Origin of the sequence: Streptomyces sp. NPDC053560 (assembly GCF_044544605.1) — a bacterium.
Lineage (GTDB): Bacteria > Actinomycetota > Actinomycetes > Streptomycetales > Streptomycetaceae > Streptomyces.
In genome coordinates this window covers 168,616-224,764 of the sequence record NZ_JBITXI010000003.1, presented here as the reverse complement: position 1 = coordinate 224,764, position 56,149 = coordinate 168,616, and the positions used below count along the sequence as shown (strand labels likewise).

General features: G+C 68.8%; 52 protein-coding genes, 1 tRNA gene and 5 pseudogenes (2 of these 58 running past the window's edge). 32 read left to right on the top strand and 26 right to left on the bottom strand.

Features of this window, described 5'->3' with window-relative positions; translation table 11 throughout:
* The 4 genes in view from ACIGQF_RS07880 to ACIGQF_RS07865 are tightly spaced (at most 41 nt apart) and all read right to left on the bottom strand, a layout consistent with a single transcriptional unit that may run on beyond the window.
* A protein-coding gene (locus tag ACIGQF_RS07880; RefSeq protein ID WP_399706908.1) for a carbohydrate ABC transporter permease crosses the window boundary here: on the bottom strand, positions 1-888 show its 5' portion. It extends 63 nt beyond the left edge of the window; only the first 888 of its 951 coding nucleotides appear in the window; its start codon is at positions 886-888; the stop codon falls past the left edge of the window.
* A 1-nt stretch (position 889) separates the two neighbouring features.
* Entirely contained in the window at positions 890-1,846 is a 957-nt protein-coding gene (locus ACIGQF_RS07875) for a carbohydrate ABC transporter permease (protein WP_399706905.1), read from the bottom strand.
* A 21-nt stretch (positions 1,847-1,867) separates the two neighbouring features.
* Positions 1,868-3,187 (bottom strand): extracellular solute-binding protein, encoded by a 1,320-nt coding sequence (locus tag ACIGQF_RS07870; protein ID WP_399706902.1) that lies wholly within the window; start codon positions 3,185-3,187, stop codon positions 1,868-1,870.
* A gap of 41 nt (positions 3,188-3,228) precedes the next feature.
* Positions 3,229-5,055 (bottom strand): glycoside hydrolase family 2 protein, encoded by a 1,827-nt coding sequence (locus ACIGQF_RS07865; protein ID WP_399706899.1) that lies wholly within the window; start codon positions 5,053-5,055, stop codon positions 3,229-3,231.
* A gap of 175 nt (positions 5,056-5,230) precedes the next feature.
* Here ACIGQF_RS07865 and ACIGQF_RS07860 point away from each other — a divergent pair, with 175 nt between their 5' ends.
* The 4 genes from ACIGQF_RS07860 (at position 5,231) to ACIGQF_RS07845 (ending at position 9,170) form a co-directional block, all read left to right on the top strand.
* Entirely contained in the window at positions 5,231-6,274 is a 1,044-nt protein-coding gene (locus ACIGQF_RS07860) for a LacI family DNA-binding transcriptional regulator (protein WP_399706896.1), read from the top strand.
* A gap of 159 nt (positions 6,275-6,433) precedes the next feature.
* Complete coding sequence (locus ACIGQF_RS07855; RefSeq protein WP_399706893.1) at positions 6,434-6,571, top strand: hypothetical protein; 138 nt, start codon at positions 6,434-6,436, stop codon at positions 6,569-6,571.
* 21 nt (positions 6,572-6,592) lie between these two features.
* The gene (locus ACIGQF_RS07850; protein WP_399706890.1) at positions 6,593-8,053 is read left to right on the top strand and encodes a family 43 glycosylhydrolase; all 1,461 of its coding nucleotides are present in this window, start codon (positions 6,593-6,595) and stop codon (positions 8,051-8,053) included.
* A gap of 340 nt (positions 8,054-8,393) precedes the next feature.
* A complete protein-coding gene (locus tag ACIGQF_RS07845; RefSeq protein ID WP_399706887.1) occupies positions 8,394-9,170 on the top strand; it encodes a chaplin family protein in 777 nt (258 codons plus the stop codon).
* Positions 9,171-9,332: 162 nt separating this feature from the next.
* Here the strand turns inward: ACIGQF_RS07845 and ACIGQF_RS07840 are convergent, their stop codons facing one another.
* Positions 9,333-10,457, bottom strand: a complete 1,125-nt coding sequence (locus ACIGQF_RS07840; RefSeq protein ID WP_399706883.1) for a GAF domain-containing protein — start codon at positions 10,455-10,457, stop codon at positions 9,333-9,335.
* 233 nt (positions 10,458-10,690) lie between these two features.
* Here ACIGQF_RS07840 and ACIGQF_RS07835 point away from each other — a divergent pair, with 233 nt between their 5' ends.
* The 4 genes from ACIGQF_RS07835 to ACIGQF_RS07820 all read left to right on the top strand — a co-directional run bounded on the left by ACIGQF_RS07835 (position 10,691) and on the right by ACIGQF_RS07820 (position 16,613).
* Positions 10,691-12,508 (top strand): flavin-containing monooxygenase, encoded by a 1,818-nt coding sequence (locus ACIGQF_RS07835; RefSeq protein ID WP_399706880.1) that lies wholly within the window; start codon positions 10,691-10,693, stop codon positions 12,506-12,508.
* A gap of 303 nt (positions 12,509-12,811) precedes the next feature.
* Positions 12,812-13,993 (top strand): chitinase, encoded by a 1,182-nt coding sequence (locus ACIGQF_RS07830; protein WP_399706878.1) that lies wholly within the window; start codon positions 12,812-12,814, stop codon positions 13,991-13,993.
* Positions 13,994-14,010: 17 nt separating this feature from the next.
* Positions 14,011-15,876, top strand: a complete 1,866-nt coding sequence (locus ACIGQF_RS07825; RefSeq protein WP_399706875.1) for a coagulation factor 5/8 type domain-containing protein — start codon at positions 14,011-14,013, stop codon at positions 15,874-15,876.
* A 254-nt stretch (positions 15,877-16,130) separates the two neighbouring features.
* The gene (locus ACIGQF_RS07820) at positions 16,131-16,613 is read left to right on the top strand and encodes a spore-associated protein A (RefSeq protein ID WP_399706873.1); all 483 of its coding nucleotides are present in this window, start codon (positions 16,131-16,133) and stop codon (positions 16,611-16,613) included.
* A 51-nt stretch (positions 16,614-16,664) separates the two neighbouring features.
* Here the strand turns inward: ACIGQF_RS07820 and ACIGQF_RS07815 are convergent, their stop codons facing one another.
* Positions 16,665-17,561 (bottom strand): aldo/keto reductase, encoded by an 897-nt coding sequence (locus tag ACIGQF_RS07815; protein WP_399706872.1) that lies wholly within the window; start codon positions 17,559-17,561, stop codon positions 16,665-16,667.
* A 336-nt stretch (positions 17,562-17,897) separates the two neighbouring features.
* On the opposite strand from ACIGQF_RS07815, the gene ACIGQF_RS07810 reads away from it, so the two are divergent.
* Positions 17,898-18,368 (top strand): DIP1984 family protein, encoded by a 471-nt coding sequence (locus ACIGQF_RS07810; protein ID WP_399706869.1) that lies wholly within the window; start codon positions 17,898-17,900, stop codon positions 18,366-18,368.
* 298 nt (positions 18,369-18,666) lie between these two features.
* On the opposite strand, the gene ACIGQF_RS07805 is transcribed toward ACIGQF_RS07810, so the two are convergent.
* Entirely contained in the window at positions 18,667-19,392 is a 726-nt protein-coding gene (locus ACIGQF_RS07805; protein WP_399706867.1) for a CBS domain-containing protein, read from the bottom strand.
* A gap of 623 nt (positions 19,393-20,015) precedes the next feature.
* Here ACIGQF_RS07805 and ACIGQF_RS07800 point away from each other — a divergent pair.
* Together ACIGQF_RS07800 and ACIGQF_RS07795 are read left to right on the top strand one after the other, a co-directional pair.
* The gene (locus tag ACIGQF_RS07800; protein ID WP_399706865.1) at positions 20,016-20,888 is read left to right on the top strand and encodes a universal stress protein; all 873 of its coding nucleotides are present in this window, start codon (positions 20,016-20,018) and stop codon (positions 20,886-20,888) included.
* 126 nt (positions 20,889-21,014) lie between these two features.
* Positions 21,015-22,736 (top strand): GAF domain-containing protein, encoded by a 1,722-nt coding sequence (locus ACIGQF_RS07795; RefSeq protein ID WP_399706862.1) that lies wholly within the window; start codon positions 21,015-21,017, stop codon positions 22,734-22,736.
* Here ACIGQF_RS07795 and ACIGQF_RS07790 read toward each other — a convergent pair whose 3' ends face one another.
* Positions 22,737-23,468 carry a response regulator gene (locus ACIGQF_RS07790; RefSeq protein ID WP_399706859.1) on the bottom strand — a complete coding sequence of 244 codons (732 nt, stop codon included), beginning with the start codon at positions 23,466-23,468 and terminating at the stop codon, positions 22,737-22,739. It abuts the gene before it with no gap.
* A 229-nt stretch (positions 23,469-23,697) separates the two neighbouring features.
* Positions 23,698-23,907 carry a hypothetical protein gene (locus tag ACIGQF_RS07785; RefSeq protein WP_399706858.1) on the bottom strand — a complete coding sequence of 70 codons (210 nt, stop codon included), beginning with the start codon at positions 23,905-23,907 and terminating at the stop codon, positions 23,698-23,700.
* Positions 23,908-25,081: 1,174 nt separating this feature from the next.
* On the opposite strand from ACIGQF_RS07785, the gene ACIGQF_RS07780 reads away from it, so the two are divergent.
* Together ACIGQF_RS07780 and ACIGQF_RS07775 are read left to right on the top strand one after the other, a co-directional pair.
* A complete protein-coding gene (locus tag ACIGQF_RS07780) occupies positions 25,082-25,660 on the top strand; it encodes a hypothetical protein (protein ID WP_399706856.1) in 579 nt (192 codons plus the stop codon).
* 73 nt (positions 25,661-25,733) lie between these two features.
* Positions 25,734-26,228, top strand: coding sequence for a DUF6233 domain-containing protein (locus ACIGQF_RS07775; protein WP_399706855.1), 495 nt, complete (start codon positions 25,734-25,736; stop codon positions 26,226-26,228).
* A 187-nt stretch (positions 26,229-26,415) separates the two neighbouring features.
* On the opposite strand, the gene ACIGQF_RS07770 is transcribed toward ACIGQF_RS07775, so the two are convergent.
* Together ACIGQF_RS07770 and ACIGQF_RS07765 are read right to left on the bottom strand one after the other, a co-directional pair.
* On the bottom strand, positions 26,416-26,550 hold the full coding sequence (locus tag ACIGQF_RS07770) for a hypothetical protein (protein WP_399706853.1): 135 nt from the start codon (positions 26,548-26,550) through the stop codon (positions 26,416-26,418).
* 67 nt (positions 26,551-26,617) lie between these two features.
* Positions 26,618-27,489, bottom strand: a pseudogene (locus ACIGQF_RS07765) (RNA-guided endonuclease InsQ/TnpB family protein); the annotation flags it as partial.
* A 94-nt stretch (positions 27,490-27,583) separates the two neighbouring features.
* Between ACIGQF_RS07765 and ACIGQF_RS07760 the strand changes: the two are divergent.
* The 6 genes and pseudogenes from ACIGQF_RS07760 to ACIGQF_RS07735 all read left to right on the top strand — a co-directional run bounded on the left by ACIGQF_RS07760 (position 27,584) and on the right by ACIGQF_RS07735 (position 32,299).
* Positions 27,584-27,826: pseudogene (locus tag ACIGQF_RS07760) on the top strand (transposase).
* Between the two features lie 657 nt (positions 27,827-28,483).
* Positions 28,484-29,401, top strand: coding sequence for an alpha/beta hydrolase (locus ACIGQF_RS07755; protein ID WP_399706851.1), 918 nt, complete (start codon positions 28,484-28,486; stop codon positions 29,399-29,401).
* Positions 29,398-29,889, top strand: a complete 492-nt coding sequence (locus ACIGQF_RS07750) for an NUDIX domain-containing protein (protein ID WP_399706848.1) — start codon at positions 29,398-29,400, stop codon at positions 29,887-29,889. Before ACIGQF_RS07755 ends, ACIGQF_RS07750 begins: the two co-directional genes overlap by 4 nt.
* Before the next feature lie 2 nt (positions 29,890-29,891).
* Positions 29,892-30,365, top strand: a complete 474-nt coding sequence (locus ACIGQF_RS07745) for an NUDIX hydrolase (protein ID WP_399706846.1) — start codon at positions 29,892-29,894, stop codon at positions 30,363-30,365.
* 815 nt (positions 30,366-31,180) lie between these two features.
* Entirely contained in the window at positions 31,181-31,744 is a 564-nt protein-coding gene (locus tag ACIGQF_RS07740) for a cysteine hydrolase family protein (protein WP_399706843.1), read from the top strand.
* A 405-nt stretch (positions 31,745-32,149) separates the two neighbouring features.
* Positions 32,150-32,299 (top strand): hypothetical protein, encoded by a 150-nt coding sequence (locus ACIGQF_RS07735; protein ID WP_399706841.1) that lies wholly within the window; start codon positions 32,150-32,152, stop codon positions 32,297-32,299.
* A 248-nt stretch (positions 32,300-32,547) separates the two neighbouring features.
* On the opposite strand, the gene ACIGQF_RS07730 is transcribed toward ACIGQF_RS07735, so the two are convergent.
* Positions 32,548-33,234 carry a PepSY domain-containing protein gene (locus ACIGQF_RS07730; protein ID WP_399706839.1) on the bottom strand — a complete coding sequence of 229 codons (687 nt, stop codon included), beginning with the start codon at positions 33,232-33,234 and terminating at the stop codon, positions 32,548-32,550.
* A 664-nt stretch (positions 33,235-33,898) separates the two neighbouring features.
* Here ACIGQF_RS07730 and ACIGQF_RS07725 point away from each other — a divergent pair.
* Together ACIGQF_RS07725 and ACIGQF_RS07720 are read left to right on the top strand one after the other, a co-directional pair.
* A complete protein-coding gene (locus ACIGQF_RS07725; RefSeq protein ID WP_399706838.1) occupies positions 33,899-34,240 on the top strand; it encodes a rodlin in 342 nt (113 codons plus the stop codon).
* 280 nt (positions 34,241-34,520) lie between these two features.
* A pseudogene (locus ACIGQF_RS07720) lies at positions 34,521-34,772 on the top strand (TetR-like C-terminal domain-containing protein); the annotation flags it as partial.
* A gap of 113 nt (positions 34,773-34,885) precedes the next feature.
* Here the strand turns inward: ACIGQF_RS07720 and ACIGQF_RS07715 are convergent.
* From ACIGQF_RS07715 to ACIGQF_RS07700, 4 genes are all read right to left on the bottom strand, one after another.
* On the bottom strand, positions 34,886-35,752 hold the full coding sequence (locus ACIGQF_RS07715) for a GNAT family N-acetyltransferase (RefSeq protein ID WP_399706835.1): 867 nt from the start codon (positions 35,750-35,752) through the stop codon (positions 34,886-34,888).
* A 131-nt stretch (positions 35,753-35,883) separates the two neighbouring features.
* The gene (locus tag ACIGQF_RS07710) at positions 35,884-37,077 is read right to left on the bottom strand and encodes a cytochrome P450 (protein ID WP_399706833.1); all 1,194 of its coding nucleotides are present in this window, start codon (positions 37,075-37,077) and stop codon (positions 35,884-35,886) included.
* Positions 37,061-37,777, bottom strand: coding sequence for a tRNA-dependent cyclodipeptide synthase (locus ACIGQF_RS07705; RefSeq protein WP_399706831.1), 717 nt, complete (start codon positions 37,775-37,777; stop codon positions 37,061-37,063). The genes ACIGQF_RS07710 and ACIGQF_RS07705 overlap by 17 nt, the downstream gene beginning before the upstream one ends.
* 328 nt (positions 37,778-38,105) lie before the next feature.
* The gene (locus tag ACIGQF_RS07700; protein ID WP_399706828.1) at positions 38,106-38,831 is read right to left on the bottom strand and encodes a DUF4232 domain-containing protein; all 726 of its coding nucleotides are present in this window, start codon (positions 38,829-38,831) and stop codon (positions 38,106-38,108) included.
* Positions 38,832-39,179: 348 nt separating this feature from the next.
* Between ACIGQF_RS07700 and ACIGQF_RS07695 the strand changes: the two genes are divergently transcribed.
* From ACIGQF_RS07695 to ACIGQF_RS07685, 3 genes are all read left to right on the top strand, one after another.
* A complete protein-coding gene (locus tag ACIGQF_RS07695) occupies positions 39,180-39,794 on the top strand; it encodes a LysE family translocator (RefSeq protein ID WP_399706825.1) in 615 nt (204 codons plus the stop codon).
* Between the two features lie 132 nt (positions 39,795-39,926).
* Positions 39,927-40,367 carry a VOC family protein gene (locus tag ACIGQF_RS07690; protein ID WP_399706822.1) on the top strand — a complete coding sequence of 147 codons (441 nt, stop codon included), beginning with the start codon at positions 39,927-39,929 and terminating at the stop codon, positions 40,365-40,367.
* A 140-nt stretch (positions 40,368-40,507) separates the two neighbouring features.
* Positions 40,508-41,857: a DUF4157 domain-containing protein gene (locus tag ACIGQF_RS07685; protein ID WP_399706819.1), complete on the top strand. Its 1,350-nt coding sequence runs from the start codon at positions 40,508-40,510 to the stop codon at positions 41,855-41,857.
* Positions 41,858-42,102: 245 nt separating this feature from the next.
* Here ACIGQF_RS07685 and ACIGQF_RS07680 read toward each other — a convergent pair.
* Together ACIGQF_RS07680 and ACIGQF_RS07675 are read right to left on the bottom strand one after the other, a co-directional pair.
* Positions 42,103-42,176, bottom strand: a tRNA-Met gene (locus tag ACIGQF_RS07680).
* A 109-nt stretch (positions 42,177-42,285) separates the two neighbouring features.
* On the bottom strand, positions 42,286-42,747 hold the full coding sequence (locus tag ACIGQF_RS07675) for a winged helix-turn-helix transcriptional regulator (protein ID WP_399706816.1): 462 nt from the start codon (positions 42,745-42,747) through the stop codon (positions 42,286-42,288).
* A 280-nt stretch (positions 42,748-43,027) separates the two neighbouring features.
* Between ACIGQF_RS07675 and ACIGQF_RS07670 the strand changes: the two genes are divergently transcribed.
* The gene (locus ACIGQF_RS07670) at positions 43,028-44,335 is read left to right on the top strand and encodes an MFS transporter (protein ID WP_399707616.1); all 1,308 of its coding nucleotides are present in this window, start codon (positions 43,028-43,030) and stop codon (positions 44,333-44,335) included.
* Here the strand turns inward: ACIGQF_RS07670 and ACIGQF_RS07665 are convergent, their stop codons facing one another.
* The 3 genes from ACIGQF_RS07665 to ACIGQF_RS07655 all read right to left on the bottom strand — a co-directional run bounded on the left by ACIGQF_RS07665 (position 44,336) and on the right by ACIGQF_RS07655 (position 46,937).
* A complete protein-coding gene (locus ACIGQF_RS07665) occupies positions 44,336-44,812 on the bottom strand; it encodes an SRPBCC family protein (RefSeq protein ID WP_399706813.1) in 477 nt (158 codons plus the stop codon). It lies immediately after the preceding gene.
* 126 nt (positions 44,813-44,938) lie between these two features.
* Positions 44,939-45,679, bottom strand: a complete 741-nt coding sequence (locus ACIGQF_RS07660; protein WP_399706810.1) for a class I SAM-dependent DNA methyltransferase — start codon at positions 45,677-45,679, stop codon at positions 44,939-44,941.
* Between the two features lie 547 nt (positions 45,680-46,226).
* Positions 46,227-46,937 carry a hypothetical protein gene (locus ACIGQF_RS07655; RefSeq protein ID WP_399706808.1) on the bottom strand — a complete coding sequence of 237 codons (711 nt, stop codon included), beginning with the start codon at positions 46,935-46,937 and terminating at the stop codon, positions 46,227-46,229.
* Between the two features lie 646 nt (positions 46,938-47,583).
* Here ACIGQF_RS07655 and ACIGQF_RS07650 point away from each other — a divergent pair.
* From ACIGQF_RS07650 to ACIGQF_RS07630, 5 genes are all read left to right on the top strand, one after another.
* Positions 47,584-48,114: a hypothetical protein gene (locus ACIGQF_RS07650; RefSeq protein ID WP_399706807.1), complete on the top strand. Its 531-nt coding sequence runs from the start codon at positions 47,584-47,586 to the stop codon at positions 48,112-48,114.
* Between the two features lie 82 nt (positions 48,115-48,196).
* Positions 48,197-48,688 (top strand): hypothetical protein, encoded by a 492-nt coding sequence (locus ACIGQF_RS07645; RefSeq protein WP_399706805.1) that lies wholly within the window; start codon positions 48,197-48,199, stop codon positions 48,686-48,688.
* A 128-nt stretch (positions 48,689-48,816) separates the two neighbouring features.
* Positions 48,817-49,182, top strand: a complete 366-nt coding sequence (locus ACIGQF_RS07640) for a MerR family transcriptional regulator (RefSeq protein ID WP_399706802.1) — start codon at positions 48,817-48,819, stop codon at positions 49,180-49,182.
* Between the two features lie 65 nt (positions 49,183-49,247).
* Positions 49,248-49,955 carry a maleylpyruvate isomerase N-terminal domain-containing protein gene (locus ACIGQF_RS07635; protein ID WP_399707614.1) on the top strand — a complete coding sequence of 236 codons (708 nt, stop codon included), beginning with the start codon at positions 49,248-49,250 and terminating at the stop codon, positions 49,953-49,955.
* Between the two features lie 140 nt (positions 49,956-50,095).
* Positions 50,096-50,899 (top strand): inositol monophosphatase family protein, encoded by an 804-nt coding sequence (locus ACIGQF_RS07630; RefSeq protein WP_399706799.1) that lies wholly within the window; start codon positions 50,096-50,098, stop codon positions 50,897-50,899.
* A 133-nt stretch (positions 50,900-51,032) separates the two neighbouring features.
* Here ACIGQF_RS07630 and ACIGQF_RS07625 read toward each other — a convergent pair whose 3' ends face one another.
* Together ACIGQF_RS07625 and ACIGQF_RS07620 are read right to left on the bottom strand one after the other, a co-directional pair.
* Positions 51,033-51,260 carry a hypothetical protein gene (locus ACIGQF_RS07625; protein ID WP_399707651.1) on the bottom strand — a complete coding sequence of 76 codons (228 nt, stop codon included), beginning with the start codon at positions 51,258-51,260 and terminating at the stop codon, positions 51,033-51,035.
* A 273-nt stretch (positions 51,261-51,533) separates the two neighbouring features.
* Positions 51,534-52,648, bottom strand: a pseudogene (locus tag ACIGQF_RS07620) (MFS transporter); the annotation flags it as partial.
* A gap of 143 nt (positions 52,649-52,791) precedes the next feature.
* On the opposite strand from ACIGQF_RS07620, the gene ACIGQF_RS07615 reads away from it, so the two are divergent.
* Positions 52,792-52,944 (top strand): LysR family transcriptional regulator, encoded by a 153-nt coding sequence (locus tag ACIGQF_RS07615; protein ID WP_399706797.1) that lies wholly within the window; start codon positions 52,792-52,794, stop codon positions 52,942-52,944.
* 123 nt (positions 52,945-53,067) lie between these two features.
* Here the strand turns inward: ACIGQF_RS07615 and ACIGQF_RS07610 are convergent, their stop codons facing one another.
* Positions 53,068-53,448, bottom strand: a complete 381-nt coding sequence (locus ACIGQF_RS07610) for a thiol-disulfide oxidoreductase DCC family protein (RefSeq protein WP_399706795.1) — start codon at positions 53,446-53,448, stop codon at positions 53,068-53,070.
* A 154-nt stretch (positions 53,449-53,602) separates the two neighbouring features.
* A pseudogene (locus ACIGQF_RS07605) lies at positions 53,603-54,850 on the bottom strand (MFS transporter); the annotation flags it as partial.
* A 352-nt stretch (positions 54,851-55,202) separates the two neighbouring features.
* Between ACIGQF_RS07605 and ACIGQF_RS07600 the strand changes: the two are divergent.
* The gene (locus ACIGQF_RS07600) at positions 55,203-55,760 is read left to right on the top strand and encodes a hypothetical protein (protein WP_399706793.1); all 558 of its coding nucleotides are present in this window, start codon (positions 55,203-55,205) and stop codon (positions 55,758-55,760) included.
* 40 nt (positions 55,761-55,800) lie between these two features.
* Here ACIGQF_RS07600 and ACIGQF_RS07595 read toward each other — a convergent pair whose 3' ends face one another.
* Positions 55,801-56,149 carry the 3' portion of a VOC family protein gene (locus ACIGQF_RS07595; RefSeq protein ID WP_399706791.1) on the bottom strand. Its footprint extends 113 nt past the window's final position, so the window shows 349 of its 462 coding nt (coding positions 114-462); its start codon lies beyond the right edge, outside the window — the gene reads right to left on this strand; the stop codon is at positions 55,801-55,803.

The window sequence follows — 56,149 nt, the reverse complement described above, 5'->3', positions numbered from 1 at the left end:
GACCAGCACCAGCGGCAGCGCGGCCAGCACCGCCGACGCCATGGTCTGCGCGTAATTGACGCCGTAGGCGTCCTTCACCGAGGTGATACCGACGGGCAGTGTCATCAGCGCCGGGTCGGACGTGGAGATGAACGGCCACATGAAGTTGTTCCATGCGCCGATGAACACGAAGATGGCGACGGCGGCGAGCATCGGGCGGGACAGGGGCAGCATCACCGACCAGAAGATGCGGGCGTGCCCGGCACCGTCGAGCCGGGCCGCCTCCTCCAGTTCACGGGGGATGGTGTCGAAGTGCTTCTTCAGGATGAAGACCATCACCGGGGCGACCGTCTGCGGCAGGATCACGGCCGCGTAGGTGTCGACCAGATTCAGAGTGAGCATCTGCTGGAACCACGGGACCATCAGCAGCTGCGGCGGCACCAGGATCGCCGCCGTGGACATCGTGAAGAGCCACCGGCGGCCCCGGAACAGGGTCCGGGAGAAGGCGTAGCCGGCCATCGCCGACACCACCACGGTGACGAGGGTGACCGCCGCGGAGATGACGAAGCTGTTCAGCATCCACAGTGGCAGGTCGCCGCGTTCGAGCACGGTACGGAAGCCGTCCAGGGTGAAGCCGGCCTGCGGCCATATCCAGTGCAGCGGGTCGCTGGCGTCCTGCTCGGACTTGACCGAGGTGAACACCGCCCAGGCCATCGGCAGCAGCCAGGTGAGGGCCAGTACCGAGAGGGTGGCCAGTGCGAGCGTCCGCGAGAGCCTGCTCGCTCCCAGGGTGAGGTTGGGACGGCGCTGCGGGGCCGGTCGCCGCGTCCGCCCGGCCCGGGGCACGGCGGGGACGGGGGAGAGGGCGCGGCGCCCCGGGCGTACCACCCGGGCTTCGGTGGCGGTCATGTCACTTCTCCCTGCGGCGGAAGGCGAGGAACTGCGCGGCGGAGGCGAGGACGACGAGGGCGAAGAAGACATAGCTGATGGCGGAGGCGTAGCCGAGCCGGTAGCCGGTGAAGCCCATGTCGTAGAGGTACTCGACGACCGGGCGGGTGGAGCCGTTGGGGCCGCCCTTGGTCAGCAGGTACACCTGGTCGAAGACCTTCAGCGAGGCGAGCACCTGGAGCACGGCGATCACGGAGGTGATACGTCGCAGCTGAGGCAGCGTCACATGCCACAGCCGCCGCCACGCGCCGGCTCCGTCCAGCGCCGCGGCCTCGTACAGATGATCCGGCACCGACTGCAGCGCCGCGAGGAAGAGCAGGAAGTTGAAGCCGACCGTCCACCACAACGTGGCGATCACGATCGCGTACAGGGCGGTCGACTCGTCGCTCAGCCAGCTGAGGCCGTCCAGGCCGACCGCGCTCAGCAGGTGGTTGTAGAGACCGAGGTCCGGCTGGTAGAGCCACGTCCACAGCAGGCTGATGACGCCCACCGGCAGCAGGTAGGGGGCGAAGAACGCCAGCCGCCACACCCACTGGCCGGGCAGTCCGGTGTGCACCAGCAGCGCCATGCCGAGCGCCACCGTCACCAGCGGCACCGTGGAGACCGCGGTGAACCACACGGTGTGCCACACCGAGCGCCACATCTCGGCATCGCCCAGGGCCTCGCCGTAGTTGTCCAGGCCGACGAACGAGGGGGAGTGGGCGGACAGCGAGGCGTCGGTGAGGCTCATCCAGAGGCCGTCCGCCAGCGGCCAGAGCATGAAGACGGCGAACAGGAGAAGGAAGGGCAGGGCGAAGAGGAGGCCGGGAGGGACGTATCGGCGCGCTCTGGTGCCGAGCCTTTCGGCTCTGTTGCCGGATTCTTCGGAGGTGCCGACGGCGTCTCGCGGCCGGCCGGGCGAAGCGTACTGAGTGGACATCGATGGCTCCTTCGCGGCGGCTCAGGCGGGGCTCGGCCGGGACAGGGCCGTGTTGATGCGCTGGATCATGGCGCGGGCCGCCCGGTCGGGCGCCAGGCCGTCGAGCAGCGCCTGCTGCAGCACTTGTGACATGGCGTTCTGGAAGTCGGACCCGGCACCGGTGAACCAGACCGCCGGGTCGAGCACCACGTGGTCGGCGGCGCGCGCGTACCGCGACTGCGGTTCGAGCCGTGCGTACACCCGGGTGCGGGTCACCGGCTCGTAAGCGGGGATGTGACCGGCCTTCGCCCAGGTCTGCCCTGCCTTGAGGATGGCCGCCACCGCCTGGTGCGTCCGTCTGCGCTGTGCCTCGTCGCGACCGGGATGCCGGGGGAGTACGAAGGAGTGGGAGTCGGCGTAGATCGCGGGGGTGCCGAAGACCGTGGGGAAGGGCGCCGCACCGACCTTCGGGTCGGCGGCGCGGAAGGTGCCGAGCTCCCACTCCCCGGTCAGTGTCATGGCCGTCTGCCCGTTGGTGAAGGAGGCCAGCGCCGCCGGGTAGTCCAGGCGGCGGGGGTTGGCGCGCCCGTCGACCAGCTTGGCCATGAACGCGATGACCTCGGCCATGGCGTCCGTGTCCGCCGTCACGGGGCCGCCCTCGGGCAGTGCGAAGTCGTTCCCGGTCTGCCGGTACAGCCCGTAGAACAGCCGCCAGCCCTGAGCCGTGTCATTGACGTATCCGAAGGACACACCCTGCTTGCCGGATGCCTTCGCCAGCTCTCTGCCCGCCTCCAGGAAGCGCGCCGGCGAGGAGAACGCCTCCTGGTCCAGCTCCCCGTCGCCCGTCAGCAGTCCGGCCTTGCGGGCGACGGCGGGGTGGAAGAAGACGATGAAGGGGTGGGTGTCCAGTGGCACGGCGTACGTCCGGCCGCGGTACTGCGTGCGGCGCCACACCGCGTCGGCGAAGTCCTCCTCGCGGACACCGAACTCGGCGAGCAGATCGGTGTCCCATGGGTCCACCAGTTCCGTGGGTGCGTAACCCGCCAGGCGCGACATGTGCGCGATGGCGACGTCCGGCCCGCGCCCGCCGGCCGAGGCCATCGCGAGTTTGGTGTAGTACGGCGTGCCCCACTCCAGCACGGTGCGTTCGACGTGGGTACCGGGCATGTCCGGCCGGGCGGTACGCAACAGATCGTTCAGCAGGACCCCGTCGGCGCCGCTGAACAGGTCCCACAGGTGCACGGTACGCGGGTCACCGGCGGCCGCGGCCGTACCGCAGCCGGTGAGTGCCCCGCCGGCGGCCAGTACGGCGGCCGAGGCCAGCGAAGCCCGCAGCACGTCCCGCCGGGACAGGTCGACCATGGAGCTGCCTCTCTCTGCATCGGTGTACGGCAAGGTGGTGCTCAGCCGGTGGTCTCGCAGGCCGCCGCGCGCTGCTGGACGCGGCGCAGTGCGGCCATGTCGAACTTCTCGCTGCGGTCGAACCCGTAGACGCCATTGCGTTCCTGGAAGACGTCGGTGAGCTGCGTGTAGCAGTAGCCGAACATGTCCGGGTCGTCGAGCAGCACGTTCACCAGGCCGGTGAAGCGCGCGATGACCTCCTCGGCGCTGCGCGGCCGCTCGCCGTACCCCCAGGACGTGCCGGTCTCGTCGCCGGCCGCGGTGTCCGCTGCGGCGGGGTCCCACCAGATGCCGCCGAACTCACTGCAGAAGTACGGCTGCCCACGGTAGGGGACCGACCAAGTACGGCCTCCAGGACCGGTGTTGAGGTAAGGGCGGTCCTCGGCGAGCCCCGACATCGTCTTGGCGAACGCCTCGACGTTCTGCTCGTAGCAATGCGAGTCGTAGATGTCGGTCTCCGGTACGCGGTGTGCGTAACCGGAGGCGTCGATCACCGGCCGGCTGGGGTCGGCCTGCTTGGTGGCCAGGAACATCGCCCGTGTGACGTCGTCGAGTCCGGTGATCCGGTCGTGCAGGTGCTGGTAGGTCTCGTTCAGCGGGCACCAGCCGATGATCGAAGGGTGCGAGTGGTCCCGCTCCAGCGCCTCCAGCCACTGCGTGACGTAACTGGCGTCCGGGCGTTGATTGTCGTCGCGGACGCCGGTCTCGCAGCCCCAGTCGCCGAACTCGCCCCACACCAGATAGCCCAGCCGGTCGGCGTGGTAGAGGTACCGCTCCTCGAACACCTTCTGGTGCAGCCGGGCTCCGTTGAAGCCGGCCCGCAGGCCGAGCTCGATGTCGCGCACCAGGTCGGCGTCGGTGGGCGCGGTCATCAGCCCGTCCGGGTAGTAGCCCTGGTCGAGCACGAGCCGCTGGAACACCGGCTCGCCGTTGAGCAGGACCCGCTTGCCGTGCAGTGCCACGGACCGCAGCCCCGCGTACGACGTGGCCTCGTCGACGACGGCGCCTTCGGCGTCGAGCAGCTGGAGCCGCAGGTCGTACAGGTGCGGGTCCGCCGGCGACCAGGTCCGCACCCGGCCCTGCGGGAGTGCCAGCACCAGCCGCGGGCACAGGTCGAGGTCGGCGCGGGCCTCGGCGCGCACCGCTTCGCCCTGCCCGTCGGTGAGGACCGCGCGCACTCGGTGACCCGGCAGGTTGGCGGTGACCGGCAGTTCCAGGTGGAAGGCGCCCGAGCCCAGGTCGGGGGTGATGCGGGGGCGCTTGAAGCGGGTGCGGGCCGGGACCGGCTCCAGCCACACCGTCTGCCAGATGCCGGTGGTCCGGGTGTAGTGGCAGTGCGTGTTGGCGTACCAGGTGGCCTGCTTGCCGCGGGCCTGCGGACCGTGCCGGCTGTCCCGCGCCCGCACCACGATCACCGCGTCCTCGCCGGGTGCGGCCACGCCGCGCAGCTCCGCGGTGAACGGGGTGAAACCGCCGCGGTGGCGTGCCACCTCGGTGCCGTTGACCCAGACCGTGGCGTCCTGGTCCACCGCTCCGAAGTGCAGCAGCACATCGGATCCGGCCCACTCGGCCGGGACCGTCACGGTGCGCCGGTACCAGACGGCCTCCATGAAGTCGGTGTCGCCGATACCGGACAGCTCGGACTCGGGGCAGAACGGCACGGTGATCTCGCCCGAGAGGTCACGGTCACGCAGCCCGCGCTCCAGGCCGCTGTCCGCCCGGTCCACCTCGAACTGCCAGCGGCCGTTGAGGTTCAGCCATGCGGCCCGGGCGAACTGGGGGCGCGGATACTCGGGACGCGGAATGTCCGTGGGCAGGGGCCTGCTCATGCTGCTCCTCGCTTGTGCCGGTGCACTCGGGTCGAGCTCATGCCACCATGCAGTTACATCGATGTAAATACTGGCGATCGGCAAAGTTTTCGTACGGACACGCCTGTCGCATCCGCCCGACGGCCCGCCCGCGACGGCCGGATACGATCCCCGGTGGCGGAAGGAAGCAAGGCATATGGGCAGGCCAAGGATCAAGGATGTCGCTGAGTACGCCGGCGTCTCCCCGAAGACGGTGTCGAACGTCCTCAACGACTACGAGCACGTCTCCGACCGGACCAGGACCGTGGTCCGGGAGGCCATCGACGCCCTCGGTTACCGGGTCAACATCGCCGGCCGCCAGTTGCGCCGCGGTCGCACGGGCGTGATCGCCCTCGCCGTCCCCGACCTGGACATCGCCTACTTCGCGGAACTCGCGCACCACATCATGCTGGCGGCGGAGCGGCGCGGCGGCACCGTCCTCATCCTGGAGACCCGCGGCCGCCGGGAGCGCGAGATCGCCGCCGTACAGGGATTTGACGCGGAGTTCACCGACGGAGTCATCCTCAGCCCGCTCGCCCTGCAGCCCCGCGACCTCGCCCGGCGCGACACCCGACTGCCGCTGGTGCTGCTCGGCGAGTGCAATCCGCCCGGCAGCGCCGACCACGTCGCCATCGACAACGTGGCGGCGGCCCGCGAGGCGACCGAACACCTGCTGTCGCGCGGCCGCCGCCGGATCGCCGTGATCGGCGGCGCGCTGCGCGGCCCGCGGAACACCGGACGGCTGCGCACGATGGGGTATCAGAAGGCGCTGGATGCCGCGGACGTCCCGCTGCCGGACGACCTCGTGGTGCCGGTGCCCGCCTACCGCTGGGCCGACGGGGCTAGTGCCGCCCGCGCCCTCATGCGGGGGCCGGAGCCGCCGGACGCGCTGCTCTGCCTCAACGACCACCTGGCGCTCGGCGCCGTACGCGCCCTGCACGAGGATGGCTGGTCGGTGCCGAAGGACCTGGACGTCGTGGGCTTCGACGACATCGAGGCCACCCGCTACAGCATCCCCACCCTCACCACCGTGGCCCCCGACAAGCCCGGCATCGCACAGGAAGCGGTGGGCCTGCTGCTGGACCGCATCGACGGCGTGAGTGCCGGTAGCGGAAAGACCGACGGCGGAAAGGCCGACGGCGCCGCCGTTGAGAAGGTGGCGGGACACCGGCTGCTCGTACGGGAGAGCTCGGGAGGCTGAGGGGGCACAAGGGGGCACCCACAGCGCTGGTCTCCCCGTGTCTCTCAACTGTCGCGCGCAAGGGGTTTACAGCGTGCTTTCAACGATGTAAAACCCAGACCGGTAACCCAGCGGCGTTCTGGAGCAACTGGGACCACGACACCAACATCTTCAAGAGTGATGACGTTCGCCCAGGACCACGGCAAGAAGATGATCACCTTCGAGAGCGGGATGACGACCGCTCACCACCTCGATGATGTCTGCACCCCGTTATGCCGCTGCCTGACGGCAGGCGGCTTCAGTGCCGGGTGCGGCTGATGCTCCCCGAAAGGTGTCCGCATGCCCCAGAGACCATTCCGCGCCCTGCTCGCCCGTGCGGGGCTGCTCGCCGTCGCCCTGCTCGCGCTGGTCGCGGGACTGCTTCCGGCCTCGGCCGCACCGGTCGCCGAGCGCGCGGGGGCCGCGGCGGCCGGTACGTTCCGCAATCCGCTCAACACGGGACCCGACCCGTTTATGACCCACTGGAAAGGGTCCTACTACCTGACCACGACGCAGGGCGACAGCATCCGGATGTGGCGCTCGTCCTCCCTCGGCAACCTGCTCTCGTCCGATCCCGTCACCGTCTGGACCGACTCGGACGCTTCCCGCAACCGCAACATCTGGGCTCCGGAGTTCTACCGGTTCGGTGACCGCTGGTACATGTACTACACGGCCGACGACGGTGTGGACGAACACCACCGCCTGTACGTCCTGGAGTCCGAGCGCGACGACCCCACCGGGCCGTACCACTTCAAGGCCGAGCTCGCGCCGCCCAACCACGCGAACGACTTCGCCATCGACGCGGGCATCCTGCAGCACAACGGCCGCCTGTATCTGGCCTACAGCGGCATCAACCAGTACCAGCACAACGGGCTCAACATCGCCCCGATGTCCAACCCCTACACGGTCTCCGGTGACGCCGTCGCCCTCAACGGAGCCGGCGGCTGCCCCGAGGTGCGGGAGGGCCCCGAGTTCCTCTACCGCAACGGCCGTACGTGGATGACGTACTCGACCTGCGACACCGGCAAGCCCGATTACCAGGTCTGGATGATGTCGCTGCCCTCGGACGCCGACCCGCTCGTCCCCGGCAACTGGCGGCAGCACCAGGGCGCGGCCTTCTCCCGGGCCGACGACCGCGGCGTGTTCGGCCCCGGCCACCACGCCTTCTTCCAGTCCCCGGACGGCAAGGAAGACTGGATCGTCTACCACGCCAAGACCACGTCCGCGTACACGTACGGCAACCGTACGCCCCGGGCCCAGAAGATCACCTGGCGCGCGGACGGCAGTCCCGACCTGGGCCGGCCGCTCGCGCTCGGAGCCACTCAGGACCTGCCCTCGGGCGACCCCGGGTCGGGCAACTACTGGATCAATGACGACGGCCGGTCCAGCGGGCCCGGCAAACTGACCTACAGCGGATCCTGGAACTCCGGTACCGGCTGCGGCACGCAGTGCTTCTGGAGCGACGACCACTGGAGCGACCAGGCCGACGCCACGGCCACCTTCTCCTTCACCGGCACCCGCATCGCGCTGCTGTCCGTCAAGGACGTCGGCAACGGCTACGCGGCGATCAGCATCGACGGCGGTCCGGAACAGCAGGTGGACTTCCACGGCGCACTCCGAGTCGGTGAGGCCCTGCAGTACATGAGCCCCCGCCTCGCGAACGGCAACCACACCCTCCGCATCCGCGTGACCGGCCGGCACAACAACGACTCCCAGGCGTCCTTCGTGAGCGTCGACCGCGCCGAGGTCTACGTGAACTGAACCGCACCCCCGGCCACGTCGCGTGGCCGGGGGCCCGAGCCATTGCGGCAAAAGGGTGATTCACGAGAGATTCACGTCTTCTCGCGTTGCCTCTTCCAGGGAGTGTCGTTAGCGATATCAATCATCGCTCGTACGCGTGGCGATAGAGGAATGCAGCTGACATATGTGTGAAGAGCATGCGTGCAACAGCAGCATTTATTGAGGTGGGGGAGGGGGTTCCTGTGTGCCGTCAGCAGCCGGTCATGAGGCCGGCCACCCAATACGCCGCGCGTGGCATCACTTGCAAGAGCGCACACAGGTCCTCGCCTGTGTGACACAACTCAAGACAAGAGAAGAATCAATGCGACAGACATTGCAGAGCATCGCGCTCGTCGCGGCAACCGCCGCGGGACTCTTCGCAGCAGCCGGCGGCACCGCCCACGCGGACGCCGGAGCAACGGGCGCGGCCGCCGGCTCGCCGGGCGTGCTGGCGGGCACCCTGGCCCAGCTGCCGGTACACGTCCCGGTCAACGTGTGCGGAAACACCGTGAACGTCGTCGGACTGCTGAATCCGGCGGCAGGCAACACCTGTGCAAACGGCAAGCGGGACAACGCCGGCCGGCACGGAGGGCACCACCAAGGCGGCCACCAGCACGGTGGGCACCAGCAAGGTGGCGCCGAGGCCCATGGTACGGTCGGCGACTCGCCGGGGGTGGGCTCGGGCAACGGCATCCAGCTGCCGGTCGACCTGCCGGTCAACGCCTGCGGCAACACCATCGACGTCGTCGGCGTACTCAACCCGGTCACGGGCAACACGTGCTCGAACGACGGCCCGGTGCAGCGTCCGCCCCACCACCGGCCGCCGACGGAACACCCGCACCAGCCGCCCACCGACCACAAGCCGCCCACGTCTCCGGAGAAGGAGACGCCTCCGGCCAAGCCGCAGGCACCGCGCCCGCATGCGCCGTCAGCCGACGAGCGCGCGTCAGGCGAAAAGGCTCCTCATACGCCGGCCCCTGCGCCCGCCGCCCTGGCTGAGACCGGAGCCGAGTGGCTCGGCCTGACGACCGCCGGCAGCGCAGCCGCACTTCTCAGTGGCGCGTTCCTGGTTCGACGGGCCCGCCGAGCCCGCAGCTGAACGCTCGCCGCGTACGTGTGCGGACGGGCGGACGATGACCCGCATTGAATGACAGGCCTGCTGCTTCCCGGAAACCATCCGGAAGCCACCCGGAACCACCATCCGGAAATCGCCGGGAAATCAGCCGGGAGGCAGCAGGCACGGATCGCCGGCCGTGGTCGGTCACCGCCCGGGGCGAATGGTGAGCCGTACGCCCTCGGCAAGCCGGTACGGGCGGGTGTCCACGACGGCTCCGAGGAGTCGGCGGAGCCGGCTCACCTCCGCTCGTGCGGTGACGAGATGGTCGGGGTCGCCGAAGAGGGACCGGCTCAGGGCTGCCGCGGTCAGGCCGGTGGGACCGGCCGCGTGCAGCAGAGACAGAATCTGAGCGTGGCGCCTGGTGATGCTCCGGCACCAGATGGTGTCGCCCGTACTCGCCCGCAGAACCGGTGCCCCGGACAGGTCGAGAGCGAGCAGTACGGTGCGGCCGCGGCCCATCGGCCGGACGAGCCAGCCGTTGGGCAGTCGCTCCGGCAGCCAGGCGCCGAGTCCGGGCACGGCGATGGCCTGGCCGGCCCGTGGTGCGGCGATCCGGTCGGCCACAGCAACGCCGGCACGGTGCGCGACCCAGCCGTTGTCATCCACGACCAGAGCGGGGCCCGCGGCCCCGGCCAGCAGCGGTTCGGCCACCTGCCTCAGCGCGTCCAGCCGTTTCTGGTGCGACCGCCACAGCTCCGCCTCGGCCAGCCGCGTCGCCGCCTGGACCAGCATGCCGACCGCGGGGTGCAGGGACAGCGCCGGGCCGCTGACGTCGATGACCCCGAGCATCTCGCCCGTACGTGGGTCGTGGATCGGAGCAGCACTGCAGTACCAGGGGTGCTGGCCCTGCTCGAAGTGCTCGCCGGCGAGAAGTTCGACGGGCGCGGCCTCGGCCAGTGCCGTTCCGATCGCGTTCGTGCCGACCTTGGCCTCGGTCCAGTCCGCGCCCTCGGTGAATTCCAGTGCGTCGGCCCGGCGGCGGACGGCCGAAGCGCCCGCCCGCCACAGGACGGCGCCCTCGGCGTCGGTCACCACCAGCATCATGGTCGCCGCGTCCGAGGCGGCATGGAACATCTCGGCGATGCGATCGACGACATCGCGCAACGGTGAGTCGTACCGCCGCCGCGCGACCTCGTCCGCCGCGAAGATGGCGCGTTCGTTCACGCGGTCCGCCGTCAGACCGAGCTCCATCATCCGCGACCAGGAGTGGGAGACGATGGCGCGCGGTGGCACCGGCGGGCGGGCGCCGGCCATGACCGCCTCATGCATGCGGACCAGGTCCCGGGCGTGGGTCGGGAGGTTACGGCCAGGCGGGACGGCGCCGCGCACGCGTACCACCTCCCGGCTACCGCACCGTCGCGTCAGCCGCTCCAGGATAGGAGCCGGCCGACGCGATGACCACGGTCCTGCGCGCGTGCAACTCGACGCAACCGTTGCCGCCGGTACCCCGGCCGGGGTGAGATCGGCGTGACGTCATGAACGTCCGGTCGAAGGGAGTTCCGATGGCACAGATGCTGGATGCGGTGGAACAGGACCGTTCTCCCCAGGCACGCGTCGACGATTGGCTCGCCCGGTTCGAGGCCGCACTCGCGGCTCGGGACGTGGCGGCCGCGGCCTCACTGTTCGCCACCACCAGCTACTGGCGGGATCTGGTGGCCTTCACCTGGAACATCAAGACCGTGGAGGGCCGGGCCGGCGTCGCGGACCTGCTCACCGCCTGCCTCGACAGCACCGGCCCGGCCGATTTCCGCACCACCGAAGCCCCGACGGAGGCCGACGGCGTCACCGAGGCGTGGATCGAGTTCGAGACCGCGGTGGGACACGCGAAGGGCCATCTGCGGCTGACCGACGAGGGCGCGTGGACGTTGCTGACCAGCCTTCGCGAGCTCAAGGACTTCCCGGAACCGCGGGGTGACCTGCGGCCCAGGGGCGCGCTGCACGGCGTGATCGCCCAGCGTCGCTCCTGGGCCGAGGAGCGGGACCTGGAGCAGGAGCAGCTGGGTTATGACCGGCAGCCGTACGTGGTGGTCATCGGCGGTGGTCAGGGCGGCATCGCGCTCGGTGCCCGGCTGCGTCAGCTCGGCGTGCCGGCCCTGGTCGTGGAGCGCAACGACCGGCCGGGCGACTCCTGGCGCAAGCGGTACAAGAGCCTGTGCCTGCACGACCCCGTCTGGTACGACCACCTTCCTTACCTGCCCTTCCCGGACAATTGGCCGGTGTTCGCGCCGAAGGACAAGATCGCGGACTGGCTGGAGATGTACACCCGCGTGATGGACGTGCCGTACTGGACGCGGTCGGAGGTCACCTCGGCCGCCTTCGACGAGGCGACCGAGACCTGGCGGGTCGTGGTGGACCGGGACGGCGAGGAGACCGTGCTCACTCCGCGCCACCTCGTCTTCGCCACCGGCATGTCGGGCAAGCCCAACCTCCCGTCGTTCCCCGGCATGGACCGGTTCGCGGGCGAGCAGCACCACTCGTCGCAGCACCCGGGCCCGGACCGGTACGCGGGCAAGAAGGCGGTCGTCATCGGATCCAACAACTCCGCGCACGACATCTGCGCGGCGCTGTGGGAACACGGCGCCGACGTGACGATGGTGCAGCGTTCCTCGACGCACGTCGTGCGGTCGGATTCCCTGATGGAACTGGGTCTCGGGGACCTCTATTCCGAACGTGCGGTACGCGCCGGGGTGACCACCGAGAAGGCCGACATGGTGTTCGCGTCGCTGCCCTACCGGATCATGCACGAGTTCCAGATCCCGGTCTACGACCGGATCCGCGAACGCGACGCCGACTTCTACGAACGCCTCGCCAAAGCCGGCTTCGAGCACGACTGGGGCGACGACGGGTCGGGCCTGTTCATGAAGTACCTGCGCCGCGGCTCCGGTTACTACATCGACGTGGGTGCGGCCGAACTCGTGGCCGACGGCAGGATCAAGCTCGCCCGGGGCCAGGTCGACCACCTCACCCGGACCGGCGTCGTACTCGCCGACGGTACGGAACTGGACGCCGATCTGATCGTCTACGCGACCGGCTACGGCTCCATGAACGGCTGGGTCGCCGACCTGTGCGGCCAGGAGATGGCGGACCGGGTCGGCAAGTGCTGGGGGCTGGGCTCGGACACGACCAAGGACCCTGGCCCGTGGGAAGGCGAACAGCGCAACATGTGGAAGCCCACCCAACAGCCGGGGCTGTGGTTCCACGGCGGGAACCTGCACCAGTCCCGCCACTACTCGCTGTACCTCGCGCTCCAGCTGAAGGCCCGCTACGAGGACCTCCCCACCCCGGTCTACGGCCTCCAGGAGGTCCACCACCTCGCCTGAATCCGAGCCGGGGCGGCCGCGATGTGTCCAAGCACCGCGGCTGCCCCGGCACTGGGCTGCGCCGTTCTCCCAGGCCGTCGTTGCTTTCATCTCTTGAAGTGAAGCGGATGGTTCCGAATCCCTTGACGACCCTTCTTGCGACGAGTTAACTCAAGGCGTGAACAAGGTCTGGACCAGGTCTAGTTGGGCCGGCCCCGGCGTCATTGCCGGTTGGCCGGACCACTGTGCACTGCATACGGAGGGGCAGCCAGCCCCCTCCTGAGTGTCCAGGTCTTCAACACTTCGTGGCACGCGCACCACCTCGTGCACACGCACGACTTCGTGGCACACGCACGACCGACGGCAGTGCGGCCGTCACGGGCCGACGCCCGCCTCCCCCCCCCACACCGCACAGGAGCCGCTATGAGTTCATCAGCACGGCACGGAACCAGGCACAAAAGCAGGCACGACGGCAGTCACGGAAGTAGTACTCAGCGCCTGCGTTCCGTCTCGCAGCGTCGCCTCGCCCGCCGGAGCGCGCTCGGTGTGGCCGCTGCTGCGGTCATCGGCGGCGCGACCATGGCGGCGGCCGACGCCGCACCGGCCGACGGCCCCAAGGCCACCGACGCGCCGCAGGCCGTGGCCCCATATCTGTACAACGGCTGGGGCGATACGCCCGATCCCGCGACGGTGATGGACGCGACCGGCGTCAAGTGGTTCACGCTGGCCTTCGTCCTCAGCAGCGGTGCGTGCGATCCGCAGTGGGACGGCAGCCGGCCCCTCACCGGCGGCGTCGACGCGAAGACCGTGGACACCATCCGCGCCAAGGGCGGTGACGTCATCCCCTCCTTCGGCGGAGCCAGCGGCAGCAAGCTGGAGCAGAGCTGCCAGGACGCCTCGGCGCTGGCCGGTGCGTACCAGAAGGTGATCGATGCCTACGACCTGAAGGCGATCGACATCGACATCGAGGGCGATGCCTACAACGACCCCGAGGTGCAGCAGAAGGCGATCGACGCGCTGAAGCAGGTGAAGGCCGACAACGCCGGCCTGGCGACGTACGTCACGTTCCCCAGCGCCCAGGACGGCCCGGACGACAGCATGATCAAGCGGGCCGCCGACTCCGGTCTGGAGGTGGACGGCTGGACGATCATGCCGTTCGACTTCGGCGACGCCGGCGACCAGGACATGGGCGAACTGACCAAGAAGGCCGCCGAGGGCCTGAAGAACACCGTCAAGGACGCCTACGGCTACAGCGACGACGAGGCCTACCGGCACAGCGGCGTCTCGTCGATGAACGGCATCACCGACGTCAACGAGCGGGTCACTCCGGAGAACTTCGAGGCCATCCGCGACTACGCCCAGGAACACCACCTCGCCCGGCTCACCTACTGGTCGGCCAACCGCGACCGTCCGTGCCCCGGCGCCTACCCCAACGACGACACCTGCTCCGGAGTGGACCAGGAACCCTGGCAGTTCGCCAAGATATTCGCCGGATACACGGGCTGACGGGGCGGGGAGACACCGTGAAGCTGAACATCAACCGCAAGGGACCCACCGGAGCGGACCGGCCGCGCCACCGACGGCGCCGCGCCCTGCCCGCCGCAGCCACCGCGCTGCTCCTCGCGACCGGCACCGCAACCCTCGTCACCACGCAGAGCGCGAGCGCCGGTCCCGAACACTCCACGACGCAGAAGCAGGCGCAGACGCAGACGCTGGGGCAAAAGCAGCAGCACCTCACCGCGGCGGACGCTCCCGACCTCGGCCCCAATGTCGACGTCTTCGACCCCTCGATGTCCAAGGACGAGATCCAGTCCCGGCTCGACACCGTCTTCAAGGAGCAGGAGAAGGACCAGTTCGGCCAGGAACGGCACGCGCTGCTCTTCAAGCCGGGCAAGTACGAGGTGGACGCCAACATCGGCTTCTACACGCAGATCGCCGGACTCGGTCTGTCGCCCGACGACACCGACATCAACGGTGATGTGCACGCCGAGGCCGACTGGTTCGACGACAACGCCACGCAGAACTTCTGGCGCGGCGCCGAGAACCTGGCCGTCACCCCGGCAAACGGCACCGACCGATGGGCCGTCTCACAGGCCGCGCCGTTCCGCCGTATGCACGTGAAGGGCAACCTTCAGCTGGACCCGCGCAACCACGGCTGGTCCAGCGGTGGCCTGCTCGCCGACACCAAGGTCGACGGTACGGTCTCCTCGGGGTCGCAGCAGCAGTACCTGTCCCGTAACACCGAGTGGAGCGGGTGGGAAGGCTCCAACTGGAACATGGTGTTCGTCGGTGCGACCAACCCACCGGCCGGCGCTTTCCCCGAGCCGCCGTTCACCACGGTGGCCAAGACCCCGAAGTCCCGCGAGAAGCCGTTCCTCTACGTCGACGACGCGGGCGCGTACCAGGTCTTCGTTCCCGACGTCGCCACCGGCACCCAGGGCACCACGTGGTCCGGCGGCGCCCCGAAGGGCAAGTCGCTCCCGCTCGACGATTTCTTCATCGCCAAGCCCGGCGCGAAGGCGTCCGAGATCAACGCCGCGCTGGACGAGGGCAAGCAACTGCTGTTCACGCCCGGTGTCTACCACCTGGACGACACGATCAAGGTGACGAAGCCGGACACCGTGGTGCTCGGCCTCGGGCTCGCCACGCTCGTCCCGGACGGCGGGGTCACCGCCCTGTCGGTGGCCGACGTCGACGGCGCGAAGATCGCGGGCGTGCTGATCGACGCGGGCAAGGAAAGCTCGGAGACGTTGATGGAGATGGGCCAGAAGGGCGCTTCGGCGGACCACTCCGCCAATCCTTCCTCCCTCCACGACGTCTACTTCCGCGTCGGCGGCGCGGGCGTCGGCAAAGCGGCCAAGAGCCTCGTCGTCAACAGCTCGGACGTCATCGGCGACCACACCTGGATCTGGCGGGCCGACCATGGCGACGGAGTCGGCTGGACGCAGAACACCGCGGACAACGGCCTGACCGTCAACGGTGACGACGTCACGATGTACGGCCTGTTCGTCGAGCACTACCAGAAGGACCAGGTGGTCTGGAACGGCAACGGCGGCCGGACGTACTTCTTCCAGAACGAGATGCCGTACGACCCGCCGGACCAGGCGGCCTGGATGGACGGCGGCACGAAGGGCTACGCCGCGTACAAGGTGGCCGACGGTGTCACCGATCACCAGGCGTACGGGCTGGGCAGCTACTGCTACTTCAACGTCAACAAGTCGGTGGCCGCCGACCGCGCCTTCCAGGTGCCCAAGGCGGACGGGGTGAAGTTCCACCACATGGTGGCGGTCTCGCTCGGTGGTACCGGCACGATCAACCACGTCATCAACGACCAGGGCGGCCCCGCGAACACGGGCAACCAGGAGGCGTACGTGGTGGATTACCCGTAGGCGGGTCCAGCACGCGCACCTCTACGACGCCTCTCTCACTCCACCCCCCGCAGCGAACGGCCGCCGACCCCACACCGGCGGCCGTTCGTGTTGTCGCCGGTCGCCGGTCGCCGGTCGCCGGTCGCCGGGATGCGGTGTCCGACGCCCGGCGGGATGGGGGCCGCTCCCGGCACAGTGACAGAACGGTGACACACGGAGCACAACGATCCCGCGGGCAGCCTTGTCTGATGTGGCAGGCGCAGTGAGCGCCACACATGACGAACTGGGGGAACACCATGAAGCTCTTCCGTCGTGCTGCCACGACCGCCGCGCTGACCACTGTCACGGTCGGCGCGGTGGCCGCCTTCGCGACACCGGCGTCCGCGGCTCCCCGGACGACCACCGCGGCCGTCGCGTCGCCGGCCTCGGCGCAGGCGGTGTACAACGGTGTCTGCGGCAGCGGCTACAAGGTCGTCGACTCGACGCCGGTCGGCGACGTCGGCACGGTCTTTGTGACCTGGAACGAGTCGACGGGCAAGAACTGCGCCGTCACCATCCGGAACACGCCCGGCAACCCGCCGGTGTGGATGGCCGTCTCGCTCGCCATCGACGCCGGCCGCGACGCGCCGTACGTGGTGGACAGCGGCAACTACACGGCCTATGCGGGACCGGTGTACCTGGACGCCCGTGGCCAGTGCATCCTGTGGAACGCCGCGATCGCCGGCGTGGGGGCCAACGGCCGCGGCCACTGCGGCTGACGGACGGGCGCGGGTCGGGCACGTGAAGCGGCTGCTTCGCGCAACGGCCCGCTATGCGTCGGCCGCCCGCAGAGAGGTGAGGCGTTCCATCTCCACATCCGAAAGCCGCAGAGAGCCGGCCGCCATGTTCTCTGCGAGATGATCCGGATCACTGGTCCCCGGGATCGCCAGAACGTGCGCCCCCTGCTGCAAGGTCCACGCCAGTCGGACCTGCGCAGGGGACGCACCGTGCGCGCGGGCGACGGCGCATACCGTTGCGCTGTCGCTGGGTCCCGGGCCCGCCTCGCGCCCGGGGCCGGCGATCGCGAAGAACGGGACGAAAGCGATGCGGAGTTCACCGCAGAGGCGCAGGAGCGCCCGGCTCTCTTTCGCCGCACCGACCCCGTACGGGTTCTGCACGCAGACGACCGGGGCGATGGCACGGGCCTCGGCCAGTTGAGCGGACGTGACGTGGGAGACGCCGAGGTGGCGGATCAGCCCGGCGTCGCGCAGCTCGGCCAACGCGCCGAAGTGCTCGCCGATCGGTGCGGCCCGGCGGCTCGGTGGCACGCGCAGGTTCACCACGTCCAGGTGGTCGCGGCCGAGTTGGCGAAGGTTTTCCTCGACCTGGCCGCGCAACTGCCCCGGGGCGGCCCACCACCACGCGCCCGAGGGGTCGCGGCCCGGCCACACCTTTGTGGTGATGACCAGGTCCTCCGGGTACGGCGCCAGTGCTCGGTTGATCAGCTCGTTGGCGGAGCGCGTCGCGGAGAAGTAGAACGCGGCGGTGTCGATGTGGTTCACGCCGAGTTCGACCGCCCGCCGGAGCACGCCGATCGACTGCTCCCGGCCACGCGGCACGCCGCGGTCGAACGGTGCGGTGCCTGTCAGGCGCATCGCGCCGAACCCCAGACGGTTGACGGTCAGGTCGCCGAGTTTCCAAGTGCCGGGTGTTCCGGTGGTGTTCATCTGTTGGCACATGGCATGCGTCTCCTCTTGTCGGCAAGGAACGGGAAAACCCATGGGGGCCGCGGGCGCGGTCACGTCGCTCGGTGGGGCAGGCTCGCCGAACGGATCCACCACTGCCGGGGTGGGACCTGGGCATGAAAAAAGCCTCCCCGGCGGATCGGAATCCGCGCCGAGAAGGCTCTCCTGCTGGCCAGCATCTTAGCAGGTCGGGCAGGTCGGGCAGGTGGGGCAGGTCGGCGGAGATGCCGGGAGGCTTCCGGGATGAAAACCCGGTGCGTTCGCGCCGCTCGCATCCGTATGCTCAAGCAAGATCACGACGGACGGGAGGTGGAGACAGTGAAGCTTGCTGAGGCGCTGGCAGAACGGGCGGAAGCGACGCGGCGCGTAGAACAGCTGCGAGCGCGCGTTGTCAGCAGCGCGCGTTACCAAGAGGGCGAGACACCCGCAGAGGACGCGGCTCTGCTGCTGGCCGAGGCCAGTGAGGTGATGGACTCCCTCGAGACGTTGATCCGGCGCATCAACCGGACCAACGCCGCGGTGGACATGGGGGAGGACGGTACGCTCACCGACGCGCTCGCGCGCCGGGACGTACTGCGGTTGCGTCACTCGGTGATCACCGCGGCGGCGGACGCGGCAGCGGGTACGGGCGAGCGGGGGTACGGCCGGCAGCTTCGGTCCGAGCTGAAGATGCTCTCCGCGCTCCCGGTCGCCGAGCTGCGCGGACAGGCGGACGAGCTGGCACGAGCGATCCGGGAGATCGACGTGCGGATCCAGCGGAAGAACTGGGAGGCCGATCTGCCGGACTGAGCGGTCCCGGCAGGCCGGGGCGATGTGGAGCAGGTAGGCGTTTCGGAGGCGTGCACACACCGAGGGCCGGCGGTTTTCCGGCCCCTCCTGGCGCGTGAAGAGCAACGCGGGGGTTCGATTCCCCATCAACAGTGCAGCTCAGCACCGCGTACAGGTAACAGTGCACCTCGCACAGCACATCACCACGTGCAGATCCGGGCGCCGAGGGCGGGTTCGGGGTCTTCCACATCACAGCGACTGGCCATGGAGGGCCGAGCGGACCTCCTCGACTCCCTGCTGTGCACTGCCCAGCGCGTCGTCAGATCCGTCGCAGCCACTCCTCCGCTGTGCCGTGCGGTGCCTGTTCGCTCGGGCGCAGAGGGGTGTCGTCCTCCTGGGCGCCGAGGCGTTCGATGACGTCGATGACCCCGTCGACCCGGGAGGCGAACCGGACAGCAAGCGGGATTTCGCTGCTGCGTTGCAGGGTGCCGGTCAGGGTGACCACGCCGTTGTGCACGGTGACCTCCACGGTGTGCGGCTTCAGCCACAGGGTGCGGACCAGCACCTCTTCGATGATTTCCGTGCGGATGTCGTTGTCGGGGCGCGGGAACACACTCACCAGATCGCCGCGCGTGACGATGCCCATCAGACGCCCCTCCACGTCGATGACGGGCAGGCGATTGCAGTGGTGGCGGGCCATGAGGCCGGCTGCTTCGGTGAGGGACTGGCGTGGGCCGACGGTGATGGCCGGTTTGGTCATGAGGTCGCCGGCCGTCACCGCGCGGCTCTCGGTCCGGTCCGTGCGCCTGCCGCCCAGGTGCAGACGTCCGAGTCGCCGCGGGTTGGTTTCGTTGTGCGGAGCTGCTTGCCGTGCCATCAGGTCGGTCTCGGACACTACCCCGAGCACCTTGTCGTCACCATCGATGACCGGTACTCCGCTGATGCCGTGTTGGGCGAGCAGCGCCGCGACCTGCTTGACCGGGGCGTTGCGCTGGACGGCGACGACGTCGCGGCTCATGACGTCGCTGATCGGTCGGTGGTGCATCCTGTCTCTCCCTTCTTTCCATTCGCGCGAGACGGTGGAACTGAGCTGTGCCGCGTGGCGGGCTTGGGCGATGCGCTCGCGGGCGGTGCAGGTAGGGATCGTGTGCGGTACGGAGTATCAGCCGGATGCGTGTGTCCGGGGCGGTCACCGCGTCCGGCCTGGTCCAGCAGCACCGCGACGACCGGTAGACCCTGGGAGCCGGTCGGCCCGTAAAGGGCACGTACGGCATCCTCACCGGTCGCCGCGGCGATTGTGGGGGGGCGCCGGCACCGGCGCCGTTGCTCAGCAGCCCGCACCCGCTCGTCATCTGCATCATCGTCACCTGCATCGCCGGCCCGCTTGCGCCCTCATCGTCCGGTGCTTCCGGCGCCTTCCGCAGGGGGCCGGCGGGCCCCGGCGGCGGCTGAACGGCCCGGAACGCCGTGCCGATCGGCAGTGCGGGTCACACTCCGTGCAGAGCCCACCAGCGAGCCTCCACCCGCCGACACTGCTTGAAGTGCAGGCGAATCGGCCACATCGGTGGGGCCGAAAGTCCCTCCGGCAGACCCGTATCGGCCCCTGCCTCCGAGGCACCGGCCGACCGAAGCTGACGACGAGTGGCCGGTCTGGAGAAGGGCACAGCCGTGGAACAGCCGCTGGTAGTGGGATGCGACGGATCCGAATCAAGTTTGGAGGCAGTGGAGTGGGCAGCGGGTGCGGCCGCCCGGTACGACTGCCCGCTGCGCATTGTGTACGCCTCCCGATGGGAGAGGTACGAGGGACACCTCCCCGACCTGTCGACCGAACCCTCCGCCGAACGGGTCATGGAGGAACAGGTCATCGGTGTCGCCGCCGAGCGAGCCAACCGCTGCGTGCCAGGGCTCAAGGTCACCACGCACCTCCTGCCGGACGACCCCACGGCGGCGTTGCTGGAGGAAGCCCACCATGCGAAGGCCGTGGTCGTCGGGCACCGGGGCCGCGGTCGGCTGGCGTCGCTGCTGCTCGGTTCGGTCGGACTCGTCGTAGCAGCGCGAGCCCGCTGCCCTGTGGTGGTCGTGCGGGGCCGCCCCAACCGTGTGCCCGGCGTGATGCGCAAGGTGGTGCTGGGTATCGGTGAGGGGCGTCGCGAGGCGGCGGCCGTGGCCTTCGCGTTGCGCGAGGCCGCGGCGCGCAGGTGTGAGGTCGAAGCGGTGCACGCATGGCGATGCGGCATCGGGGAGGTGTCCGAGCACAAGGCACCGCACAGTGAGTGCCGGGCAGAGCATGAGCGACAGGCGGGGCTCCTGTTCGAGGAGGTGCTCACGGAGCAGCCGGCCGAATACCGCCAGGTGACGGTGAAGCGCCGCACCGTCGAGGGGCCGGCGGGCGCATCCTTGGTGGCAGCGTCGGAGAGCGCCGATCTGGTCGTGGTGGGTGCCCGCTGGCGCCAAGGCCGCGTCGGGCTGCAGCTCGGCCCCGTGAACCATACGGTGCTGCATCACGCACAGTGCCCGGTAGCGGTCGTACCGGAGAGCTGAGCTGTGTCCGACCGTTCGCGGGACGGCTCGAAGAGCGCTGTGCCCACGGGAGGCAAAACACCGCCAACGGGCTACTCTGCGGAGAGGGGAGCGAATCGGTCGCGAGGGAGCGGGGAGGCGCGCTCCATGCCGAACTCGGGGAGCCACGAGCGCCGCTCTGTGTTGCCGCAGTTACGTCTGGACCAACTGCTTGACGAGTTGCAGTTCCGCCTGGACAGCGCCCGCGCCACGCACGAGCGCATGCAGAGCCTGCTCGAGGCGGTGCTCAGCGTCGGCAGTGACCTGGATGTCGAACAAGTGCTGAAGCACATCATCGAGGCGGGCGTCGTGCTTGCCGATGCCGAGTACGGCGCACTGGGTGTCGTCGAGAACGGCCAACGGCTGTCCCGGTTCCTGCCGGTGGGGATATCGGAGCAACTTGCAGCAAAAATAGGGGCGTTGCCATCGGGGCACGGCATCCTCGGGGAGCTGATCCGTCACCCCGAACCGCTGCGGCTCACCGATCTCGCCGAGCACCCGAGCAGTTACGGATTTCCTCCGAACCACCCGCCGATGCGTACCTTCCTCGGCGTACCGATTCGCGTCCGTGACGAGATCTTCGGCAATCTCTACCTCACCGAGAAACGGGGCGGGGCGCAGTTCGACGCCGACGACGAGGCCGTGCTGACGATGCTCGCGGTGGCCGCCGGAGTGGCCATCGACAACGCACGGCTGTACCACGAGAGCCGGACGCGCGAACGGTGGCTGGAAGTGCTCGGCGAGATCACCAGGGCCCTGCTGTCCGGAGCCGACACCAGGGAAGCGCTCGACCTGATCGCCCGCCGCAGCGGGGAGCTCGCCGACGCGGACTGTGTGGCTGTCTTCCTGCCGGACGCGGATACGGGAGGATTGCGGGCAGTGGTGGTGCACGGCGCGGATGCCGCACATCTTGCCGACGCCGTCGTGCCGCGCAACGGCTCGCTGGTGGGGCTGGCGGCCCGTACCGGAGAGCCGGCGGTCACCGGCGACCTGAGCGCCGACTCCCGCGATTGCGACGCGCCTGCCGGGTCACAGGTCATCGGCCCGGCGGTGGCGGTACCGTTGTTGCGGGACCAGCAGGAGGCCGGCTCGATCCGGTTGAGCCGCGTGCAGGGACGCCCGGCCTTCACGGAACACGACGTCACCCTGCTCTCCGGCTTCGCGGAACAGGCTGCGCTCGCTCTGGAGCTGGACCGCAGGCGGCGGGAGTCGGAACAGCTGGACGCGTTGCGGGAGCGCGACCGTATCGCCCGTGACCTGCACGACCTTGCCGTGCAACGACTGTTCGCCACCGGGATGACGTTGCAGAGCGCCACTCGCCTGATCGAGCGGCCGGAAGCGGCATTGCGCGTCGGGCGGGCCGTTGACGATCTCGACGAGACGATAAAGATCATCCGCTCCACCATCTTCGGCCTGCGCACCTCGGCCCAGCCACGGGAGGAGGCGGGGCTGCGGCGACGCACCCTCGACGTGGTCGCCAAAGCCGGCGAGGCCCTCGGCTTCACGCCCTCGCTGCGGATGGACGGCCCGGTCGACACCGACATCCCCGCTGAGATCGCCGAACACATCCTCGCCGTACTGACCGAGGCGCTGAGCAATACGGCCCGGCACGCGCGCGCCCGCCGTGCGGACGTGACGTTGTCCGTGGCGGACGAGGTGGTACTCACGGTCACGGATGACGGTGTGGGACTGGAATGCGTGTCGAGGAACGGCAGCGGGCTGGCGAACATGCGGGGCCGCGCGGAGCTGCTGGGTGGCGGCATGGTTCTGGAGACACCGGCCGGTGGCGGAACGCGGATCGTATGGCAGGTTCCTCTGCACACCGCGTGATCAGGCTTGCTGGTCAGGGGGGTGGCGCGGTGGATCCTCCCGGTCGCGTACGCGCTCCGCGATCACCGCGGCCTGGATGCGTCGCTCCACCTTGAGCTTCGACAGGATGGTGGATATCCGGTTCTTCACGCTCTTCTCGGCGAGGTAGAGGCGGTCGGCGATCTGACGGTTGGTGAGTCCCTCGCCGACCAGGTCCAGGATCTCCCGTTCCCGCGGGGTCAGGCGAGCGAGCTCAGGAGGTCCGGTGGGCGTCGCCGGGCCTCGGACACGAGTCAGGACGCGGGCCGTCACTTCGGGGGAGAGCATGGATTTGCCGGAGGCCACCGTCCGCACGGCGGCCACCAGGTCCGACCCTTTGATCTGTTTGAGGGCGTAACCCGCGGCACCGGCCATGATGGCGTCGAAGAGTGCCTCGTCGTCGTCGAAGGAGGTCAGCATCAGGCAGGCGAGTCCGGGCAGCCGGGCGCGCAACTCCCGGCAGACCATGATGCCTTCGTCGTCGCCGTGCTCTTCGGAGGAGCCCAGACGGACATCGAGTACGGCAACATCGGGCCGGAGCGCCGGGACACGGGCAAGTGCCTGACGGGCGTCCGCCGCGTCGCCCACCACCGCCATGTCCGGCTCGGTGTCGAGGAGATCGCGCAGCCCACGGCGGACGACTTCGTGATCGTCCAACAGGAAAACCCTGATGGGCTCACGCTCACCGTCATCGGGTCCCGGTGTGACGTTCATGATTCACTCTCCCGCAAAGTGCCACGCATGGTGCTGGGCAAAGTGCCTGTAGCTGCCGCGGTACGCCGTACTCCGTTCGACGCGCTCAGGGACCAGCCCCTCCTGCAACCCCGCCATCAGCGTGTCGCCACCGTGGCCCAAGAGCCATGGGCCATCAGTCCCTTGCGCGGCGCCGGTCGGCCCGCGCGACGGAGCGACGGTGAGGTCGCGGAGTGCGGCGCTGGGCAGGTCATGCCTGGAGGGTGCCCCACCACCAGTCGAAGGAGGGACGAGGCGGAGAGGTGGTGTCGGCTGCCGTGTCCCGGGTGGTGGGAGTGGGGACGGTGGGGGAGACGGGTACGGAGCCTCCGTCGAGGTACGGAGCGGTGTAGCGGTGGGTGAACCGGATGTCCACGACCACCCGGATGAGCTGCCCGACGTCCCGGGCGCCCGGTCGCACACATAGTGGTCCGCCAGCACGGAGACGATGCCGCCTCCTCCGCTCTGGTCGGTCAGTGCCGGGAACACCTTCGGCCTGGCCGCCTGCACCGACATCCTCGACCTGGTTCAGCCCTCGCCCGACGAGTACCTCACGCAGCGGCGCGGTGGTCTCCGTCGAGGAGGAAGGCCTCCCAGCAGTCGCCGAGGTAGGCCCGGAGCCAGACGGCTTCCCATGACGCGTAGCGGCCGGGAGGCACGAGGCCCTGGGCGCGGCGCGCGATGTCCCTGAATGCCTGCCGCCACGGCCCGGTGGGTTCGGAAGCGAGTTCGGGGCGTTCCGCAGCCGCCGGAAGCGCTCGTTCGAAGCGTTGAGGAAGCGCAGCCGGTAACGTCGGGGCCCGACGGCCAGGAAAGGATATGCCCTCCCATTGACGACCGGAGTGTCCTCGCCTTCCTGCTGAGACAGTGCAGCGGCATGCCGCCGGACTGCGGTGCCGTGAAACCGCCGTGCTGGTGCACGACGTTCCAGACATTGACGTTCGAGGGAAAGGGGGGCGTGCTCCTGTAGAACGGCGGAGCGGACGGGGCGAGCTGAGGGTCCCCCTTGCGAATGGCGTCGATCACGAACTGGAACAGATGCGTGGTCGGCAGTACATCGCGGTATTTGATGACCGTGGGATAGTCCTTGGTCACGCTGATCGTCGGCCCGACATAACCCATGCCGATCGCCTTGTGACGACGGTGCGGGTTCGCAGCCCAGTAGCCCCACACGATTGTCGGCCCGAGGTCCCGGTGGAAGCGCCACGAGCCCTGCCGCATCGTGGTCTCGTAGTAGTCGGCGCCCGGGTAGATGGAAGTGTTACCTCAAGCATCGTCTCCAGCCTTCCCGCGCTCTTGTGACGTTGCAGAGATACAGGGCTGGTCAAAGACGTTGCCGCAGCACGCCGGTCCGATTCGGGAATGCCCCTCATTGAGTCGATCCCGGTTATTTTCGCCGAATCGAATTCATGTACAACTATTTTCCCTGCTGCGGTCGAACTCTCACCGGGCCGGCTCGACGCCTTCGCCGGTCCCTGAGACCGCGGGCGGTGTGGGAGCCGCCGGCGTTGGTGCAGCAGCACGTGGCGTGGGCCGCCCGGGGAGGCGCTGGCCCTGATCACCGGCAACGCCGCTGACCGTACTAGGGTGCTCCGGTGGGCAATGCGATATCGCGCAAGGCGAGCAAGGGGCAGCAGGGCGAGTCGAAGAGGGCGCCGAGGCCAGAGCCGAAGCCGGCATGGGGCTGGCGCGCCCTCGGGCTGCTGCTCGGTCTCGCGATCCTCCTTGTCGGCGCCGGAACTCTCGTCGTCAACGGTGTCCAGGGGGTGCAGGCCACGGGACTGGTCGGCACGCGCGGCACGTTCACAGTCGACTACTGCATCGACCACAACCCCAGCCGGAAGAATTCCGATTACGAGTGCGGTGGCGACTTCGTCCCTCGTGGCGGGAGCGTTGACGACGGGTGGAGCGGAAAGCTCGAGAACGCGGACGACTACCGGGCCGGCACGAAGCTCGCTGTGACCGAGGCCTGGAGCAGCGAGTGGCGGTTCAGGGAGGTCGGTGTCGGAGCGGTCCTGGAATCCAGTATGTGGTTCTGCTTCGGACTCGTGTTCCTGGCGATGGGCTTCTTCCAGTCCCGCAAGTGGGCGCGGAGCTTCAAAAGTAGCCAGGAGCGCGTCCCCGTCGCCATGGAAAACGGCCGCGGCGGCGCGGATCTTGATCCGGACGAATGATTCGGCAGAGGTCACTGCGGGGGCTCACCTTCGGTGGGCGAGTGCGCTGGCGCGACCGTCCTATGATCCGGCCATGGCGGAGGAAGAGCTGGCCGGGGAAGCGGACGACAACAGGCCGCGTGAGCCGTACGCGCGCGTGCATCTGCCGGACGGCCAGGACATCTGCGCGACCGTCCGCAGTCGTGAGCAGGATCCGACCGGCGCCTGGTGGTACACGCTGGAGATCGTCGTCCCGGATCGGTTGCCTGCCGTCGGCGGCCCTGTCCAGCAGGGCCGCGTCATCAGCTTCACGGCCGGCTACCCGACGGTGGAGCCGATCGAGGGGCAGGACTACAGCGTCCTGAACCCGGACCGGCAAGCGTCGGGGCCGCCGGGCCGCTGGCGCGTCTCGATCGACCGCGACGGGCTGGAGTGGGTGCACCGCTCCGACTGCGCGCAGGCCGGTGACACCTGGATCTCGGACCAGGATGCTCTGACACGGCTGAGTGATCCCGGACGTACGCGGCCCTGCCCTGTCTGCCGGCCCGAGGCCGTACTGCGGACCTTGCCCTACGCACCGGAGGGGTAGGTCATGGCGGCGCGGTCAGCGCCCGGCGCCGCGCCGGCGGACGCATCGCGGGCACACCCACATGCGGCCCAGTAGCCGCACGTACACCGCCTCCGGGTGCTCGGGACACCGCAGGTCGTTCGAGTCTCCTTGGTGCTGCACCGAAGGCATGCGCAGCAGGTACGGCTCGGCCCAGCGGCGCCCTCGCTCATCCTTCTCCATCGTCGCCCTCCTCGGTATCGTCCTCGGGCGGCGGCTCAGGTTCGGACGCCTGCTCTTTGTCGAACAGCGGGTAGCCGTCGACGTCGTAGATCGCGTCGTCACCCCCATTGCGGCGTGCCATGACGCCCCCTCAGCCGGATGCGGTGCACATATCTTGACTTCCGCTCCCCGGCCAAAAGGCCGGGGATTCCTAACTTCGCGGCCTTGTACTCCAGCATCGCCACGAACGCCGACCATCCCGCATCGTGCACGGACTTGGCGTTGGGGTCTCCCCTGCTCCGTAAGAGCTTGGGGAAGCGTACGGGCGAGGGCTTTCACCGCCAGGTCTTCCACTGCGACCGCTTGGTTGTCGCGGATCAGCTTCGTGGAGAGCTGGTGGTGGAACTCGCACCGTGCGTCGGCGACCTGCGCGTGCACGCGGACGACCTTGATGCGGTCCTTGTCCCGGTTACTGGAACCCTTCGCCTTACGACTGAGGGCCTGCTGCGCGCGCTTGAGCTTCTTCTCCGCCCGGCGCAGGAAACGGGGAGCGTCGATCTTCGTGCTGTCCGAAAGGACAGCGAAATGAACCGGCCCAGGTCGACGCCGACACTTCGTTCGCTCCCAGCCGGCGTCGCGGGCTCGGTCTCCACAACGAAACTGCGAAGTACCTGCCCACCGCGTCCTTGATCACGGTCACCGTGGCGGGGGCGGAGGGAAGGTGGCGGGACCACTTCACCCGCACGTCCCCGATCTTCGGCAGCGACAGGTCGCCACCGGGGGAGATCTTCCACCGGGCGTTCGCGGTGAACCGTACGGCCTGCCGGGTGTCCTTGCGGGACTCGTACCGGGGCGCTCCCGTGCGTGGGCGTATCCCCTTCAGCCCGCCGAAGAAGTTGCGGTAGGCGGTGTCCAGGTCCCGCAGGGACTGCTGGAGGACGACGGCGGACACCTCGCCGAGCCAAGCGCGCTGGGTGCGAAGCGCATCGCTGTAGACCATCCTGGCGCACCCGAACGCCCTGGCCAGCGCCGAGTGCTGAGGACCATTCGGATACAGGCGGGAGCCGTACCGAAGCCGCATACGGATCACCCTACTCCCGTTGGTTCATGGCTGAGCATCACAACATCCGCACTGGTCGACACTGCGCCTTTGCTCTCATGCCCACGCGGTTTTCGTGACGAAGTACCGGCACAAGATCTTCGAGGACGCCCGTCTGACGCGCATGGAAGAGATCATGCGGGCTGTGTGCGCCGACTTCGAAGCGCGCCGGTAGAGTTGGGCGGCGAGAGCAACCACGTCCACCTGCTCGTGACCTTCCCCGCCGAAGGTTGCCCTGTCCAAGCTGGTCAACAGCCTCAAGAGCGTCAGTTCCCGCAGGCTCCGCCAGGAGTATCCGGAACTGGTCCGGCACTACTGACGGGCACAGCGCCTGTGGTCCGGCCCGTACTTCGCCGGGTCGGTCGGCGGGGCTCCGCTCTCAATCGTGAACCAGTGCATCGAACAGCCGAACCAGCCCCTCTGGGCCGAGACCGCCAGTGCAAACCCGTGCACACAACGCGAGTCAGAGCACTTCCCAGAATCGCTTCACCACCGGACTGAAGCCCGGCGCACTGCGATTAGACCTGGTAGCGCCGCCGGCACCGGGCCACGACGGGATGAGGCGTGATGAGGCCCGGCAATGCGCCTGCCGGGCCTCATCACGCTCAGCGAGTGGCGGTGCGTTTTTCGAGGCGGATGCCGCCGGTCAGGCAACACACTGGCTCCTCGGCATGCGGGTGCATTTCCCAGTGGTCGGCGGGCACGTCGGAGTCGGTCTCCACGTGGAACGTCGCAATGTGCCAAGTGCCGTCGCAACGTGCCAAGTGCCTGAGCCATTGCTGGTCATCCGGCGTTCGGCGGCTCGGGCATCCCCGTCGGGGCGGATGTGCAGAGCCGAGGCGCACAGATCGATGGGGGAGAGGGGCGTGGCGGTCATGACGGCGTTCCCATGGACGCCGCCCGAGGCCGGTTCCGGATGTGCCTGCAATAGCGTGGGGCAGGACGGGCAAGACCCCTGGGTGATGTGGAGGACCGCGTGCGATTCGCGTTGGACGATCTGTTGGCCGACCTGCCGACGGAGCAGGTCGATGAAGCCCGTGCCTTCTACAGGTCGAGGGCAGCCGGTCGTGGCCCCAGCACTCCGGAGGAGCTGAAGGAGGTACGCGCGAAGAGGTCCGCGCCGCTCCCGGCCGATCCACCGGCCATCGAAGAGACGGTCGAAGCCGGGGGAGTGCGTGTCCCGGTGCGGATCTTCACCCCCTCCGGCAAGCGAGCGCGAGGCGTCTGCCTGGACATCCACGGCGGCGGCTTCTACATGGATTCCGCAGCGCGAGGCGATGTACGGAACCGACAGCTCGCCGAAACCCTGCACCTCGCGGTCGTCAGTGTCGACTATCGGCTGGCCCCCGAGCATCCCTGGCCGGCCGCACCCGACGACTGCGAGGCGGCGGCACGCTGGCTCGTCGAAGAGGCGCGTGACCGCTTCGGAACGACTCGACTGATGATCGGCGGAAGCTCGGCGGGAGCGACACTCGCACTGACGACCCTGCTCCGGCTGAGGGACAAGAGAGCCGTCGACGACTTCGTGGGCGCCGCGCTCCAATTCGGGACCTACGACTTGAGCGCCCGGACGCCGGCCGGACGCAAGATCGCAGACGAGTACTTCCTCCAGGCCTACGCCGGCCACGTCGCGGACCGCACCCTCCCGGACATCTCTCCCCTCTACGGCGACCTCCGCGGCCTTCCGCCGGCGCTACTGGTCGTCGGCAGCGCAGACGTGCTGCTGGAGGACAACCTCGCGATGGCAGGCCGGCTTTCCGCCGCCGGCAACGACGTCGAACTCCGGATCTACCCGGAGTCACCGCACGGCTTCACGGGGCACCCCACAGCAGTGGCTCGGACGGCGCTCAGCGACATCGAGACCTGGCTGCTCGACCGGGTTGCTCAGCCGTGAAGGCGGTCCGTCCACGCGTCCGCGTCGCCGCATACGTGATCCGACACCGCGACCTGCCGGAGCTGCTGGTCTTCGACCATGTCGGCGCCCCAGGGGCCGGCACCCAGATCCCAGCGGGCGGAGTAGGCCCGGGGGAGGAGCTGGCCGAAGCCGTGCTCCGCGAGGTCCGCGAAGAGACAGGCCTGCTGGCGACGACAGTGATCGGGCAGGTCACCGTTGAGGACAAACCGCATCCCGACACAGGGCAGCCCCGCCGCACGGCCTTCTTCCATCTCGCAGCTCCCGCGGAGAGCCCCGATGCCTGGATCCATCGCGTCCAGGGCCAGGACAGCGATGCCGGCATGGCGTTCTCCTGCCGGTTCCTCCCCCTTCCTCTGACCACCCCCTTGGCAGACGACCAGGACGCCTGGTTGGGCTGCATCGACGGGAACTGGGCGACCCGTCCCAGCACGTCACGCAAACCGCGCGCTCGCGACCACCGGAGGTAGGGATGAGTTTCCGACTGGCGGCGTACGCTGTGTGCATCGAAGACGGGCAAGTGCTGCTCGCCCGTCATGTACCACCGAGAGGCGCTCCCAACTGGACTCTCCCGGGAGGCAGGGTCGAGCACGCAGAGGATCCGTACGACGCGGTGATCCGGGAGGTCGCCGAGGAGACCGGTTGCGACGCCCTCGTCGAACGCCTGCTGGGCGTGGACTCAAGGATCATTCCCGCAGCCGAACGCGCCGTCCCCGGCGGACCGGAGCACCAGAATGTCGGCATCTTCTACCAGGTCCGCATAACGGGCGGCCAACTCCGGCCCGAGCCGAACGGCGAAATCGCAGAGGCGTCCTGGACCCCGCTCTTCGACGTCGCCGGCCTGCGCAGGTCGTCACTCGTCGACATCGGCCTCGCCTTGGCACGGACCCTGCCGGCAACCGGCCACGTCCCGCCCGTCCCGGTCGGCGGCCCGATCCAGCACTGAGCCGGCCCCTCACGCCTCTGAGAACCTGCTGCCTGCCGGAACCTGGCCGCCCCCCTTCGCCCCCTCGGGACTTGAACGACCGACTTGGCATGGTCCGGTGGACGGGCCAAGCGAGGCCAAACGAGGCCGAGCGAGGCCAAGTGGTGGCTGAGCGGCGGGAGAAGGGCAGGTCGGGATGGTTCGTACGCGGTGGCGTCCGCCGGCCGGTTTCTTCAGGATCGCCAATCGCCTGGTGCGGCTCGTACGGCGCAAGGGGCCCCGCGCGTTCGGGACCCCTTCCTCGGCCTGCCGGGCGACCGTCGCCCCACGCGCGAAGAGGCACTGGTCGCGGCAGGCAGGGCACGTATCGCACGCTTCCAGCTGCGGAACGAGCCCGGTGCCTGAGGCCCTGGGCGCCATCATCGCTGGTCTGCGGGTGGCACGCGGGACCGTGACGGAGCTGAAGACCGAAGTCGATGCCGCTCATCCCGACACGTTGAAGCTCTCGCATGCTCCATATGAGTGATGTGGTGCAGGACCGTTCCCTCAGACGCATATATGCGCTTTGCTGTACTCATCCCCCCAACGGTCTCCCCGCCCGGCCCCCGCAGGGAGACCGCCCACGCGGCGCCCGTGCTGCCGTACCGGGCGAACTGGGGGAGGGGCAGCTGACTGCCGTCCGCATCACTCGCGCGTGAGGCGATTCAAACGCCGTTTCCCCTCCCGCTGAATGCTCGAACCCAGCCTGGCGGGCGCGCCACCACCATGTCCGGCGCCGCGTAAGATCCGAGCGTCACATCAGAGCCCCGCCCGTTCCAATGCCGCCTGGAGACGAGATGAGCAGCAGCGCCTTACTCGTGATGGACGTCCAACGGGCCATCGTGGACCAGGTCGATGACGACTCCGGATACCTGCCACGCCTGCGCAGGGCGATCGACGGAGCCCGGGCGGCGAACATGCCCGTGATCTACGTGGTCATCGCGCTTCGACCCGGCTTTCCGGAAGTCGGCACGCGCAACAGGGCTCTTGCTGCCATCGCACAGGCCGGCCTCTACGTCGAGGGCGCCCCGGGTACCGAGATCCACCCCGAGGTCGCGCCCCGGCCGGGGGACGTGGTGGTCACCAAGAGGCGGGCGAGCGCGTTCTCGGGAAGCGATCTCGACGCCGTACTGCGGGCGCGCGGCATCGACAACCTCGTGCTCACCGGCATCGCCACCAGCGCTGTGGTGCTGTCCACCCTGTGCCAGGCGAACGACCTGGACTTCGGTCTCACCGTCCTGCCCGACGCCTGCCTGGACCCCGATCCAGAGGTGCACCGGGTCCTCATCGAGCGGCTTTTTCCGCAGTGGGCGGATGTCGTCCCCGTCGAGGACTGGCTCAAGGGGCTTACCTCTCAATAGCGGTAGCCCAGCCTGCGGATTCGATTCAGCTGTTGTGATGCGGCGACTCCGCCCTTTCCCGCCGTTTACGACGGGTCGAGGCGAAGCCGCCGCCTAAGGGTTGGGTTACTTCCAGCTGAACACCCTGTCCGTGGAATGGTAACCACCGGGCGCCAGCGCCTACGCGAGGCTCTCGCAGTTGTTGCCGGAGCAGAAGTTCCAAGGCTGTGGCATTGCCGGCCGGCGCGACGGTCATCGCGACGGCACTTGAGGCGAAGGTGAGTGAGAAGAGCAGGCGACGGATGCGCTTGTCCAACCCCCTGCGGTGATTCGGTTGCCTCAAGAAGGCTTGCCGCTCGGACGACGCGGTGCGCTGGGACGCCCTCGATGACGAGTGCCGGTACGCCAACCGCTGCGTGGTTCCCCATGCCCGACCAGGCCGGCACCGACGGGCGGGACGGCTACCGGGTCTTCCACAAGGACAGCTACCGCGTCATCGGCGTCACCGACGGCAACCACGCCGACCGCGTGATCCAGAACGACCGATCGTTCCACGGGGGGAACAGCCCCTCGTAGTCCGAGCGTAGTGGCGTGACTGAAGACAGGCCTGGTGCGCGACGACGGGGGATGCACCGCGCACCAGGCCGTGCACGAGCACAGTAGCTGTGTGCTCATCGTCGCGCACCCGGATCGAAAGATTCCTGTTCATACGGAAATGCCGGAACCCGATGAAGGGGCCGCGTCCGCCGGAGATTGGCGGGCACGGCCCCTCGGACTATCGGAAGGCTCCGGGCAGGCGGCCTGACGCCTGACTCACTGGCTGATCAGTCGTCGTCGTTGTTGCCCTGGTCGTCGTGGTCGTCCTGGTCGACGTGCTGGTTCAGGACCTTGCCGCTGGCCGCGTCGATGGTGACGTCGTGGCTCTTGTGGTCCTTGCCGAGCACGTCGACCTCCCAGACGGTGGAGCCGTTGCGGTCGTTGTCGTCGAGGCCGTAGGAGACGACGGTGCCGGGGACGGCCTTCAGGGCCTTGTCGGTGGCCCTGTCGTGTCCGATCTTGTCGGCCTTGACCTGGGCCTGTGCCTCGGCGGCGTCCTGGGCGGCGTCGTCATCGCGGTCGGTGTGCTTGTTCAGGACCTTGCCGTTGCCGGCGTCGATGGTGACGTCATGGTTCTTGTGGTCCTTGCCGAGGACGTCGACCTCCCAGACGAGGGAGCCGTTGCGGTCCGCGGTGTCGAGTTCGGCGGAGGTCGCGGTGCCGGGCACGGCCTTGAGGGCCTTCGCGGTGGCCTCGGACTGGCTCACCTTGTCGGCCTTGGCCTGCGCGCGGTCCTTGGCGGTGTCGTCCAGGTGGCGCTCGTTCTGAGAGAGCTGGACCGAGGACTGCGGGGCCGGGGTGTCGTCGTTCGCGAAGGCGGTCACGGCGCCCGTGCTGCCGATCAGCGCGACGGCGGCAGCCGTGCCGAGGACGACGGCGCGGGGGGCGAGCGTGCGCTTGGCGGTGGCCTTCATGGGGACGTTCCTCCGGATCGTGTTGCGGTGTGGTTCCGCCGGCGGGCCCTGTCGCGCCCTTCCGACATTCACCACAGTGCCGAACCGAACCTGAACACAACCTGAAACCCTGAAGTGCTCTTCAGTTTCAGGCTTCAGGGCGGGTGACGGGCGCCCCCGGGACAGCGACCAGCCCCGGCCGGGGGAGTGGCTGAGGCGATATCGGCGCGACGTTCCCCTCCGTGGTGGTCCAGGGTTTGCTTCGGGGGCACGGGCCATCCGCTGTGGCTGGTCCCCGCGACCGACTCCGCGCCTGCGCGCGAGGGCACATCGCGTTCGCCACGGCCGACCGCGCCATGGCAGACGCCGTCGATGCGGCTGCCCTCGCGGCAGGTGCCGAGGTGCCGAGGTGCTGCACGCGCCGCGGGTCTGGCCGGAGTACCACGAGTCCTACTACGGGGCCTTCGTCCGCGATCCCGATGGCAGCAACGTCGAAGCGGTCCGCCATCAGCCTGGCTGAGTGTCCGGCCGCACGCTTCCGGAGGCCGGGTGGTACAAGCCTGCCGGACAAGGCGATTGAAGGCTTGTCTTGGGCACGCCGACGATCAGGTGAATGGATGTGAACGCACCGCGCCGCAGGATGTACTCCTGGCTTTGGACACGTTGTCGTTCTGTGGAGAGAGCCATGTACATCCGTAGCACCATGACCGCCTGCAGCCTCGCCGCCGCGGCGATCGCCGGCGGAGCCGGAAGCGCCGTCGCGATCGACGACGGTCCGTCCAACCTCAGCGGCAACGGCGCACAGACCGCGTTCGGCAACTCGACGACTCACGGAAGCCTGAGCGGGCAGTTCGGGGCTGTCCAGGGCACGTTGAACGAGCTGTGCGTCGGGGTGCCGGCGAAGGCCAATGTCGGGGCGCTGGTGGGCATTCTGGTGCCGGTCGCGGTACAGGACGTCAACGTTCTCTCCTCCCCGCAGAACCAGCAGTGCGCCAACAACACCACTCAGTCCTCCGGCAGCGATTAATAGATCATTTCCGAAGTCCTCGAACGACGACGGCTGGACGTCGGCTACGGCGTTCAGCGGTTGTCCGTCGAGAGGCGATAAACAAGCTCCAGGCGTGGCGTGGCGCCCCGCTATGACAGGTCTTCGGCAAGCTGCCTCGCGTGCGGGAAGTGCGGGTTGTGCGCCACCAGCGCGGTGTTGGCCCGCGGGGACCGGGCCGCGTCGCTCGAACGAGGCCGGCGACCAGCAGGGTGAAGGCGGCGATGATGACGGCGACACGGACGTAGTGGGAGCGGTCCCTTTGTTCCAGCTCGACGGCGGCCTGGCGTACGCACGGGAGGACACCCCGGAGCCGCTGAAGGATGCCTTCGCAGCGCTGCTGGAGTGCCTGGGTGAGGTCGCCGGCGACGGCATCCACCCCGGGACTGTTCACCGAGGTGTTCTGGGCGTCCCTGCACGGCCTTGCGACCCTGACCCCCGGGCGGGACGGCTGCTACCGGAGGATGCCGCGTGGAGGGTGGAGCTGCTGGTGGACCGGCTCGCCATGGTCTGACACACCGTGGGCCGGACACACGTCCCGGCGGGCACGCAACCGCGGTCCCCGTACCCCCGGCGGACGCTCGCCCCGAAGCTGCGGTGCTCATTGATCACGATCCGATACGCGCCCTAGGCGTCCCGGCAGAGGTCCGGGACCTCGGGACGTTGCTGGAAGCCGGCTGCCTTGTAGGTGGCGATGGCGCCGACATTGGAGCTCGGGGTGCACACCATCGCGCTCGACGCCCCCAGCTCCTGGAGCGCGGCCGCCGCGGCGACGGTGATCGCCTCGCCGTAGCCGTGACGGCGATGATCCCGGTGTACGCCCATCGGTTCGAGCAGCCCGGGCCTCCCCGGGCCGGCCGACCACACCGCCACCGTCGCCACCGCGTTGTCCTGGTCGTCGTACGCGATCAGACATCGGGCGTCGGCATACGGCAATCCGGCCGCCATCGCGTGCCAGCGCTCCTCCGTGAACCTCGACCCGTCGAACGCTGACCGATGTACGGCGGTGAACACGTGCGCCAGCTCCGGCCCCACCACCTCGATCCGCACGCCTGGGCCCTCCACCGGCTTCGAGAGGTCGCGGCGCAGCGGCGTCCACGGTTCGTCGGCGCTCCAGCCTTCCTCGAACAGCAGATCCTGGACCAGCGCACCCACCGGCGCCTCGATGCTCACCCTTCCGCTCGGCAGCACGCCGCGCTCCGGCTCGCTCACGTCCTCGACCAACTGCTGCGCCAGCTCCTCCTCCCGCTGAGTGTCCGGCGCGATCGTCAGCCGCAACAACCCGGGACCGTCCAGCAGCCCGACGGCGAGAATCCGTCCGTCCCGGCTCCACGTCCTGACCGCCGCGGCGGTCGATTCCGTACCCGACCGCCAGAACCAGCCCAGGTCCCCCGGATGCAGTTGCATCGGCGCCGTGTCGTACTGCCAGTCCCGCAGCGCGCCCACAGCCTCGCCCAGCCCGTCGACTCCCGGCTTGCCCAATACGATCGCCATGCCCCTGATGACACACCATCGCACTGGCAGCCCGCACCCGGTTTCCGAGCGGCGGACGCGGTGCGGGTCGGCCTATGCCAGGTACGGCCTCCGCGGCCACGCGCACCCCATGGTCGATGCTCGCTGCCGCCTCACCAGGTCACGGGCAGTCTTTCCGGGATGCGTTTCATGAAGCCGGTCCGCCACACCAACTGCTCGACCGGTACCGCGAGTTCCAGCTTCGGCATCCTGTCGAGCAGGACCTCCAAGGCGATCTGGGCGTGTCGCCTGGCCAGTGCGGTCGCCGGGCAGTAGTGCTGCCCGCCGCCGAACGACAGGTGGGAACCCGCGTTGGGACGCTCCAGATCTGCGGCGTGCGGGTCCGGGAATACGGACGGGTCATGGTTGGCGGCCTCGACCAGGACCAGGACCAGCTCGCCCTTCTTCACCTCGACGTCGCCGAGCTGCACGGTATCCAGAGCCAGGCGAGGCAGTCCGTCCCCGATCGAGAGGTTGACGCGCAGCAGTTCCTCCACACCGGCCGGGATCAGCGAAGGGTCGTCCACGAGCAGTTTCCTCAGGTCCGGGCGCTGCATGAGGGACACCAGTGCCATGGTCAGAAACCCCATGGTGGAGATCGTCCCGGCCCCGAACATCGTGACACCGACCGTCGCCAGCATTTCGTCCGTCAGGTGTCCGTAGTCGGGGTCATGACGCAGCGCTGCCAAGTCCCCCATCAAGCCACGGGTGTCCGGATCGTTGAGGCGTGCGGTCATGTGGGCGAGGTCGCGGTCCCAGTTCATCCTCGCCCCGACGATCGGCGTGGCCGAGTTCATGAAGGCGATGTGCAGGCTGCGGTAGAGTCGAGCCGCGTCGGACTGCGGGATCCCGAGAATGTGACAGTGGAAGCCGGTGGAGTACGGCACCGTGAACTGGGCGCGGAGGTCACCCGGCGCTCCCTCCATGAGGAGCGCGTCGAGCAGCTTCCGAGCGTGGCCGGCCAGCCATTCCTCCACGCCGGGAGCCTTCGGATTGAGGGCCTTCATCACGGCCTTGCGCAGACCGGCACCGGTGATGTTGCCCATGTTGTTGACGACCTCGGGCGGAATGGTCAGTGCGTACTGACGTGGTACTCCCGGTGCCGATGTGTCTTTGAGACTGAAGCGTTCGTCTTCCAGCACCTGCTTGCACAGTGCGTGCGAGGACACCAGCCAGGCTTCGTCTCCAGCGATGGTGCGCACCTTGATGACCGGTGCGTCGCGCCACAGACCGTCGAGCTGAGCAGGCAGCCGATCACCGCGGGGATCGAAGGGAAACCGCGGCAAGCTGTCAGTGGTGGTGGTCATGACGATCTCCTGTTGCGAGGGGAGTGACGATGCCGTGGCCTTGGTTACGGGAGGCACGCAGACCGGGCCCGCGCGCGTACAGCAGTTCAGCCATGGGGAGCAGTTGGTGGTAGCAGTTCAGTGATGACTGCACCCCGAGGATCGCCGGGGTATCGAGGAACAGCGGTGCCTCGGCGCAGATGTAGGCCAGGCACGCCTCTCGCTGTCCGTCGGTGGGTGCCTGGCCGTCCAGCGTCCTGCTGCTGAGAAACGTGTCGGCGAGCCGGAGGCATGCGGTGCGGAATTCCGGATCCGAGGTCAGGAGGCCGTCGATGTCGGTACGGAGCTGCTGATAGGCGGGCAGGTCCAGCAGCGCGGACAGCGGGCTGCCCCGCAACCGGGTCCCGTCGGGGTCGGTGGCGGCGCCGGCGGCGTCGACCTTGGCACGCACGCCTCGCAGGTTCTTCACGGCCTTGCGGCGAGCTTCGACCGGACCGTACCCCAGCGCTTCATACATGTCGGCGACGTGCAGGTCCGTGTAGATCAGGTCGACCTGATCGAAGTGGCGCAGGCCCCAGGAAGCGAGGTCGATGACTCGCTGGTGTGAGAAGTAGGAGTTCCCGGGGGAGACGCCGATGACAGCGTGTGCGCCTTCGTCATGAATGACCTGGCAGTGGCGGGTGTACGGCCGGACGGCGAATACCTCTGTCGCTGTGGTCAACGGGAACGCTCCTCCGAAGCCGCTGACGGTCGTCCAAGGGCCAGGAACCTCGCGCTGCGACCGTCACTGTTCAAGACATCGGTAATGCGCGGTAGCGCTGTGGCGTGTGCGGTGCGGGCACGCATGGTTCTACGCTTCTTCCGGCGTTCGCTCTCAGCGGTCAGCCGGTATATATCCCTCCGATATGACGATGACGCGGTACCTCCGGAGATTCACCCGAGCGGCCGCAGTCGCCTCCGGCCCGCACACAGCTTTCTGGGGCCTCTTCCTCTCCCCAGCGGGCGAGAGGAGGAGGCCCCAGCGAGGGAGGCAGAGGGCTTCTGGTGTCTCAGTGGCTGTCCAGACCGTCACCGGGGACGGCGTCCTGGGGCGCGGTGTGCCAGTTGGTGACGATCGGCCGGTCGACGGTGATGCTGCCGGTGGACAGGCTGACCGGGTCGGTCTTGTCGTCCTTGCTCACCGCGGCGATGATCTCGGTCAGTTCCTTGCCGTGATCGTTGTTGGTGGTCTTGGGGTTCACTCCCGCGTAGGCGATGGTGCCGCCGCTGAGCTTCACCGGCTCTCCGACGGCCTGCTCGGCCGGCCCTGCTTCGGTGCCGTCGGAACCGAACGCCACAACCGGAAGCGCAGCAGGGAGGGTGCAGGTGATACCCGACTTGGCCTTCACCGAGATGAGGATGTAGCCGCCCGCCTGGGTCTCGGACTTGGCGTTCCACGTCAGGTCGTTGGCGCCACAGGCCTGCCCGTAACCGCCCTTGTCGGCGCCCCCGTCGCTGCCGCCGTCGGACGCGCTGCCGCCGTCGCCGGACCCATTGCCGCTCGTCGATCCCTCACTGCCCGCCCCTGCCGAGCTGCCCTTGGAGCCGGCGTCCTCGGCGTTGCCGCCGGCGCCGCCGTCGGCCTCCTGTCCCTTGTCTCCGGACTGCGTCTGCGCCGCGCTGGGCACGGGCGAAGCGCCGGCGGAATCGGCCCTGTCCTCGCAAGCGCTCAGCGAGAAGACAGCGGCGGCCGCCACAGCGGCCAGGCTGGTGGTGCGGATCAGGTTCTTGCGCATGGGTGCTCCCCCGTAGATCGGACCGCTTCACGTACACAGCGCCAGGCACACGCTCTGACGGAAATCAGCCTCGAAGATCGCGTTGGCGTTCCGCTAACGGACGCCTAACGCGATGCGGCGGCGTACCGGCGCGGTGCAGTGGCGTACTGCGGCGCCGTGTCCGCTGCCGCCGACTCCAGTAGTGCGACGCGTCGCTCTCCCCATCCGTAACTCGTGAACTCCCTACCCCAACAAGAGGTACTGTTCCGGCTGTTGACTGGGTCATGCGTCTGGAGTCGCGCGGTAGCACCCGCACGAAAGCGGCTCCCGGCACGCAGATGGCCATGGCGTGGACCAAGGAGCGATTCCGTGAGCATCGAGTTCCTGATCACCTCGTTGATCATCGTCGTCTCGCCCGGTACGGGCGCCCTGTACACCATCGCAACCGGACTCTCCCAGGGCTTTCGCAAGAGCGTCATCGCGGCCTTCGGATGCACGCTCGGTATCGTCCCGCACCTGGCGGCCGCGATCGCGGGCCTCGCGGCCATCCTCCATACCAGTGCCGTTGTCTTCGAGGCCTTCAAATACGCGGGAGTGGCCTACCTCCTGTACATGGCCTGGAACACGCTGCGCGAACACGGCACGCTGAAGGTCGATGACACCCGGTCCGGCAACACGTCAGCCGCCAAGATCACCGGTACCGCCATCCTCGTCAACGTACTGAACCCCAAGCTGTCCATCTTCTTCCTGGCCTTCCTCCCTCAGTTCGTTCCGGTGGACGCGGAGAACTCCCTCCCCCACATGCTCGAACTGAGCGCGGTCTTCATGGCGATGACCTTCGTCGTCTTCGCCGTCTACGGGGCGTTCGCCGCGGCGGTTCGCGATCATGTGATCTCCCGCCCGAAGGTCCTCACCTGGATGCGTCGCAGCTTCGCCGCCGCCTTCGTCGGTCTCGGCTTTCAGCTCGCGACGACCAACAACTGACGTATTGGCTGAACGGCAAACCAGCGCCCAGCAGGTCCAGAGCGGCGGAGGGTGTCGAGAACGGCGTGGCGACTCCGTCCCCGAAGCGGATGGGCCCACCGTGGACGCACACCCCACACGAGGAGATCCGGCGTGACGATCCAGCGGATGGACAACGTCCTCATCGTTGTCGACGACCTTGACGCTGTCATTTCGTTCTTCGTCGAACTCGGCATGAATCTGGAGAGCAAGGGGCGGGTCGAGGGACGGTGGGTGGAACGTGTCATCGGGATCGATGACGTCCGGCAGGACATCGCGATGCTGCGGACCCCGGACGGGCACGGCCGAATCGAGCTGGCGATGTTCCACACGCCGAAGGCGATCAGTACCGAGCCAAAGGACGCGCCGGCGAACACGCTGGGGATTCGTCGCATCATGTTCGCGGTCGACGACATCGATGAGGCCGTTGCCCGCCTGCGCCCACACGGCGCTGAACTCGTCGGCGAGGTGGCTCGATACGAGGACAGCTACCGGCTCTGCTACATCCGTGGCCCCGAGGGCATCATCGTCGGGCTGGCCGAGCAGCTCAGCTGAAAGCCCGGGGCGCGCCGGAAGCACTGTTGCCCGAACGAACCGCCCCACTCTGCCCTTCTGCGGCAACCAGTGCCCCGGCGGACCTTGCTCTGCCCGCTTTTGGTGATCGAGGCTGAATGTTCTGCAGGGAGAGGGTATTGATGCACGCACAGGACCGGAAGCCGGAAGGGGCGCAGCGGAAGGCCGCCGCCACGCCCACCCCGGCCACATCTGCCATCGCCGCCGGCACGCACAGCCCGGAGGCCCTCCGAGCGCTGCAGCGCAGCGCCGGCAATGCGGCAGTCGCCCGAGCGATCGAACAGGAGCGGCACGCCCACGGTCCGGGCTGCGGCCACCACGAGCAGGAGGCGCCGATCCAGCGGTCGGCCGTCCACGAGGTGCTGCGCGCCCCCGGCAGTCCGCTGGACGAGAGCACCCGCACCGACATGGAAGCACGGCTCGGAGCGGACTTCTCCGACGTACGCCTGCACACCGGCCCGGCAGCAGCCGCCTCGGCGAACGAGATCGGTGCCCGCGCCTACACCTCCGGCAGCCACATCGTGGTGGGGGACGGGGGCAGCGACCGACACACCCTGGCTCACGAGCTGACGCACGTCATCCAGCAGCGCAAGGGCCCGGTCGCCGGGACGGACAACGGCGCGGGGCTGAGCGTAAGCGATCCCTCGGACCGCTTCGAACGCGAGGCCGAGGAGACGGCCGCCAAGGTGATGTCGGCCCCGCCCGCGGAGACGACGGCGCCTGCCACCCAGCAGCAGGAGCAGCCGCAGAGCTCCGGGGTCTCCTCCGAGCACGCCGTACAGCGGTGGCCGAAGGGGCAGCACATGCAGGGCTACAACCGCCCGGGCATCTCCAACGCGGCCACCGAGGAGATGCTGAGTTACCAGGGTGTGGGCGACCGCCCGAACTCGCCGCGAGCGCAACAGCGCATGGACGGCCTCCAGGGCGAGAACCACTTCGACCGCGATCTCGCCACCAACTGGGAGCAGAACCAGCGCACCGGCAGCACCAGCGGCGCCAATCCCGTCCCCATCTCGCGGAACCACCGGCTGTCCGATCATTACGTCGGGCACATCGTCGAGCACGCTGCCGAGGCCCGACGCGCCGCCGGCACCAACGGAATGCGCGTGGTGGAGATCGACACCGCAGTGCAGCAGTTCATCACCGCGTGCGCCCCCTCCGCGTCGGTGGCGGGCATCATGAACGACTTCCGCCAGTTCGCCTCGGCGAACACCGGCTTCGAAGGCGTCGTCGGCGCGACCTCGAACAACGGCCGGAACCTGCGAGCGGGCCACTCCCGCGACAACTCCACCATCAAGGAGCACTTCGACCCGGGCATCATCGCGGGTGGCGACGCGACGCCCATCACCGCATCCATCATGGACGCGGTGAACAACCTGGTTCGCGCAAAGGTCATCAAGAAGGGGCTGGCAGAGGAAGCACTCCAGCCCTATCGCGGCTGGACATCCTCCGACATCCGGCAACGCACCTGATCCACAACAAGCGACACGAGCGCATTGCCGCGACCGCGTTGCCCGCGACGAAGCTCACCTTCTCCGCGCCGAGTCAGTGATGACGAGTCAGTGCTGACGAGATGATCCCTACGGGAGGGTGAGCTTCGATGCGCCGACGTGAGCGTACTCCGTGCGGCATGGCCAGCACCTCGGAAGGCCGGCACCTGCGGCTCGGAAAACACCTTGGGCCCGCCGGAACATCTTCCGGCGGGCCCAAGGACGAGTAGCGGGGACAGGATTTGAACCTGCGACCTCTGGGTTATGAGCCCAGCGAGCTACCGAGCTGCTCCACCCCGCGTCGGTGACCACAACTCTACGCGGTGTCGGACCGCACGCCTAATCGACGCGCCGCCTCGTGGCTGGCACCCCGCTCAGTGGGCTCCACCCGGCTCCGCCGAGGGGGTCTTTTAGGCGCTCTCCGTCTGGCGTACCTTCTCCACAACGGTGTCGTCCGGCCCTACCTGTCGTCCGTCCGCCGACTGGATCTGCAACGAGCGCAACGGTCGGCCGGTCCGGCGGTCCAGCAGACGGGAGTGTTCCTCGCCGGTGGTGAAGCACTGCTCCTCGCCCCACTGACGCAGGGCGACGATCACCGGGAACAGGGCGCGGCCCTTGTCCGTGAGGAGGTACTCGCGGCGGGACCCGCCGTCCGCCGCGGGCGCACCGCGCAGCACCCCGGCCTCCTCCAGCGCGCGGAGCCGCGCCGTCAGGATGTTCTTGGCGATGCCGAGGCTGCGATGGAACTCGCCGAAGCGGCGGCTGCCGTCGAAGGCGTCCCGCACGATAAGCAGCGACCACCAGTCGCCAATGGCATTCACCGACCGGGCGACCGGGCAGGGGTCGGCGTCGAAACGGGTGCGGGCGACCATCCATGACTCCTCTCCTCCATCTCCTCGGACTTCCTCCAGGAGTGGTTGCAACATGCTACCTCGCACGGCTACCGTCAAGTCGGTAGCAAGATGCAACCGAATGCAAGAGGCAACCGGGTAGCCGAGTGGAAGGTCTGTCGGTATGGCGATTCAGTGTTCCGGTGCGGTCGGTGTGTGCAGAGGGACCGGCGGCCAGGAGGTGCCCTCCCAGAAGGCCTCACCCCGCGAGGCCCCCTCCCGCGAGGCCCCATCTCACGGGGCCGCCCCATCCGTAGCCTCGATATCGGATGCGTCGCCGCCCGCCCGGCTCGTGCCCCTGCTCGCCCTTGCCTGCGGCAGCTCCGTCGCCACCGTCTACTTCGCCCAGCCCCTGCTGGTGACGCTCGGCGAACGGTTCGGGCTCGGGTCAGGGCAGCTCGGTGCGATCGTCACCGTGACCCAACTCGGCTACGCGGCAGGCCTGCTCACGCTCGTGCCACTCGGCGACTTGCTCAACCATCGACGGCTGATCACAGGTCAGCTCGGGCTGCTGGCGCTCGCACTGCTGGCCGCCGGGCTGGCGCCGGGCGTGGCGGCGCTGCTCGGCGCCCTCGCCGTGGTCGGGCTCCTCGCCGTTGTCGCCCAGACGATGGTCGCTGCGGCTGCCGCCCTGACGCCGCATGCCCGGCGCGGCCGCGCCGTCGGGACTGTCACCGGCGGCATCGTCACCGGAATTCTGCTGGCCCGCGCCGCCGCCGGTACCCTTGCCGACCTCGCCGGCTGGCGGGCGGTCTACCTGGCGTCTGCGGGCGTCACCGTCGTACTCGCGGTACTGCTGCTCCGCGTGCTGCCCGCAAGCGCGCCTTCTGCAGGCGCGCCGACAGTGGGGGAGCCCTCGACAGTGGGGGAGCCCTCGGGAGTGGGGGAGCCCTCGGGAGTGGGGGAGACGTCGTACGGGCGGTTGGTGGCTTCGACCGTCGCCCTGTTCGTCCGCCATCCGCTGCTGCGGATCCGGGGTGTGCTCGCCCTGCTGGTGTTCGCGGCCTTCAGCACGCTGTGGAGCGGTATGGCACAGCCACTGAGCGAGCCGCCGTGGTCGCTGTCGCACACCGCGATCGGCGCGTTCGGGCTCGCCGGGGCGGCCGGAGCCATAGCCGCCGGAGTGGCCGGGCGCTGGAACGACCGGGGGCTCGCCCACCGCACGACCGGCGTCGGCCTCGCACTGCTGGCGCTCTCCTGGCTCCCGATCGCCCTGACCAGGCAATCGCTGTGGGCGCTGGCGATCGGCGCCGTCCTGCTGGACTTCGCCGTCCAGGCCGTTCACGTCACCAACCAGACCCTGATCCACGCCGTCCGCCCCGACGCGGGCAGCAGGATCATCGGCGGATACATGGTTTTCTACTCCGCGGGCAGCAGTCTCGGCGCCCTGGGCTCCTCCCTCGCCTACGCGGCGGCGGGCTGGCCGGCGGTGACGGCCCTCGGCATGTCATTCAGCCTCGCCGCCCTGCTCCTGTGGGCAACGACCCGCCGTACGGGGCTGCCCGGCGACAACTCGGCAGTGCATCGGCCGAGCTCTGCGGACCGGGTCGACCCGGGGGACGGCGCCTGATCACTCACCGGAGACAAGCTCCGCCAGGTGGCGCATCGAGTTGGTGAGATGTTCGGGGGCGAACGGCGGGAACTGGAGGTACTCCCGGACGGACTGCGGCACCGCCGACCAGTCGTAGGTGAGCGTGACCTCGGTCTCGGACGGACCGAGCGGCGTAAGGTCGTATCGCCAGAACCAGCCGCCGAACTCCAGGCGACCGTCGTCCTTCTCCTGCCCCGTCAGCCAGCCAATGGCACGCGGCGGGTCGAGCACGTGCACCTTGTTGGCCACCCGGTAGTCCCCGTTCGGATGGTTGGCGTGGTACATGTCCATCCGGAAGACCTGCCCCACCCCGGTCAGTGGAGCCCGGTCGACGGACTCCTGAACCCAGCCGGTGCCATCGATCGCAGCATGGGTCCTCGGGTCCGCCAGCACCGCGAACACCCTCGCAGCGGACGCGGCGACGGTCAGGGTGGCGCTCACGTTCTCCTGGTCCACGATGTGCACACTCCTTGGCATCTTGTCTCCGACCTCCGCAGGCACGGCAGGGAGGCGCTTGAAGATCCCGCCGGGGAAGCGACGCCGCCCAACGGATGCAGCCCAGCGGAAGCCGTCCATCAGCGATCACTCCACTGGCTTCTCCCATACTGAGACGTGCTGGGCGCTCTCGCTCGTGAAGGGCTCCCTCGACCAGTCACCCCACCGCTCGCGCAGTCGCAGACCGGCGAGCTGAGCCATCAGGTCGAGTTCCGACGGCCACACATACCGGAAAGGAATCGACCTGTACGTGCCGCGCCCGTCGACGACCTCGACGTAATTCGAACTCGTTGCCTGGGTGGCAACGTCGTAGATGTCGAAAGCCCAACGGGTCGGGCTCACGTGGAAGGGCACCACGTTCTGCCCGGCCGGCAGTTTTCGCAGTTCGGGAACCATGACTTCGATGACGAAACAGCCGCCAGGTTCGAGGTGAGCCGCAACGTTGCGGAAGCAGTCCACCTGCTCCGCCTGCGTCGTCAGATTCATGATCGTGTTGAAGACCAGGTACGCGACGGAGAACGTGCCGTCCACCCTTGTCGTCGCGAAGTCGCCGATCGTCACACCGATGGCGTCACCGCCCGGCTTCGCACGGAGCCGGGCAACCATCGCCCGCGACAAGTCGATGCCATGAACCGGAACCCCCCTGTCGGCCAGCGGCAACGCAATGCGCCCCGTGCCGATGCCCAGCTCCAGGGCGCGGCCGCCACCTGCGAGATTCGCGAGCACATCGACCGTGGTGGCCACGACACCCGGCTCGGACATCTCACCTGTCGACTCGTCGTACGTCGCCGCAACGCTTGCGGGGAAGTAACCGTCTTCGTCGTCCATGCCCGGACCGTACTGCCCAGGACGCCGGCAACGCCTGCGAATTAAGCGGAGGCGAGCGACCCAGCACATGAGATGGCCGCAAGGAGAGCATCCACCGTGACGTACGTTGTTCTCAGCGAGTCAGCGAGTCAGCGAGTCAGCGAGTCAGCGAGTCAGCGAGTCAGCGTGCGCAGGAGAACGTACAGCAAGCGCGACGGGTGCTCGCCTGGTCGCATGGTCGGGGGAGCACGTTTTGATCAACAGCGTCGAGTCCCACCAGAGGACCCGGAACACCGCCCGTGACCCGCGGGTGGCCGTCCCAGTCTCCGACCCCTCGGCACCGAGCTCCTACGCCCAGATCCGCTGAGGGGTGTGACGGCCGGTCCTTCGGGCCGCCGGCCTGGGCGGGGTGGTCGACACGAGCGGGCCGACTGCCTCCGCGCGGTAGCAGAAGCGGTCAGAAGCGGTCGGCCCGCTGGGTCCGATGGTTCGACCGGAGGCGATATGCCCGCAGGAACGAAGTCGAGCGGGCTATCGCGCGCCCAAAGCCACGCAGTCGGGCATGGACTTACTGGTGGGCGCTGATCACACCGCCGGCGCTGAGCACGATGTACACGCCGTTGGCGTCGAGGCCGGTGTCCTGCTCGTTCGCCTCCATCGTGCCGTACACCGCGCCGTCCGTGCCGAGGATCTCCGCGCGGTACCGGAGTTCGCCCACCTTCTTGACCTTGGCCGTCCAACCGCCCGCGAGCTTGAAGGTGCCCGGCCCCTGGTGTCCGCCGCCCATCCAGGAGTGGACTTCGCCGCCCAGCGTGAGCACGACGAACATGTCGTTGCCGTCGAGCCCGGCATCGTGCTCGCCGGTCTCCAGTGTGGCCAGGACCGAACCGGCGTTGATGATCTTGGCGCGGTAGTGCTGCTCGCCGAGCCGGTAGACCTCGGCCTTGCTGCCGTCCACCAGGGTCACCGTGCGGACCGGGGACTTCGTCTTGGAAGCAGCGGCGTGCGCGTCGCCCGACTGCTTGCCCGCAGCGCCCGCCCTGGAGTCGACCTTGGTGTCATTGTCCGCCTGGGCATCGGAGCCCTGCGATCCGGAGGAGGAGCCCGTGCTGCCGGACTCGGCCGCGGTGCCCGTTTCCGTGTGGGCCGCGGGCTTCGCGCCGGCGGCATCCGAGCCGGAGCAGGCGGTCAGGGTGAGGCCGGCGGCTGCGATCACGGCCGCGGCGGCAATGCGCACGGTGCGACGACGGGCGGTGCGGGCAGTGGTGCTGGAGCTCATTTCGGGTCCCCCGGGGTAGCCGGTGTCGTTGTTTCCTCGGTACGCCACTCACTCTGACCGGCGCCGCTGACGTGAGACTGCCGCTTCGCTAACACCCGGCTAACGCGTGGTCGCCCGGCTCACCAGCCGGAGCTCCGAGGCGGGACCGCGGCGGCATTCCGGTGAGCGCGGACGATCGTGGAGTCGACCGCGATGCGCGGATTCGTCGGCCTGGCAGGGGAGTTCAGTTCATGTGGTTCAGAGTCGTTGGCGGCGTCTCCGGCCCTTCCGGCTCCTCCGGTAGCGCATTGCCGGGTGTTCTCCGGCATCGTGGAAATTTCTCTCTTGAGCAACCATGGAGCTTTTCTCGGCGTCTTTGAATTGATGCGCCGAGGTTCGTGCAATGTTGAACAATATTCCATTGGGGGAGACGCGGCGACGGCTGTTGTTTGCCCGTTTTGGATCACGGAAAAAAGTGAGTTACCGTCAATGCTCCACTCGGCCTGACCTGCTGGAACGGGACTGGAGAAGGACTGGAACAGGAGGGGAAGGGCCGGGGGTAAAAGAAAGAAGAACCAGGGGGAAGAAGAAAACGGGGGCCGTTCAGTTTCCACGCCAAGCGGCGTATCCGTGCGCCTCTTCCCCCTGCCCTGCAAGGAAAGTGTACGTGAAGAACAATCACATCCGCATAGCCGCGGCCACCGCCCTGACCGCCGTCACCGTCGGCGTTGCCGCCCCCGCCGCGAGCGCGGTCGAGGCTCACCGCGACCGGGCAGTCGCGACGCAGGCTGCCGAGCCGCTGCAGCCGACCGCCGAAGACGTTCGTGACCTCATCTCCCGCATGCGTGCCGACGGCGCCGATGTCAACCAGATCCGGGAGTTCGAGGAGTACGCCAAGCAGCTGGAGAACCCCGACGCCCACAAGCGTACGAAGCGTGCCCTGGGCATGGGCACCATCGTGCGCAAGCTGATCGTCGCCGGTCTGCGCCACGGTGGCAGCTGGGCAGGCAAGATCGTCGGAAAGGTCAGCAAGAAGAGCGGCGCCTTCATCTCCCGCAACGGCAACAAGATCGCCGACGCGATCGAGGATGTCGAGGGCTGGAGCGAGACCGCCCTTTCCATTGCCATGGTGCGGGCAGGCGTTCCCACCGACGTCGCCCACGACATCGCCAAGGCCATCATGATGGTCGCCCTCTAAGGAACCGACCATGCGGGCGGCACCCCGGCAATCCGTCGAGGTGCCGCCCGCACCACCGTTCCGGTGCGGCAAGGAGTGCACAGTGAAAGACCATCAGCAAGAAGAGGAACCCACCTGGGCTTCCCTGTCCCCCCGCGAGAAAGTACTCGCCGCCTTCGGTATGACCGGGCTGGGGCTCGGCATCGCGGCCGTCGTGGGCATTGTCGTCCTGGTGGGCGTCGCCCTCGTCGCGCTGCTCTCCCGCAATCTCATCGAATCCGAGGGAATCGCGCCGCTGTTCTGGGGTGCGTTGCTGTGCTTGCCCTGTGGGCTGCTCGCCGGCATCTTCGTCTACCCGCTGCGCCTTGCCGCGCGTCTCCTCCCGCTCTCCGCAGCGGTCAAGCGAAGCGTGGAGATGGTTTTGTCAGCGGGGACGACGTTCCTTGCTGTGCTGTTCGTCGAGTCCTTCACGCCCGGTCTGCATGTGCGGTACCCCTGGCTGCCCGCCCTGCTGGCCACTCTCGTGGTGGCCCTGGCCAACGTGGTCATCAAGCGCCTTGAAAGCCGCAAGCAGCAACGAGATGGTGCGGCGTAGCTCGGGGTCGGTCGGTCTCGTCGCCGTGTGCGATGCGCGGTGACGGTGATGTTGTCCGTCGCTGCTCGACTCTCCCATCGTGGGAGAGTCGAAGGTGGCGTCATGCACAAGGACGAACAGCGGCCCATGTGAGCATCGGGACCGTCGCGCGGAAGACCGGCCTGCCGGTGAAGGTGATCCGGCACTGGTCGGACCTGGGAGTGGTACCGCCGGCGGGACGGACCACCGCCGGATACCGCTGTTACGACGCCGCGGCCGTGGCACGCCTGCAGCTGGCCCGGACGCTGCGGGATCTGGGCATGGGGCTCGGCGGGATCCGCGCCGCTCTGGACCGCGAGGACGGTCTCGCGGAGGTGGCCGCCGCACATGTCGAGGCACTGGAGGCGCAGATCCGCCGGCTCCGTACGCACCAGGCCGTGCTGCGCACCGTCACCCACCGCACCACCCGCGGAAGGGCTCGCTCTCATGACCCGTGCCGCCCACATGTCACCTGACGAGCGCCGCGCACTGATCCCCCCTTTCTCAGCGAGATCCTCGGTGACCACGACGTGCCCCACTTCTGGGAGGGACTGCTCGCGGCCGGGGTCGACCTGCCCGAGAACGCTTCTGGCAGCTGCTGTGCGTACTGGGCGGCCGCCCGACACCACCGAGCCTCGCGCGAGCCGGCGATTGGCTGACCACCGCCCTGCGCGCCAACCCCACACCGGGCGCATGCGACACGCAGCTCGAAGCCCTGTACCGGGACGTCTCCGATCCCTGGCCGTGCGGTGCCCTGGACGCCTGCGCCCGTGTTCAGTACTCCGTTGCCGCACTCGTCCGCGACACGCCACCGACCGACTTCGATCTGCCGGCTCCCTGCGGGGGCTGGACGGTACGTGGCCTCCTGGACCACCTGGTGGGGGAGAACGTCCTGTGGGGCGACCTGGCGCAAGGCATGCCCCCTACCGGCGGTCATACCGACGACCACCTCGGCCCCGATCACGTAGCGGCCTTCGAGACCGCTGCGAACGAAGCCCTCACCGCGTTCCGGCAGCCGGGCATGCTGACGCGGACCTTCGGCCCTGCCCCCCCCCGGGCGCCGCCTGGCCGAGCAGCTCGTCATCGAGCTGCTCGTGCCCGGCTGGGACCTGGCGGCCGCGCTCGGCCGCAACCGCGACCTGCTGCCGGACCTCGCACGAGCCGCACCGCCGGTCGTACGCGAGATCTACGGCGGCCTGCCCCGTACCGCCGGTGGTTCCTTCGGTCCGCTTCAGCCGGTGCCCAATGACCCGCCGGTCCTGGACCATCTCGCCGGGTATCTCGGACGGGCGCCGAGACCCGCTCGGAGAGAGGTACTGAGTAACCTGCCCTATGTGCCTGTAGGTTCGTTGGGGCGGTAGTTGTGCCTCGATAGATAGTCTGCACGGTGTGATCAACTCATACGCGAGCTCCGACGATGCCGCAGTCGCGATAGCCGGGGCGCGGGCCGGCGCGGACGTGGTGCGCAACATGTACGGTCAACGGCTCAACCGCATCGACAAGGGTGCCGGGGACTTCGCCACCGACGCCGATGTGGAAGCCGAGAAGGCGATCCTCGGTGTCATCCGTGCCGCACGGCCCGATGACGCGGTGCTCGGCGAGGAGGGCGGGCAGCAGGGCGCCGCCGCTGTGCGCCAGTGGTTGGTGGATCCCCTGTGCGGCACGCTGAACTACGCCGTCGGCAACATGCTGGTGGCCGTCAATGTGGCGCTGCGCGATGGGGCGGCGGCGGTGGCCGACCCGTTCAGCGGCGAGGTCTTCTTCACCGGCGGGGAGACCGCCTGGGTGCGGAATGGGCACGGCGAGGCTGACGACGCACTACTGACGCCCTCATCCGCTACCCGGTTGGTGGACGTCAACCTGGACCCGCCGTTCCCGAGCGCGCCCGGATTTCGGGCTGTGGATCTGCTGGCGCACCCCGAGTTCGTCAAACGATTCCGGCCGCGCGTTGTATCCACGACGCTGGCGCTGGCCTGGGTCGCTGCCGGTAAGCGCGCCGCGTACGTCACCGATGGTGGCGACCTCTCCAGCAGCGTGCATTTCGCGGCCGGCATCGCGTTGTGCCGGGCGGCCGGCTGCGTAGTCACCGGAATCGACGGTGCCCCGGTCGGTGAGGCGGGCCGTGGGCTTGTGGCCGCCGCCGACGACGAGACCCATGGGCTGCTGATGTCGATGATGCGCAGCCGAAGCTAGTGCTGTGACCGTGCGCGTTCGCGGGGCGGGGGGAGGCTGCTACCCACGGCCCGGAACTGCTTCAGCCCATCCGCTCCCGCGCCACATCCGTCGACTCCCCCCGGCCAACGCCAAGAGCAATGATCAGGCATGGCTAGTCACCGATGAACCACAAGTAGCTGCCCGGCGTCGCCGCACACGCTTCAAGCAGCTCGGCAAGGTCGAGCAGAGCCGCCTTCCGCTGGTCGTCAGTACACCCCTGGATCAGGACGGCGACTTCCTGGCGGACAACTTGGGCTTCCTGTTCGTTGAACAGCGTGTCGCCGTACGGATCTACCCAGCCGAGCTTGCCCGGGTGCCTCCGGTAGAGGGTGTCCAGCACGCTCGCCAACGCTTCACCGTGCTCGTAGGAGCCCCGTATCAAGGTGTCCCTGGACGATCTCTTTCGCGCTGGTCGCCCAGAGTGCAGTTCCAGCTCAACTCCCATGCCTCCTCCTTCGGTCTCGGACACCGAAGCCTCGCATAGATCATTTGTCAGACACGACCCATTAACGCCTCGCGATCGGGACGGATCGTCATCGAACCGCGCACTTCCGTAGGTGGGCGACGAGTTCTCATGAATGGAATTGCGGTCACGGCTGGAATTGCGGTCGCGGCGGCGGTTGGTGAGTTGGCCGATGGCCATGACTGTCAGGCCACATCCGGCGGTGACCCACCATGCGGGGCGTACGGCGGCGGTGCAGGTGTCGGCGTAGGCGTGGGGCCGATGCGGGAGGCGAGGACGGCCCCGAGGACGGCGATACCGAGGACGCTGCCGGTCTGCCGGAAGGTGGAGGCCAGGGAGGAGGCCACGCCGGCTCGGGACATGGGCATGCCGGAGACGACGGTGTGCGTGATAGGGGCGTTGACGAAGCCGAAGTGGGTGATGGGGGCGTTGACGAAGCCGAAGCCGGTTCCGAACAGCGCGCAGCCGAGGGTGGAGAAGCTGGCCAGGGCGTTGACGGCGGCGCCGGTGAAGGGCGCGGAGCGGAAGAAGCGCAGCTCGTCAGAGGCTCGGGACGGTGCAGCGCGTAGCGGATGAGGGTGACCAGGAGTGCGAGGCAGACCGTGGCGGCGACGAGCGTGGTCGGTGAGGTCCAGCCGTTCTCGGGCGCCTGGACGATGGCGTACGTGAGCTGGGCCAGCAGGGCGATCACGAGGAGTTGCCCGACCGGGTCGGGGCGGCGGGCGGTCGCGGCTCGGGATTCGGGGACGAACAGCCGGGTCGCCGCCAGGCCGGCGAGGCCGATGGGCAGGTTGATCCAGAAGATCGAGCGCCAGCCCGCCGTGTCCACCAGCAGACCGCCGACCAACGGCCCTGCCGCCATCGATTCGACAGGCCCACCCCTGCTCCCCAGGCACCGATCGCGCGGGCGCGTTCACGGCGGTCGGTGAAGGTGCGGGTGATGATCGACGTGGCGACCGGGTTGAGCATCGAGCCGCCGACCGCCTGCACCATCCGGAAGACGACCGGAAGACGATCAGCCACTGCAGCGTCGGTGCGAGGGAGCACAGCGCGCAGCCGACAGTGAAGACGGCCAGCCCGGATATGAACACCCGCTTGCGTCCGAGCCGGTTGGCCGGCGATCCGGCGAGCATCAGCAGGGAGGCCAGTACCAGGGCGTAGGCGTCGATCGTCCACTGCAGCCCGGACAGCGGTGCGTGCAGCTCGCGCTGCAGAGAGGGCAGGGCGATCTGCAGGATGGTGTTGTCGAGGGTGACGATGAACAGGCACGCTCAGCAGATCGCCAGCACCAGCCGACGGTGTCGAGAGGACGGAGAAGGCGGGTAAGTAGTGCTCACGACCTCGATTGTCGAAGGGGCTCGGGGCCGCTGTCGAAGATCGAATAAGTGCCTCCCCATACCCTGAGGGTATGGGGATTGATCTGCGGCTGATGCGGTACGTGATCGCTGTCGCCGAGGAGGAGAGCTGCACCCGGGCCGCCGAGCGGCTGCACATCACACCCGCCATCACTCGGTTCCTGGACGTTGCCCGGGCACTCACGCACACGTGGCCTGCTCGGTGATTTAGACGAAACTGCCCAGCTTCGGCTCGCCCCGGCCGCCGTTGGGGATGAACTCGGCTCGGCGGTGAGCCCGAAGGAGGCATCGGTGCGCAGCGGGCCTTGGAGGCGGCCGGCCGCGGTGGGCTACTGCCGGTTGGCGGGTAGAGCGCAGGCCGGAGTGCCTCCTGGGAGGCGTTGACGGTTGTTCGAGATGAGCCGGTAGACGCCATGGGCGATCCAGCGCATCGGCGGCAAGGTGAGCACCGCTCCCAGAACGGCCCACCCGCTGCCCGCGCTCAACAGCAGCTTGGCTACGGCCTGCGCGCCGCCGTGGACCGCATTCGTCGGCGTCACCCAGAGCGCCTCGTACTCGGCCCGCTGCTGCGAAACACCGAAGGAGTCCAGGGGAGCGCGCTGCCATGGAGTGGCTTCGCACCGGGGGCGAACGTACCGCTCGGCAAGTCCTACCGCGGAGGTACAGAAGCCGCAGTCTCCGTCATAGACCAGTACAGGCAGAGTACGCATGATCCCATCATGCCGTGTACGGGCCGCTGACCGACGCTGGTGTCGGTCAGCGGGGTCGGACGCGCGTATGGACGGGAGGCCGGTTCCGACGGCATCACCAGAGCGACCCGCAGGTGACGAAGGTTAGTTGCAGATCACCTTGCCGGCACTCGGACTACTTCGGCGCTTGCGCTGTGCGGGGGCGGCGCGCAAGAGCGAGCAATGGTCCTGCTGGCAGCAGGACGGCGAGGGCCGCGTAGCCGGAAGCGAGGGTCGAGACGGTGGCGATGCCGGCGACGAGCAGGGGACCTCCGGCGTCGCCCAGTTCGCGGGCCAGCTCGGCCGATCCCATGGTCTGGCCCATGCGCTCCTCTGGGGTGGAGGCGGCCAGCGCTGCGAAGCCGAGCGGGGTGATCAGCCCGGTGCCGGTGCCGATGAGAGCGGCGGCGAGCAGGACACCGGCAAGGCCGGGCAGCGTGGCGGCCGCGAGGCCGGCGGCGGTGACGAGAAGTCCGGTGAGCAATCCGGCGCGCGTGGTCAGGCGCCCGGCGTCGAGGGCGCGGCCGGTCCTCGGCTGGACGATGGCGGCTGTGGCGGCCAGCACGGACACGGCAGCGCCGGTGGCCACGGTGCCGAGCCCGGCTGCGGCCCCGGAGACGGGCAGGAAGCCCACACCCACGGAGAGTGCGGCGGTGGCAGCGGCAAGCGCGGCGGTCGGAGCGAGGAAGGACGCGTCGGCCAGGCGGCGGACGAGATCGGCCACGGTCTGCCGCTTGCGGGGCAGCGGAGGCACGACGGGCACCGCGAGCGCGGCCCACACAGCGACGGCCGCCGCGCAGACGAACATCACCGTGAAGAGCAGGCGGAGGCCACCCGCCCACACCAGGACGCCGCCCAGGAGCGGGCCGAGGGTGTAGCCAATGGACTTGTAGAAGCCGTAACTGCCGAACGCACGCCCGCGTTTGGCGGCCGGGTTGAGGCGGGCGACCATGGCGGAGGCCGAGGGGGAGAAGGCGGAGGCGGCGGCGCACTGTCTGAGCCGTTCGCCGGCCTCGGCTGCTCCGGGGGCGCCGAAGACGTCCCGGGCGGTCAGGTCGCGGTGCCGGCGTCGCAGCCGCTCCAGGCTCTGCTCTTCTTCCTCCAGCTCGGCCAGGATGAACTTGGCGATCCGGATCTCCTTGGCGATCTCAGCCTCGAACTTGCCGCAGTCCGCGAGGAACTCTGCCCAGTCGGCCGAGCGGGCCGCGGTGAACATCTCCTGGAAGAGGGCCGCGTCCTGGTCGGAGCGGCCGGATGCCTGGAGCGTCACGCCCTGGCCGCCCGCGGTGCCGGTGAGTTCGAGGGCGCGGCGCACTCCGTTGGCGAAGACAGGCACCTCCGGCACCGCCCAGACGCCCTGGCCCAGCGAGAGAGCCCCGACCTTGCGCGGCTCCCGTCACACCGCCACGCGGTGCCGGGACGGGGCCGCAGGCAGCTTGATCACCAGGATCAGCCACCGGGTGGTGTGTTCAGTGCTTGTCACGCGTGTGAATGCAACAGGCGTTACATCACGCGGCGCCGACTTGCTGGTGAGGGGCGTACTCAGCCGGGACGCGATCGCGGCCTGGCTGCGGCGGACGGCTGAGAGCTGGTGGGCATCGTTTCCGCGGCGTGCTCGCCATGGCACAGCTCGACTTCGTCGGCCACCATCGGAGGCGCACGAGTAGCGGCACATGAGTACCGGTACTCATGTGCCTCGGGCGACGGGCAGTGAGCATTGCCCCATGCCTGTACCTATGCCTCTGCGTAAACACACTGCCGCGGCGGTCACCGCAGCAGCCGGCGTTCTCCTCCTGGCGGGATGCGGGCTCAGCGAGGACGAGCTGTTCTCCAACCTCAACGGCACCGGCGCATCCCACTCGCAGGGTGCCGATCCCTCCGGTACCGCCGACACATCGGAGACGGAAGCGCCACGGTCCGACGCGCCGCCGAACTACGCGGACAACAACCGGGTCCGGATACCCGGTGAGATGAGCCCGCAGGACGAGAAGCGAGCAGGGCAGAAGGCCGCCGAGGTCAAACGGGTCCTTGAAGACCTGCGCCGACAGGGCAGGATCAGTCCCGCGGAGGTGCAGCCCGTACTCGCCGAGCTCTCCGCCTCTGATCCTCTCTCCGTAACGGGATTGCGCAGCCTTTCGCCGGACACGGTCGACAAGGTCAGAGGGAGCTCTTACGGCATCTGGATCGGGAAAACCGCCTGCGTCACGGGAGCCGTCAGCAAGGACCGCGTGTGGGCGAAAGCCAACGGCCACTACCTGGAGAGCGGCTGCCTGCCTCCGCCTCCCACTCACTGACTGAACCGGGTCTGTGACGTGGCCGTGGCTGAGGTACGTCTCAGTCCAGGCAGAATTCGTTGCCCTCGGGGTCGGTCATCACGATGAAGCCTGCGCTCATCGGGGGAGCCGGCTCATCGCGGCGTACCCGCTTCGCTCCCAGCGCGATGAGCCGGTCGCACTCGGCCTCCAACGCCGCCATCCGCTCCTCTCCCTGCAACCCGGGAGCCGCACGAACGTCGAGGTGGACGCGGTTCTTGGCAACCTTCCCCTCCGGCACCTGCTGAAAGAACAGCCGCGGGCCGTGCCCGTCCGGGTCCTCGATGGCCGACTTCGTGTTGCGTTGCGCCACCGGCACGCCGAGCCGCGCGAGAAAGTCGTCCCACGCGGCCAGCGGGTCGGCGTCCGCG

Bases quoted from the DNA above. Each gene is read 5' to 3' on its own strand.
- ACIGQF_RS07845 (WP_399706887.1), top strand. From the start codon at position 8,394: ATGCGACAGACATTGCAGAGCATCGCGCTCGTCGCGGCAACCGCCGCG.
- ACIGQF_RS07615 (WP_399706797.1), top strand. From the start codon at position 52,792: ATGGGGATTGATCTGCGGCTGATGCGGTACGTGATCGCTGTCGCCGAG.
- ACIGQF_RS07610 (WP_399706795.1), bottom strand. From the start codon at position 53,448: ATGCGTACTCTGCCTGTACTGGTCTATGACGGAGACTGCGGCTTCTGT.
- ACIGQF_RS07855 (WP_399706893.1), top strand. From the start codon at position 6,434: ATGACGTTCGCCCAGGACCACGGCAAGAAGATGATCACCTTCGAGAGC.
- ACIGQF_RS07805 (WP_399706867.1), bottom strand. From the start codon at position 19,392: ATGCACCACCGACCGATCAGCGACGTCATGAGCCGCGACGTCGTCGCC.
- ACIGQF_RS07850 (WP_399706890.1), top strand. From the start codon at position 6,593: ATGCCCCAGAGACCATTCCGCGCCCTGCTCGCCCGTGCGGGGCTGCTC.
- ACIGQF_RS07860 (WP_399706896.1), top strand. From the start codon at position 5,231: ATGGGCAGGCCAAGGATCAAGGATGTCGCTGAGTACGCCGGCGTCTCC.
- ACIGQF_RS07865 (WP_399706899.1), bottom strand. From the start codon at position 5,055: ATGAGCAGGCCCCTGCCCACGGACATTCCGCGTCCCGAGTATCCGCGC.
- ACIGQF_RS07790 (WP_399706859.1), bottom strand. From the start codon at position 23,468: ATGAACGTCACACCGGGACCCGATGACGGTGAGCGTGAGCCCATCAGG.
- ACIGQF_RS07710 (WP_399706833.1), bottom strand. From the start codon at position 37,077: ATGACCACCACCACTGACAGCTTGCCGCGGTTTCCCTTCGATCCCCGC.
- ACIGQF_RS07715 (WP_399706835.1), bottom strand. From the start codon at position 35,752: ATGGCGATCGTATTGGGCAAGCCGGGAGTCGACGGGCTGGGCGAGGCT.
- ACIGQF_RS07740 (WP_399706843.1), top strand. From the start codon at position 31,181: ATGAGCAGCAGCGCCTTACTCGTGATGGACGTCCAACGGGCCATCGTG.
- ACIGQF_RS07795 (WP_399706862.1), top strand. From the start codon at position 21,015: ATGCCGAACTCGGGGAGCCACGAGCGCCGCTCTGTGTTGCCGCAGTTA.
- ACIGQF_RS07700 (WP_399706828.1), bottom strand. From the start codon at position 38,831: ATGCGCAAGAACCTGATCCGCACCACCAGCCTGGCCGCTGTGGCGGCC.
- ACIGQF_RS07775 (WP_399706855.1), top strand. From the start codon at position 25,734: ATGGCGGAGGAAGAGCTGGCCGGGGAAGCGGACGACAACAGGCCGCGT.
- ACIGQF_RS07745 (WP_399706846.1), top strand. From the start codon at position 29,892: ATGAGTTTCCGACTGGCGGCGTACGCTGTGTGCATCGAAGACGGGCAA.
- ACIGQF_RS07835 (WP_399706880.1), top strand. From the start codon at position 10,691: ATGGCACAGATGCTGGATGCGGTGGAACAGGACCGTTCTCCCCAGGCA.
- ACIGQF_RS07655 (WP_399706808.1), bottom strand. From the start codon at position 46,937: ATGAGCTCCAGCACCACTGCCCGCACCGCCCGTCGTCGCACCGTGCGC.
- ACIGQF_RS07875 (WP_399706905.1), bottom strand. From the start codon at position 1,846: ATGTCCACTCAGTACGCTTCGCCCGGCCGGCCGCGAGACGCCGTCGGC.
- ACIGQF_RS07770 (WP_399706853.1), bottom strand. From the start codon at position 26,550: ATGGCACGCCGCAATGGGGGTGACGACGCGATCTACGACGTCGACGGC.
- ACIGQF_RS07815 (WP_399706872.1), bottom strand. From the start codon at position 17,561: ATGAACACCACCGGAACACCCGGCACTTGGAAACTCGGCGACCTGACC.
- ACIGQF_RS07820 (WP_399706873.1), top strand. From the start codon at position 16,131: ATGACGAACTGGGGGAACACCATGAAGCTCTTCCGTCGTGCTGCCACG.
- ACIGQF_RS07840 (WP_399706883.1), bottom strand. From the start codon at position 10,457: ATGCATGAGGCGGTCATGGCCGGCGCCCGCCCGCCGGTGCCACCGCGC.
- ACIGQF_RS07730 (WP_399706839.1), bottom strand. From the start codon at position 33,234: ATGAAGGCCACCGCCAAGCGCACGCTCGCCCCCCGCGCCGTCGTCCTC.
- ACIGQF_RS07660 (WP_399706810.1), bottom strand. From the start codon at position 45,679: ATGGACGACGAAGACGGTTACTTCCCCGCAAGCGTTGCGGCGACGTAC.
- ACIGQF_RS07725 (WP_399706838.1), top strand. From the start codon at position 33,899: ATGTACATCCGTAGCACCATGACCGCCTGCAGCCTCGCCGCCGCGGCG.
- ACIGQF_RS07600 (WP_399706793.1), top strand. From the start codon at position 55,203: ATGCCTCTGCGTAAACACACTGCCGCGGCGGTCACCGCAGCAGCCGGC.
- ACIGQF_RS07870 (WP_399706902.1), bottom strand. From the start codon at position 3,187: ATGGTCGACCTGTCCCGGCGGGACGTGCTGCGGGCTTCGCTGGCCTCG.
- ACIGQF_RS07685 (WP_399706819.1), top strand. From the start codon at position 40,508: ATGCACGCACAGGACCGGAAGCCGGAAGGGGCGCAGCGGAAGGCCGCC.
- ACIGQF_RS07735 (WP_399706841.1), top strand. From the start codon at position 32,150: ATGCCCGACCAGGCCGGCACCGACGGGCGGGACGGCTACCGGGTCTTC.
- ACIGQF_RS07675 (WP_399706816.1), bottom strand. From the start codon at position 42,747: ATGGTCGCCCGCACCCGTTTCGACGCCGACCCCTGCCCGGTCGCCCGG.